General features: G+C 72.8%; 27 protein-coding genes and 1 pseudogene (2 of these 28 only partly in view). 8 read left to right on the forward strand and 20 right to left on the reverse strand.

The window, feature by feature from the left end; translation table 11 throughout:
- From WME82_RS44675 to WME82_RS44705, 7 genes are all read right to left on the reverse strand, one after another.
- Positions 1–431: the 5' end (the start) of an ABC transporter permease gene (locus tag WME82_RS44675; protein ID WP_438040301.1), read on the reverse strand. It extends 538 nt beyond the left edge of the window; the window shows 431 of its 969 coding nt (coding positions 1–431); it begins with the start codon at positions 429–431; its stop codon lies beyond the left edge, outside the window.
- A gap of 5 nt (positions 432–436) precedes the next feature.
- The gene (locus tag WME82_RS44680) at positions 437–1,492 is read right to left on the reverse strand and encodes an ABC transporter permease (protein ID WP_438040302.1); all 1,056 of its coding nucleotides are present in this window, start codon (positions 1,490–1,492) and stop codon (positions 437–439) included.
- Positions 1,489–3,057: a sugar ABC transporter ATP-binding protein gene (locus tag WME82_RS44685; protein ID WP_438040303.1), complete on the reverse strand. Its 1,569-nt coding sequence runs from the start codon at positions 3,055–3,057 to the stop codon at positions 1,489–1,491. The genes WME82_RS44680 and WME82_RS44685 overlap by 4 nt, the downstream gene beginning before the upstream one ends.
- Positions 3,058–3,127: 70 nt before the next feature.
- Entirely contained in the window at positions 3,128–4,378 is a 1,251-nt protein-coding gene (locus tag WME82_RS44690) for a sugar ABC transporter substrate-binding protein (protein ID WP_438040304.1), read from the reverse strand.
- 443 nt (positions 4,379–4,821) lie between these two features.
- A complete protein-coding gene (locus WME82_RS44695) occupies positions 4,822–6,771 on the reverse strand; it encodes a YjhG/YagF family D-xylonate dehydratase (protein WP_438040305.1) in 1,950 nt (649 codons plus the stop codon).
- Positions 6,768–8,273, reverse strand: a complete 1,506-nt coding sequence (locus WME82_RS44700) for an aldehyde dehydrogenase (NADP(+)) (protein WP_437854481.1) — start codon at positions 8,271–8,273, stop codon at positions 6,768–6,770. The genes WME82_RS44695 and WME82_RS44700 overlap by 4 nt, the downstream gene beginning before the upstream one ends.
- An 11-nt stretch (positions 8,274–8,284) precedes the next feature.
- A complete protein-coding gene (locus WME82_RS44705) occupies positions 8,285–9,151 on the reverse strand; it encodes a fumarylacetoacetate hydrolase family protein (protein WP_438040306.1) in 867 nt (288 codons plus the stop codon).
- Between WME82_RS44705 and WME82_RS44710 the strand changes: the two genes are divergently transcribed.
- Both WME82_RS44710 and rpmG read left to right on the forward strand, forming a co-directional pair.
- Entirely contained in the window at positions 9,150–9,554 is a 405-nt protein-coding gene (locus tag WME82_RS44710; protein ID WP_438040307.1) for a hypothetical protein, read from the forward strand. The two genes, WME82_RS44705 and WME82_RS44710, sit on opposite strands and share 2 nt — an antisense overlap.
- A 222-nt stretch (positions 9,555–9,776) precedes the next feature.
- Positions 9,777–9,947: a 50S ribosomal protein L33 gene (gene rpmG / locus WME82_RS44715; RefSeq protein WP_437742503.1), complete on the forward strand. Its 171-nt coding sequence runs from the start codon at positions 9,777–9,779 to the stop codon at positions 9,945–9,947.
- Between the two features lie 97 nt (positions 9,948–10,044).
- On the opposite strand, the gene zigA is transcribed toward rpmG, so the two are convergent.
- Positions 10,045–11,331, reverse strand: coding sequence for a zinc metallochaperone GTPase ZigA (gene zigA, locus WME82_RS44720; protein WP_438040308.1), 1,287 nt, complete (start codon positions 11,329–11,331; stop codon positions 10,045–10,047).
- A gap of 228 nt (positions 11,332–11,559) precedes the next feature.
- On the opposite strand from zigA, the gene WME82_RS44725 reads away from it, so the two are divergent.
- Positions 11,560–12,954 carry an MATE family efflux transporter gene (locus tag WME82_RS44725; RefSeq protein ID WP_438040309.1) on the forward strand — a complete coding sequence of 465 codons (1,395 nt, stop codon included), beginning with the start codon at positions 11,560–11,562 and terminating at the stop codon, positions 12,952–12,954.
- Between the two features lie 34 nt (positions 12,955–12,988).
- On the opposite strand, the gene WME82_RS44730 is transcribed toward WME82_RS44725, so the two are convergent.
- Positions 12,989–13,621 carry a TetR/AcrR family transcriptional regulator gene (locus tag WME82_RS44730; protein WP_437742515.1) on the reverse strand — a complete coding sequence of 211 codons (633 nt, stop codon included), beginning with the start codon at positions 13,619–13,621 and terminating at the stop codon, positions 12,989–12,991.
- Between the two features lie 321 nt (positions 13,622–13,942).
- Between WME82_RS44730 and WME82_RS44735 the strand changes: the two genes are divergently transcribed.
- Positions 13,943–15,031, forward strand: a complete 1,089-nt coding sequence (locus WME82_RS44735; protein ID WP_438040310.1) for an efflux RND transporter periplasmic adaptor subunit — start codon at positions 13,943–13,945, stop codon at positions 15,029–15,031.
- Between the two features lie 7 nt (positions 15,032–15,038).
- Positions 15,039–18,215 carry an efflux RND transporter permease subunit gene (locus WME82_RS44740; RefSeq protein ID WP_438040311.1) on the forward strand — a complete coding sequence of 1,059 codons (3,177 nt, stop codon included), beginning with the start codon at positions 15,039–15,041 and terminating at the stop codon, positions 18,213–18,215.
- A 61-nt stretch (positions 18,216–18,276) separates the two neighbouring features.
- Here the strand turns inward: WME82_RS44740 and WME82_RS44745 are convergent, their stop codons facing one another.
- Positions 18,277–19,446: a hypothetical protein gene (locus tag WME82_RS44745; RefSeq protein WP_438040312.1), complete on the reverse strand. Its 1,170-nt coding sequence runs from the start codon at positions 19,444–19,446 to the stop codon at positions 18,277–18,279.
- Between the two features lie 112 nt (positions 19,447–19,558).
- On the opposite strand from WME82_RS44745, the gene WME82_RS44750 reads away from it, so the two are divergent.
- The 3 genes and pseudogenes from WME82_RS44750 to WME82_RS44760 all read left to right on the forward strand — a co-directional run.
- Complete coding sequence (locus WME82_RS44750; RefSeq protein ID WP_438040313.1) at positions 19,559–20,233, forward strand: RNA polymerase sigma factor; 675 nt, start codon at positions 19,559–19,561, stop codon at positions 20,231–20,233.
- A 91-nt stretch (positions 20,234–20,324) separates the two neighbouring features.
- Positions 20,325–20,798 carry a nucleoside 2-deoxyribosyltransferase domain-containing protein gene (locus tag WME82_RS44755; RefSeq protein WP_438040314.1) on the forward strand — a complete coding sequence of 158 codons (474 nt, stop codon included), beginning with the start codon at positions 20,325–20,327 and terminating at the stop codon, positions 20,796–20,798.
- Between the two features lie 1,314 nt (positions 20,799–22,112).
- A pseudogene (locus tag WME82_RS44760) lies at positions 22,113–22,768 on the forward strand (asparagine synthase-related protein); the annotation flags it as partial.
- Positions 22,769–23,068: 300 nt separating this feature from the next.
- On the opposite strand, the gene WME82_RS44765 reads toward WME82_RS44760, so the two are convergent.
- The 10 genes from WME82_RS44765 to WME82_RS44810 all read right to left on the reverse strand — a co-directional run.
- Entirely contained in the window at positions 23,069–23,275 is a 207-nt protein-coding gene (locus WME82_RS44765) for a hypothetical protein (protein WP_438040315.1), read from the reverse strand.
- Between the two features lie 670 nt (positions 23,276–23,945).
- A complete protein-coding gene (locus tag WME82_RS44770) occupies positions 23,946–25,400 on the reverse strand; it encodes a diaminobutyrate--2-oxoglutarate transaminase (protein WP_438040316.1) in 1,455 nt (484 codons plus the stop codon).
- A complete protein-coding gene (locus WME82_RS44775; protein WP_438040317.1) occupies positions 25,397–29,404 on the reverse strand; it encodes a non-ribosomal peptide synthetase in 4,008 nt (1,335 codons plus the stop codon). The genes WME82_RS44770 and WME82_RS44775 overlap by 4 nt, the downstream gene beginning before the upstream one ends.
- Positions 29,401–38,394: an amino acid adenylation domain-containing protein gene (locus WME82_RS44780; protein WP_438040318.1), complete on the reverse strand. Its 8,994-nt coding sequence runs from the start codon at positions 38,392–38,394 to the stop codon at positions 29,401–29,403. Before WME82_RS44780 ends, WME82_RS44775 begins: the two co-directional genes overlap by 4 nt.
- 3 nt (positions 38,395–38,397) lie before the next feature.
- Positions 38,398–44,763 (reverse strand): amino acid adenylation domain-containing protein, encoded by a 6,366-nt coding sequence (locus WME82_RS44785; protein ID WP_438040319.1) that lies wholly within the window; start codon positions 44,761–44,763, stop codon positions 38,398–38,400.
- A 3-nt stretch (positions 44,764–44,766) separates the two neighbouring features.
- The gene (locus WME82_RS44790; RefSeq protein ID WP_438040320.1) at positions 44,767–52,581 is read right to left on the reverse strand and encodes an amino acid adenylation domain-containing protein; all 7,815 of its coding nucleotides are present in this window, start codon (positions 52,579–52,581) and stop codon (positions 44,767–44,769) included.
- A 9-nt stretch (positions 52,582–52,590) separates the two neighbouring features.
- The gene (locus tag WME82_RS44795; protein WP_438044991.1) at positions 52,591–53,523 is read right to left on the reverse strand and encodes a TauD/TfdA family dioxygenase; all 933 of its coding nucleotides are present in this window, start codon (positions 53,521–53,523) and stop codon (positions 52,591–52,593) included.
- 110 nt (positions 53,524–53,633) lie between these two features.
- Positions 53,634–53,855 carry an MbtH family protein gene (locus WME82_RS44800; RefSeq protein WP_437742527.1) on the reverse strand — a complete coding sequence of 74 codons (222 nt, stop codon included), beginning with the start codon at positions 53,853–53,855 and terminating at the stop codon, positions 53,634–53,636.
- Positions 53,856–53,887: 32 nt separating this feature from the next.
- The gene (locus tag WME82_RS44805; RefSeq protein WP_438040321.1) at positions 53,888–56,266 is read right to left on the reverse strand and encodes a penicillin acylase family protein; all 2,379 of its coding nucleotides are present in this window, start codon (positions 56,264–56,266) and stop codon (positions 53,888–53,890) included.
- On the reverse strand, positions 56,263–57,671 hold the 3' portion of the coding sequence (locus WME82_RS44810; RefSeq protein WP_438040322.1) for a cyclic peptide export ABC transporter. 412 nt of this gene lie beyond the right edge of the window; only the last 1,409 of its 1,821 coding nucleotides appear in the window; its start codon lies off the right edge, out of view; the stop codon is at positions 56,263–56,265. The genes WME82_RS44805 and WME82_RS44810 overlap by 4 nt, the downstream gene beginning before the upstream one ends.

The following is a 57,671-nucleotide window of genomic DNA, read 5'->3' on the forward strand; positions in this document are numbered from 1 at the left end:
TAGAGCACCATCAGCCCCTGAAGCACGGTGTTCGTGCCCAGCGTGAAGATCATCGAGGGCACGCGAAGGTAGGCGACGCCGAGCCCGTTCAAAAGGCCCGCGGCGGCGCCGACGGCCAGGCCGCAGGGCAACGCGGCCCAGCCGCCGATCCCTGCGGCCAGCATGGCGCTCGAGGTGAGCACCCACGGCAGCGAGAGATCGATGTGACCGAGCAGGATCACGATCATCATGCCCGTGGCAGCCACGCCCAGGAAGGCCGCGATCTGCAGCTGTTGCAGGATGTAGTACGGGCTCAGGAAGCTCAGCGTGCCCTGGGTGACCAGCGTGCCGATCGAGCCGCTCACGAGGACGACGCCGATCGACAGCAGCGCGTACCAGGTCGGCTTGTCGATCTCGCCGAGACGGCTCTTGAGGGAGAGGGGCTGTTGCATCGAGCTCACCTGAAGACGTGCAGCCGGTTCTTGACGCGGATGACCCAGAGCGCGCCGAGGCAGACGGCCGCGAGCAGGATGAGGCCCTCGAACAGCGGCTGGTAGAGCGGGTTGGCGAGGAGGCCCAGCGCCGAGCCCTCGTCGAAGACGCGGAAGTTGAAGGCGACGGAGCGGAGCACCAGCGCGCCGAAGAGCGATCCGATGGCGCCGCCGATCCCCCCGTACAGCGAGGTGCCCCCGATCACGACGCTGGCGATGGAGTTCAGCGTGTAGGAGCCGGCTTGTGGGATGTCGGCGTTGCCCGACGTCGTCTGCAGCGCGAGGTAGAGGCCGCCGACGCTGGCGAAGAACCCCGACAGCGTGTACGCGGCCAGCTTGACGCGCTTGATGCGGACGCCCGACATGTACGCCGCCTCCTGCGACGCGCCGACGGCGTAAGCGCCGAGGCCGTAGCGGGTGCGGCGGTAGTAGGTCCAGAGCAGCGCGAGCAGCGCCATCCAGATCGCGGGCGACGGGATCTTGCCGACGAAGCCGAGCGCGCCCTCGAGGGGGGCGGCGCCCGCGACCTGCAGCAGCTCGTTGAGATCGAAGGTGGCCGCGAACGCCAGATCGCCGTCGACCTGGCCGCCGGGCGTCGGCCTGAGGAAGAGCGCGACGCCGAGGAAGATCGTGCCCGAGGCCAGGGTGGCGATGATCGGTTGCAGGCGGCCATAGACCACGAGGCAGCCGTTGAGCAGGCCCGCCGCCATGCCCACGGCCAGGCACAGCAGGATGCCCAGGAACATCGTGAGCGCGCTGCCGGCGAGGACGTGCGAGGCCACGCAGTTGACGAGCGTGATCACCGCGCCCACGGACAGATCCAGGCCGCCGGTCAGCACGGGGATCGTCTGGGCCATGGCCGCCGCCACCAGCACAAACGACTCGTTGGCGTTCTGCCCCAGCAGCGGCGCGCTGAAGCCCTTGGGATGGGACAGCGAGTAGAGCCCGTAGAACAAGATGCACAGACCGACGGCCACGAGCAGGCCCTGGTTCTGGCGCAGGCGGAGCTTCCAGTCGTTCATCGTGCCTCCGATGGCGCGCGTTCGTCTTCGCCCTTCGCGCGATCAGGCCCGCCGCGCAGACCGAGGGCCAGGTCCAGGATGTTCTTTTCGGTGATGTCGGGCCCCACGAGCTCGCCCTGCACGCGGTTCCGGTAAAGGACGAGCACGCGGTCACAGCAGCCGATCAGCTCGTCGTAGTCCGTGCTGTAGAAGAGGATGGACGTGCCGGCGTCCGCCAGCTCGCGGAGCAGCTGGTAGATCTCCTGCTTCGTGCCGACGTCGATGCCGCGGGTGGGATCGTTGAGCATCAGCAGCCGCGGCTCCGTCATCAGCCACTTGGCCAGCACGACCTTCTGCTGGTTGCCCCCGGACAGCGACGAGACCGGGTGGTCGATCGAGCCGATCTTGATCTGGATGCGGCGCACCATCTCGTCGATGCGCGCCGCCTCGCGCCGGCGGTCGAGCAAAAGGCCGCTCGTGAACTTGTCGAGCGACGCCAGCGACAGGTTCGTGGCGATGGACATCGGCAACATCAGGCCTTCGGTCTTCCTGTCTTCGGGCACGAGGGCGATGCCGTGCGCGCGGCCCTTGGCCTGGCGCGGGCTCGTCAGCTTGACCGGCTTGCCGTCGATCTTGATCTCGCCGCGCACATCCCTGAGCACACCGAACAAGCCGAGCAACAGCTCGCGCTGGCCCTGGCCGTCGAGCCCGCCGATGCCGAGGATCTCGCCCTCGCCGAGCTTGAACGACACGTCCTCGAGCTGCCGCTCCCAGCTCAGGCCGCTCACCTCGAGCAGCGTCGCCGGGAAGCTGCGGGCCGCCGGCTTCGGCGGGAAGACGTGACCCATGTCGCGGCCGATCATGAGCTCCACGATCTGGTCGTCGCTGCGCTGGCCCTTGGCGAAGGTCTCGATGTGCCGACCGTTGCGGAAGACCGACATCACGTCCGCGAGCTCCTTGATCTCGTGCATGCGGTGCGAGATGTAGAGCATGCCGACGCCCTGAGCCTTGAGCTCGGCGAGGAGCTCGTAGACCTTCTTGACGTCGGTGTTGGTCAGCGCGGAGGTGGCCTCGTCCAGGATCAGCAGCCGCGGGTTCTTGCCGAGCGCCTTCGCGATCTCGACCATCTGGCGGCGCGAGAGCGGCAGGTCGCTCACCCAGGCGTTCGGGTTCACGCCCTCGCAGCCGACGCGCGCCAGGAGCTCCTCGGCCCTGCGGACCTGCGCCTTGCGATCGAAGAGCCCCAGGCGGCTCGTCGGCATGGTGATGCCGATGTTCTCGGCCACGGTCAGCGTCGGCATCAGGGACAGCTCCTGAAAGACGCAGACGATGCCGGCGGCGTTCGCCTCGATCGGGTGGTCGAACCGGACCGGCTTGCCGTGGAGCAAGAGCTCCCCGGCGCTCGGCTTGACCACGCCGCCGATGATCTTGATCAGGGTGCTCTTGCCCGCGCCGTTCTCGCCGAGGATGGCGTGCACCTTCCCCGGCGCGCAGGCGAAGTCGACGCCGCTGAGGGCGGTGACTCCGCCATAGTGCTTGGAGACGGCCCGGAGCTCGAGAAGCGGAGGGCTCACCGGTTCGGTCATGATGCTGGGGCGCCCGCGGGGCGCTACTTCACGTCTGCTTCACGTTTCACGTCTACTTCACGTTTCACGTCTACTTCACGTCGGATTCCGACTCGTTCATGATCTTCACGCCCGAGATGTTGACCCCGCAGGGCGGGAACTCGTTGGGCGTGAAGAAGTTGTCGGAGAGCTGGGAGAAGAAGCTCTCGCCGTCCTTCAGCGTTGTGTGATCGGCGGCGGGGATCGGCACGGAGATCATCTGCGGCAGCACCTTGCCTTGCAGGCCCTCGAGCGCCGCCTTCATCGCGATGGCCGCGAGCCCCGGCGACTGGCCGAGCGACAGGCCCTTCATGCCCTGTTCGTGGTGCTTCGCGATCAGCTTGCGCACGCCGTTCTCGGCCTCCGTGGCGACCGGGATCGGCTTGTGTCCGGCGTCGAGCAGCGCGCGGACAGCGCCCGTCGAGCCGCCCTGCGCGAAGAGCGCGTCGAACTGGCGGTGCACGGCCAGCGCGTCGGCCACCGCCTTCTGCGCCTTGCCGTCGTCCCAGCTGCCCACCACCTCCACGATGGTGTAGCTCTTCCCCGGCGCTTCCATGACCTGGCGGAAGCCGAGGTGGCGGTCGCGATCGACGGAGTTGCCCTGCAGGCCGCGGACCTCGAGCACCTTGCCCTTCCCGCCGAGCTGCTTGTCGAGGAACTCGCCCCACTGGCGCCCCATCGCCAGCTGGTCCTCGTTGACCTGCATCACCTTGTCCGTGTCGAGCACGTTGTCGAACGGAACCAGGACGACGTCCTTCTTGTCGGCGAGCCGGATCACGCGATCGAAGCCGTCGGGGCTGACGGCGAGCGTGACGATGCCGTCGAAGCCCTGGTTGATGAAGTCCTCGATCGCACCGAGCTGGGCCGCGACGTCGGTGCCGGTCGACACCACCTTGAACTCCTTGATCAGCGGCGCGATGGCCGGATCCTTGGCGAAGGCCTTGGCCGTCTTGACCATCTGGATGCGCCAGGCGTTCCCGACGTAGCCGTTGACGAGCGCGAGGCGGAACGGCGGCTTTCGCGCCGTCCACTGCAGATACTTGGTGTCCTGCTTCCACGGCGCGAAGCACTCGGGGTTATAGCCGGGCCCTGGCACGACCTTGGGCCCTTGCCCGCTCGGCGCCTGCGCGGCCGCGACGCTCGGCGCCTGCGCGGCCGCGGCGCTGGCGGAGCCTCCTGCGGCCGGAGCGCTGTCGGGCTTGTCTTTGCAAGCAGACAGACCGGACAGACCAGACAGACCCAAGAGCCCGAGCGCGCAGCTCAACACCGCCGCCGCGCGCCGCGCCGATCCACGTGACTTCAACTGGCCAATCGACATCGTGCCGCTACCTTTCGAGCAAAGAGACGTGGTCGGATAGAGACCTCTACGGCCCATCCCACGTCGTCACGTTCTCGCCCTCACGAACCACGAGGGCAATGTCTGCGTGCCGCCGTCTTGCTCACGGCAAAAGCACTGGGGTACAAACGATTCGCGTTCGGCGAGCGACGGTGTCGCGCGTCATTCCCGGGCACCACGCGGATTTCGCGAGCGCCCTCCAAATTCAATGACGCGATCGGCGACGCTCGTGGGGCCTACCACGAGAGATCTTCTGGTTTCGTGGCCTAGGAAATCCAAACGCGATCCGGAAGTCAAGTTCCTCGTTGTGAACGTTCTCATCTCGTACAGCCACGCTGCACGCGTTGGCTGAATGATGGAACCTCACGCGAATCGCCTTTCTCCTGGAAAAATGGCGCTATATCAAAAGCCTATGTGCCAAAGGAGCTCCGCTCAGCGGCGATGGCGCGACCGAGGAGCCCTATGATGCGTTCCGCGTCATAGACGCAACCACCCCAGCTGCCGCCGCTGGCATCCTGAAGCGCAGCCCACAACCGCGTATCCGGGTTCACTCGGCCGTCGGGTTGAAGGGCTGGATTGGGCGAGCGGGCGGCAAGGCCGCCTGCGTCCACACCCACGACGTCCACCGTCCCCTCCAGCTTGCGCGTGTCGATCCGCAGCCTGATGCGGTCGCCGTCGCGCACGCGGCCGATGGGTCCACCCGCCCACGCCTCCGGGCTGACGTGGCCGATGCACGCCCCGGTGGACACGCCGGAGAAACGACCGTCGGTGACCAGGGCGATACGATGCCCCTCCTTCACGTGCTTGAGGGCCGAGGTGATCTGGTACGTCTCCGGCATCCCGATACCGGGGCCGATGCCGATCAGCACCATCACGTCACCCGGTTGCACGGCGCCCGTCTTGATCGCCTCGATCGCCGCGTCCTCGCTGCCGAACACGCGCGCAGGCCCTTCGTGCAGATAAACGCCGTCCGGTCCGATCGCCTGGGGAGCGATCGCGGTGCTCTTCACGAGCGCTCCCTCGGGCGCGAGGTCGCCGCGCAGGAAGGTCACCGTGCTGGTGAGGCCGCGCTCGCGTGCCTTCCCGGCGGACATGATCACGTCGTCCGGATCGATGCCGTCCAGCTGCCGTAGCTTGTCGCGCAGGCGCCGGCGCCGCTCGCTGCGCTCCCACCACTCGAGGTTCTCGCCCAGGGTCCGGCCGCTGACGGTGCGCGCGCCGAGCCGCAGCAGGCCGAGCTCGCGCAGATGGAGCATGACCTCCGGGACGCCTCCGGCGAGGAAGACCTGAACCGTGGCGTGGTGTTTCGGCCCGTTGGGCAGCACGTCCACGAGCCGCGGAACGAGGGCGTTGATGCGCGCCCAGTCGTCCACCGTGGGGCGCCGAAGCCCGGCCGCGTGGGCGATCGCCGGCACATGGAGCACCAGGTTGGTCGACCCGCCGACGGCGGCATGCAGCACCATGGCGTTGTGGACCGAGTCGTCGGTGACGATGTCCCGCGTGGTCGCTCCACGTCGCTCGAGGGCCATGAGCGCGTGCGCGGAGCGGCGGGCGAGGTCGCGCCAGATCTCGGCGCCCGACGGGCTGAGCGCGCCGTGCGGGAGGGCGAGGCCGAGCGCCTCCGCCACCACCTGGCTCGTCGCGGCCGTGCCCATGAACTGGCAGCCGCCGCCGGGGGAACCGCAGGCGCGGCAGCCCATCTCGGCGGCGTAGTCGAGGCTCACCTCCCCGCGCGCATAACGCGCCGCGAGCGTCTGGACCTTGGCGGTGTCCTCGGCCTCCTCCGCGAGGAGCGTGACGCCTCCCGGCACGAGCACCGTGGGGAGGTCGAGGGTGCCGGCGAGCGCCATCAGCATGGCCGGCAGCCCCTTGTCGCAGGTGGCGACGCCGAGCACGCCTCGGCGGGTGGGCAGCGAGCGTATCAGTCGCCGAAAGACGATCGCGGCGTCGTTGCGGTAAGCGAGGCTGTCGAGCATGCCGACGGTGCCGTTGGTCCGCCCGTCGCACGGATCGCTGACATAGCCGGCGAACGGGATGGCCCCGCCGGCCGTGAACGTGCGGGCTGCCTCCTCCATGAGCAGCCCCACCTCCCAGTGCCCGGTGTGGTACCCGAGCGCGATCGGCGTGCCGTCGGGCGCGCGGATCCCCCCCTGCGTGCTGAGCACGAGGAACTGCTTCCCGTTCAGGCGCGCAGGATCCCACCCCATCCCGGCATTCTGAGTCCAGCCGAACAGCTCGCCGCTGGACATGGCGCGCAGCTGCTCGGGGCCGAGCGGGAGGCGCCCCGACGGTCCGGGCGCGGTCGTGCGCAGGGTGTAGATCGCCTCGCTGCCGGACTCGAATACCGGGTCGTGGCTCATGCGCGGGGTGCGATGGGGTCGCGGGTGGCCCGGCCGTCGACGAGACGCGATATTCCGAGCGGATTCTCGTCGCGCAGCTCCAGCGGGAGCAGCGCGGGCGGGCACGACTGGTAGCAAACGGGGCGCGCGAAGCGGAGGATGGCCGCGGTTCCAACCGACGTGAAGCGCGCGTCGCTGCTCGCTGGATACGGCCCGCCGTGGTGCATGGCGTGCGACACCTCCACGCCGGTCGGGTAGCCATCGAAGACGAGGCGGCCCGCGACCCGGCCGAGGACATCGACGAGGTCCTGGGCGGCGGCGAGGTCGCCGGCGGTCCCGTGAAGCGTGGCGGTGAGCTGGCCGTCGAGCGCGCCGAGGAGCTGGAGCAGCTCTCCGCGGTCCGAAGCGGTGACGAGCAGCGTGTACGGTCCGAAGATCTCGTGCGCGAGGTGCGGCTCCCGCGCGAAGTCGGCGGCGGAGACGCGAGCGACGCGCGCGCCGGCGTCGGTCAGCCACTCCACGCCTCTCAGCTCCCGCACGGAGCGGTCGAACGACGCCTGGATACCGGCGTGCAGCATCACACCCGGCGTGATGGCGCGGGCCCGGTCGGCGACCGACCGCGCGAACGCGTCCCATTCGGGGGAGGCCAGCCCCAGGACAAGGCCGGGCTTGGTGCAGAACTGGCCGACGCCGAGCGTGCACGAGTTGATCAGCCCTTCGGCGATCGCGTCGCGGCGCTCGCGCAGCGCGCCGGGCAGCACGACAAGCGGGTTGATGCTGCTCATCTCGGCAAAGACGGGGATGGGCCGCGGGCGGGCGGCGGCGGCGTCCCAGAGGGCGCGGCCCGCGCGGGTGGACCCGGTGAAGCCCACCGCCTGGATGGCCTCGTGGCGCACCAGCGCGAGCGAGACCTCGGGCGAGGCGCCGTGCACCATGCCGAACACGCCCGCGGGCAGGCCCGCCTTCTGCACGGCGGAGCGCAGGGCCGAGGCCGCGAGCTCGGAGGTACCGGGGTGCGCCGGGTGGGCCTTGACCACGACCGGGTTGCCCGCGGCGAGGGCGGAGGCGGTGTCGCCGCCGGCCACGGAGAACGCGAGGGGGAAATTGCTCGCGCCGAAGACGGCGACCGGACCGAGCGGCCGCAGCATGCGGCGCACGTCGGGGCGCGGGAGCGGCTTGCGGTCCGGCAGCGCGGGATCGATCCGGGCATCGACCCAGGAGCCCTCGCGCGCGACGGCGGCGAAGAGGCGCAGCTGGCCGGTGGTGCGGGCGCGTTCGCCTTCGAGGCGGGCGATGGGCAGCCCGGTTTCCCGGTGCGCGGTCTGGATCAGGGGGTCGCCGAGCGCCATGATCTCGTCGGCGGCGGTCTCCAGGAGCCGGGCGCGCATCTCCGGCGCGAGGCCGGCGAGGGCCGGCGCCGCAGCCACGGCGGCGCGGGCGGCGGCGTCGATCTCGTCGGCGGTGGCGTCACGGTAGGCGCCGAGCGTTTCGCCGGTGGCGGCGTTGTGGGCGAGAAATTCCATGGGGCGCCTTGTCAACGTGGAGATACGGGGTTCGCCAGCGTGCCGACGCCGTGGATCGTGATCTCCACGAGATCGTCGGGCTCCAGGGTGAACGAGTCGGGCGGCACGATGCCGGTCCCGGTCATGAGGACGACGCCCGCCGGGAAGCTCAGCTCGCGCGTGAGGTAGGCGACGAGCTCCTCGGGCGAGCGCCGCATGCTCGCGGTCGAGGTCTTCCCCGTGAACACCGCCTCGCCCCGGCGCCGGATCGCGAGATCGATGGAGAGCGCGCGCAGGTTCAGCCCGGGCTCGTCCGCGAGCACGATGGCGGGGCCGAGCGCGCAGCAGCCGTCGTAGACCTTCGCCTGCGGCAGGTAGAGGGGGTTGTCGCCCTCGATGGACCGCGACGAGACGTCGTTGCCGGCCGTGTAGCCGACGATGCGGCCCGCCGCGGAGACGACGAGCGAGAGCTCCGGCTCGGGCACGTTCCAGCTCGAGTCGCGGCGGATGCGCACCGGCGCGCCCGGGCCGACGACAAGGCGGGGCGTCGCCTTGAAGAACAGCTCGGGGCGCTCGGCCTCGTACACGCGGTCGTAGAAGTCGCCGCCGCCGGCGCTCTCCTCTTTGCGCGCGGCGCGCGAGCGCTCGTAGGTGACGCCCGCCGCCCAGACTTCCTGCCCGTCGATCGGGGCGAGCAGCGGGACGTCGGGCGGGAGGGGGTGGGCCGCGGCGCGCGCGCGCGCGTCGCGCACCGCGCCGAGGGGATCCGGCAAGGCGAGCCACGAGGCGACGGACGCGAACGCCTCCGGGGATGCCGCCGTGAGGTCGTGGCGCGCTCCCCGCTCGTCCTCGAGCCCGAGCCGAGGACCGCCACCGCTCGCAAACCGAAACAGCTTCATGTCCGCACCTTCCTACAGGGTCGCCCTGTCGATCGCGATGCCAGGGCCGCGCCGCTCTGCGCGTCCACCCACGCACTCTCGATGCAATCCTGGAATCGCGTCAACACTTCTCTGGCCGGCGCTGAGCTTCGCCCTCGTCGGCGCTGCCTACCTGGCGCGGCAGCCCGCCCTTCCAGGAAAGCGGGTCGACGGCGCGCTGGCGTGGTGGGCCTGCCTGCCGTTCGCGCCGTCCGGCCATGGTCGCTCGGCGACGATCGCGGCAGCCCTGCTGTTGAACCGGGGGCTCGCGGCGAGCGTGAGCGAGGCGGAGGCCCAGCTCCGGCTCAGGCGGCCCGGGATCCGGCTGAACGCCGCGCAGCGGCGATCTCTGGAGGGAATGCTGACTCGACGTGAGGGAGAGTGACCCTGTTCGCAGGGTCGCCTCGCTCGGGGGAGCCCGGTGCACGCGAAGCGCTGCCGCGACGAAGACTCATGGGACGAGATGCCATGAGCCTTCGTTGTTGATGCAATCTATTTGCATTAACGGCGGGGCCGAAGTAATGGTGTTGCATCCAGCAGGTCAGCGATCCGCCGCCGCTGCCGCGGAGCGCGGCCTGAGGCCGAACGGCGACAAGGAGGGCACCTCATGCGCGATGTCATCAAGCTCGTCTCGTCTGCGGGGACGGGTCACTGCTACTACACGACGAAGAACAAACGGACGATGACGGAGAAGATGCAGATGAAGAAGTACGATCCGATCGCCCGCAAACATGTGGTCTTCACGGAAGGGAAGATCTCGAAGGGAGGAGGCAAGTAGTCGCGACTCCACAGCTCGCGGCCATGCAGCCAGCGTGGCCGCGCCGCGCAGCAGCGCGCCCCGCCGAGGCCGCGTCAGCCGGCCTGCAGGGAGCGTCTCAGGACAGGAGCTGCGCCGGCCCGGCCTCGCGCTCCTGTTCATCCGGCTCACCCGCGTCCTCCCACGCCGGGAAGGGATCCTGGAACCGGCTCCAGGCGGCAGGCCCCGCGGCCATCTCCTCCGGCGTGAGCAAGCAGGCGTCGAGCCCGCGCGTGAGCTCCTCTCGGACCATGTCGACGCCGATGAACACGATCTCCTGCCGCCGGTCCCCCCAGACCGGATGCCACGCGGCGGCCGGCCGGTCGTCCTCCGGCCGCTCCTCCTCCGGCAAGGCGGCGTACCAGAGCCCGGCCGCCTCGAACGAGGCGGCGCCGCCCGCCTGCGACCAGGCGCCTGTGATGTCCATGCGCGTCGCCAGCCAGAAGAACCCCTTGGAGCGGAGCACTCCATCCCAGGCGGCCGCCCCGTGGAGGAAGGCCCAGAGCCGCTCCGGGTGCATCGGGCGCTCCGCGGAGTAGACGAAGCTCTCGATCCCGTACTCCTCGGTCTCGGGGACGTGCTCTCCGCGAAGCTCCCGCATCCAGCCGGGCGAGCGCGCCGCCTCCTCGAAATCGAAGCGCCCGGTGCCGAGGATCTCCCGAGGATCGACACGGCCGCGGCAGGCCCTGAGGATCCGGGCGCCGGGGTTCAGGTGCAGCAGCATCGCCGTGAGCCGCTCGACCTCGTCATCGCTCACGAGATCCGTCTTGTTGAGCACGAGCACGTTCGCGAACTCGATCTGCTCGACGAGCAGATCCGCGACCGTGCGCTCGTCGTCGCCGTCCAGCGCGGCCTCGCGCGCGCGCAGGTCGTCGGCGCTCGTCCAGTCGGCGAGGAACCGCTGCGCGTCGACGACGGTGACCAGCGTGTCGAGCCGGGCGACCTCCGAGAGGCGCTTGCCCGTCGCCGGATCGTCGAAGGTGAACGTCTCGGCGACCGGGAGCGGCTCCGAGATGCCCGTCGACTCGATCAGCAGGTAGTCGAAGCGCCCCTCGGCCGCCAGGCGAGCCACCTCGACCAGGAGATCCTCCCGGAGCGTGCAGCAGATGCAGCCGTTCGACATCTCGACGAGCCGCTCCTCCACGCGGCGCAGCGCCGCGCCCCCGCCCCGCACGAGCGCGGCGTCGACGTTGACCTCGCTCATGTCGTTGACGATCACCGCGACGCGCAGCGAATCGCGGTTCGCGAGGACATGGTTCAGCAGCGTGGTCTTGCCGGCGCCCAGGAAGCCGGACAGCACGGTCACAGGAAGCTTTTGCGTCACGTCGAGATCCTCTCTCGCCAGCGCCGGCGCGCTCCAGCGCATGCGGGTACGCCTGCCGCACGCGCGGCGTGCGGTGAACGAGGTGCATCCGCGGCCGCGGCGCGATCGGCCGGGCCCCGGTCTGGCGTGCGCTCGCTTTAAAGCAACTTGATTGCATTTACAATAAAATATCTTTTGTGACCGGGCGCACGCCGGACACCCCGCGCGCGGGCCGCCGTGCCGCCTGGCCGCTCGCCTCGACGGGCGCCGGCTCGGCGCTACGGTAGCCGCGTGGCCGCGACAGGCTCCCCGACGGCCCAGCGCGCCGCCCCCGCGGCGCGGGAGTGGGCCGTGCTGGCGGGGCAGGTCTGGCGGCTCGCCTGGCCCGCGATCACGCACATGCTGCTCCTGACGCTGGTCTTCCTCGTCGGGCGCGGCATGGTCGGTCGCTACTCCACGACCGCGCTCGCCTCGATGCAGATCTGCGGGACGCTCACGTGGACCATCGTCTCCGTCTTCAGCGCCACCTCCGCCGGCACGCTCGCCGTCGTCGCGCGCAGCGTGGGCGGCGGCGATCGCGCCGCGGCCGCCGCCGCGGCGCGCGCCTCGCTCCTCTTCGCGCTCGCCCTCGGGGCGGCGATCGCGCTGCCGCTGCTCGTCGCCTGCGGCCCGCTGCTCCGCGCGCTCTTCCCGCACGCCGGCGGGGCGGTCATCGAGCAGGCGGCCGCGTACCTCGGGATCGTGCTGCCGGCGCTCCCGTTCGCGTTCGTCGAGGCCACCGCCGCGGCGGCGCTGCAGGGCGTCGGCGACACGAGGACGCCGCTCGCCGTGGCCACCCTCGGCAACCTCGTCAACGTGGCGATCAGCGCCGTCCTGATCTTCGGCCACCTCGGGCTGCCCGCGCTCGGCGTGCGCGGCGCGGCCGTCGGCGTCGCGTGCACCATGGCGACCGAGGCGCTGCTGCTCACCGCGGCGCTCCTGTCGCGATCGAGCCCGCTGCCCCTCCGGTCAGCGCCGGGCGCCGCCCCGCGGGTGAACGCCGCGGCGCTCGCGCGGGTCCTCCGGGTCGCGCTGCCGGCGTTCGCCGAGCGCTCCGCCTACCACGCCGGCTACATGGGGTTCGTCGCGATCATCGGGCTGCTCGGCGCCACAGCGATGGCCGCGAACCAGGCGCTCATCGCCGTCGAGTCGGTCTGCTTCCTCTCCGCCGAAGGGTTCGGCATCGCCGCCGGGGCGCTCATGGCGCAGCGCCTCGGCGCGCGCAGCCCCCGCGACGCGGCGCGCGTGGGGCTCGTCGCGGCCCTCATGGCCATCGTCGCCCTCTCCGCGTTCGGCGTCCTGTTCGCGCTCGTTCCGCGCCCGCTCCTGCTCGCGTTCTCCAGCGACCCCGCGCTCCTCGCCCTCGGAGAGCGCGCGCTCCCCGTGGCCGCCGTGGCGCAGCCGTTCATGGCGTTCGCCACGGTCATGGGGATGGGGCTCCGCGGCGCCGGCGACACCCGGACCGTGCTCGCCGTCACGCTGGTCTGCTCGCTGCTCGTCCGGCTCGGCGGGACATGGCTGTTCGCGGTGACCCTCGGCCACGGGCTCGTCGGCGTCTGGATGGGGAGCACCGCCGACTGGATCTGCCGCAGCGCGCTCCTCGCCGTCGCCTTCGCGCGCGGCCGCTGGAAGTCCCTCGCCGTCTGAGCCGCGCCCGGGCGCCGCCCCGCGCCCCAGCGGCTCAGGCCCGCTTCCGCCTGTCCGGGCGCAGCACGCCGAGGAGGATCACGTCGATGACGTGAGCGAGCTGGGCCTCGTCCACGACCGTGCGGTCCGCCAGCATCCGGTGCCGGAGATAGGCCGCGAGCAGCTCGCACGGCAGCAGCGGATCCGCGCTCGGCGCGAGCTCGCCGCGCGCGACCGCGGCCTCGATGATGGCCCGGAGCCCTGCCTCCTGGACCGCGCGCAGCGAGCGGGCGATGGTGATGAGCTCCGAGTCGGGCCCCTCCGACAGGAACACGTGAAAGAGGCTCTGCCCCACCGGCGACGTCTGGATCTCGATGATCGCGCGCCCGAGCGCGACGAGATCTCCACGGAGCGAGCCCGTGTTCGGCGGGATGATCTTCTCGTCCGTGACCGACAGGAGCGCGGCCCGCACGAGGTCCTCCTTCGTCGGCCAGCGCCGGTAGACGGTGGTCTTGTTGACCCCCGCGCGCGTCGCCACGTCCTCGATCCGGAGCGCGCGATACCCCGCGCTGGCGAGCTCCTCCAGCGTGGCGGCGAGGATGCCCCGCACGACAGGCTCGCCGCGCACGAGCGCGCGCGCCTTCGCGGAGCCCCGCTTCGCCGTGCGCTTCGCCGTCGTCGCCTGCATCGGCCGCCATTGAAGTTCCGCCGCGCGGCACACGCCAGCCCAATTTCACGGCGTGGCCGGCTATCGCACCCTTTCGTTGCGATCATCGCAACCGGTGGTTGCGGTCGGCTTCGGCCGTGTTATACCCATCGCAACTGTCGGTTGCGATCGCCTGGGCGCCGGCGCGCCCGGGCGGCAAGGCCGGAGGCTGGGCGACGGGGGAACGAGCGGACGGCGCAGCGCACCGGCGCGTGCGCCGACGCGCGCGGCGCCGTGCTCCGCCGAGGGCCGTGCTCCGCCCGCATCAGGCCGCTCCGCGACCGACGCTGCCCCGAGGGACCCTTGAGCCACACCACGACGAAAGGCCGCGCCCGAAGCCTCCTCCTGCTCCTCGCGCTCGCCGCCGCAGCGGCGGGCTGCGGGACCAGGGCCAGCGCCTCCACCGCCGCCGAGACGAACGGGCCCAAGGCCCGCGTCGAGACAGCGGAGGTGCGCGAGCAGCCCATGCCGCGCAGCATCGCGCTCACCGGCACGCTGCGCGGCGATCGGGAGACCGATCTCGCCGCCAACGCGGTCGGCCGCGTGGTCGAGACGTTCGTCGAGCGCGGCGCCGAGGTGAAGAAGGGCGACCTGCTCGCGCGCCTCGACGTCCGCGCCGCCGCGCTCTCCGCCGCGGAGGCGCAGGCGAACGCCGCGCTGACCCGCGCCCAGGAAGAGACGGCGAAGCGCGAGTGCGAGCGCTACAGGGCGCTGCTCGAGAGCGGCGCGATCTCCGGCGTCGAGCACGACCGGATCGCCGACCAGTGCCGGAGCGCCCCGCTCTCGGTCGCGGCCGCCTCCGCCCGCGCCCGCGCCGCCGCGCAGAGCGTCGGCGACGGCCAGATCCGCGCGCCGTTCGACGGGGTGGTCGCCGAGCGCTTCGTCGACGTCGGCGAGTACGTCCGCCAGGACTCCCGGGTCGTCGCGCTCGTCTCGAAGGGCGCGCCGCGCCTCCGGTTCACCGTGCCCGAGGCGAGCCTCGCGGCCGTCAAGGCCGGCGGCGCGCTGACGTTCACCGTGCCGGCGTACCCGGGGCGGTCGTTCGCGGGCACGGTGCGCTGGGTAGGCGCCGCGGTCCGCGAGACCACGCGCGATCTCGTCGCCGAGGCCGAGGTGCAGGACCCCGACGGCGCGCTGCGGCCGGGCATGTTCGCGTCCGTCGCGCTCGCCACGGCCGAAGCGCCTGGCCCGGTGGTGCCGAGATCCGCCATCGTCCCGCGGGACGGGCGCGCGCACCTGTTCGCCGTCGTCGACCATAGGCTCGAGGAGCGCGTCGTGCAGACCGGCGTGGAGAAGGGCGACGCCGTGGCCGTCCTCCGCGGCGTCCGCGCAGGGGAAGAGATCGTCATCAACCCGTCCGAGGCGCTCCAGAACGGCCAAGCCGTGGAGTGAGGTCGTCATGCAGTGGCTCGCTCGCGTCTGCGTCAAGAGGCCCGTCTTCGCGTCGGTCCTCATGCTCGTCATCGTGGTCCTCGGCGTCGCCGGCTACACCCGGCTCGGCCTCGACCAGTTCCCCGACATCGACGTCCCTTACGTCGTCGTCACGACGCGCCTCGACGGCGCCGCGCCCGAGGAGGTCGAGGCCGAGATCTCCGACCGGATCGAGGGCGCGGTGAACACCATCAGCGGCATCGAGGACCTGCGCTCGACGTCGACCCAGGGCGTGAGCCAGGTCGTCGTCGGCTTCGTGCTGGAGAAGGACGCCGACGTCGCGGCCCAGGAGGTGCGCGACAAGATAAGCGTCGTCCTGCCCAGCCTGCCCAAGGGCGTCGATCCGCCGATCGTGAGCAGGATCGACCTCGGCGCGGCCCCGGTGCTGCTCGTCTCCGTCGCGTCCGATCAGCCGATCCGCGAGCTCAGCGAGATCGTCGACAAGCGGGTGCGCCGGCAGATCGAGGGCATCTCCGGCGTCGGTCAGGTCAGCCTGATCGGCGCGCAGAGCCGGCAGATCAACGTCTGGCTCGACCCGATCGCCCTGCGGGCGCAGGGGATCACCGCGGCCGAGGTGCAACGGGCGATCGCGGCGCAGAACCTGATGACGCCGGGCGGCAGCGTCGAGACAGGCCCCGAGGACCTCACGCTCCGCGTGATGGGGCGCGTCGAGTCGCCCGAGGCCCTCGGGCGCATCGTCCTCCGGGAGCAGGACGGCCACGCCGTGCGCCTCGCGGACGTCGCCCGCGTCGAGGACGGCCGCGCGGAGGAGAAGACCTGGGCCCAGCTCGACGAGCGGCGCACCGTCCTCCTGTCGGTGGTCAAGCAGTCGGGCCAGAACACCGTCGCCGTCGTCGACGCCGTGAAGGCGCGCCTCGACGAGGTGCAGCGCTCGCTGCCCGAGGGGACGAAGATCGAGGTCGTGCGCGACGGCTCGCGCGTGATCCGCACGGGCATCGCCGCCGTGAAGGAGCACCTCGTGCTCGGCGCCCTCCTCGCCGCGGCGGTGGTGCTCCTCTTCCTCGGCAACGCCCGCAGCACGCTCATCGCGGCCCTCGCGATCCCGATCTCGGTCGTCGGCACGTTCGCGGTGATGTGGATCGCCGGGTTCACGCTGAATTTCCTCACGCTGCTCGCGCTCGCGCTCGCCGTGGGCATCGTCATCGACGACGCCATCGTCGTGCTCGAGAACATCGTCCGGTACATCGACGAGAAGGGCATGAAGCCGTTCCCGGCCGCCGTGCTCGCGACGAAGGAGATCGGCCTCGCGGTGCTGGCGACCACGCTGTCGCTCATGGCGGTCTTCATCCCGGTCGCGTTCATGCCCGGGATCGTGGGGCGCTTCCTCAAGAGCTTCGGCCTCACGATGGCGTTCGCGATCGGGGTCTCGCTGATCGTCAGCTTCTCCCTCACGCCCTCGCTCGCCGCGCGGTGGCTCTCGGGGCACGCGCGCAACGCGCATGACGCCGCGCCGGCGCGGCCCTCGATCCTCGAGCGCGCCGTCGACGTCTTCTACCGGCCGATCGAGCGCGCCTACATGGCCGCGCTCTCGTGGGTGATGAAGCGCCGCTGGGTGATCGTCGTCGCCTCGGCGGTCGCGCTCGGCTCGTGCGCGCCCATCGCGAAGACGCTGCCCGCCGGCTTCCTCCCGGAGGACGATCAGGCGCAGTTCGAGATCAACATGCGCGCGCCCGAGGGGACGAGCCTCACCTCGACCCGCCTCATCGCCGAGCGGATCGCCGGCGACGTGCGCCGGCTCCCGGGCGTCACCCGGACGCTCCTGACCGTGGGGGAGGGCGAGCAGCAGGCCGCGAACGTCGCGAAGGTCTACGTGATGCTCGTCGACCCGGAGCAGCGCGCGCTCGGGCAGCTCGCGATCATGCAGCGGGTGCGCGAGGAGATCCTGGCGAAGCTGCCGAAGGAGCTGCGCGTCACGGCCGGCGAGGTGCAGGCGATCTCGTCCGGCGGCCAGTCCTCGGCCAGGATCCAGGTCGCGATCCAGGGGCCGGATCTCGACCGGCTGGGCGAGTACGCGGCGCGCATCACCGAGGAGCTGCGGAAGGTCCCCGGCGCCGTGGACGTCGACAACAGCCTGGTCGTGGGCAAGCCCGAGCTCCGCGCGACCATCGATCGCGATCGCGCCGCGGATCTCGGCGTCCAGGTGGCCGACGTGGCCGGCGCGCTCCAGCTCTTCGTCGGGGGGCTCAAGGTGTCGACGTACTCGGAGGCCGGCGAGCAGTACGACGTCCGCGTTCGCGCGGACGCGAAGCACCGCGCCGACGCCGAGAGCCTCGCGTTCCTCACGGTGCCGTCGTCCAAGCACGGCGCCGTCCCGCTCCACAGCGTGGTCACGATGGAGCCCGACAGCGGCCCCTCGTCGATCGGCCGCCTCGGCCGGCGCCGGCAGATCACGATCAGCGCGAACGCCGCCCCCGGCGTAGGCGACTCGGCGGTGCAGGCGGCGCTCGACAGGATCATCGCCGAGCAGCGGATGCCGGCGGGCTACTCCGCGCAGCCCGTGGGCAGCTCCAAGAACACGGCGAGCACGGCGGCGAGCTTCGTCGTCGTCATCGGGCTCGCGTTCGTGTTCATGTACCTCATCCTCGCGGCGCAGTTCGAGTCGTGGCTCCACCCGATCACGATCCTGCTCTCGCTGCCGCTCACGGTGCCCTTCGCGCTGCTGTCGCTCAAGCTCTTCGGCCAGTCGCTGAACCTCTTCTCCGGGCTCGGGCTGCTCGTCCTCTTCGGCGTGGTGAAGAAGAACGCGATCCTCCAGATCGATCACACGAACCACCTGCGCGCGGAGGGGATGCCGCGGCTCCAGGCGATCCTGCAGGCGAACAAGGACCGGCTCCGCCCGATCCTCATGACGACGATCGCCTTCGTGGCCGGCATGATCCCGCTCGTGCTCTCGCACGGGGTCGGCTCGGGCCAGAACCGGACGACGGGGGCCATCGTGCTCGGCGGCCAGTCGCTCTCCCTGGTCCTCACGCTGCTCGCGGTGCCGGTGGCCTACTCGCTCTTCGACGACGCGGCCGAGTGGATCCGCCGCCGCCGGCGCAGGGCGGCGGAGGACAAGGGCGAGGCCGAGCTGGACGCGCTGCTCGGCGGGCCGGAAGCGAGCGCGCCGGCGGGCGGAGAGTAATGGAGTACGGGGGTAGGAGCGCAGCGGCGCAGGCGCGCCGCGCGGCGCGCGATCGGCCGCCTCAGAGGATCGGATCGATGCGGTAGACCCGGCTCGTCAGCGTGTCGACGAGGTAGAGCTTGCCGTCCGGCCCGAAGGTGATCCCCGCGAGCGAGCCCGCGGGCAGGCCCGTGTCCAGGGTGCGGACCACCTGCCCCGCGGTGTCGAACGCATAGATCCTGCTGGTCGCGTGATCCGTGACGTAGACGAGGCCCTCGTGGACCTCGAGGCCGCTCGGGGCCTCGAGCGTCCCCGGGGGGACGAACTCGATGAGCGTGGCGCCGTCCATGTGCCTGCGCACCTTGACCGGCTCTTGCCCGTCGAAGCTCGCGCCGGGCACGCCGCTCGTCGGATCCAGCTTGAGCAGCCGCTTGTGGCCGGTGTCGGCGACGTAGAGGCGCTCTTCCTTGGCGCTGTAGAAGATATGGCTCGACGTGGCCTCGACCCCGAGCACCTCGCCGGCGGCATAGCGGTAGATCTCGCCGTCGGAGTGGTCGTCGTGGCCGGGGCCGTGATCGTGGGCGAAGTCGTACCGGTCGAGCGCCTTGTCGTTGCCGTTGAAGACCCAGTAGACGTTGGCCTGCTCGTGCGCGATGCCCTTGCAGAAGGAGCTCGAGTGGAGCATGTCGAGGTGCGACCCGAGGCCGTCGGGCGTCTCCGTGGCGAAGATCGAGAGATCCGAGGAGAAGAGCGACGGGCCCATGAAGTAGTTGCCGCCGTTGTCGTTGTCGCCGCAGACCCCGAACGTGCCTGGGTGGCCGAAGGCGATCGCGGGCGGCTGGTCCATGAAGTGCGCCGCGGCGGGGTCGCGGAGGCGGACCCACGAGCCGTCCGGCGCGCCGGGCTTCGTGATGATGATCACGCTGTCGTCCTTGCGGTTGACGACCCAGAGATCCTCGGGCCGCTCCGGGTTGAAGGCGAGGTCGGTCGGCTCGCGCTGCCGGTTCGGCTCGAAGACGGACACGAGCGCGACCGAGGACGGACTGCCATCCTTCACGCCGATCGAAGATCCCGGCGGCAGCTCGACGCACGCGCCGAGCGCCTGGTCGCACAGCGGCGTGTCGGGCGTGGCGGCGCACTCCGGCGATGCACTACAGCGCGGCGTGGACGCCAGCGGGGCGTCGGCATCGGCCCCTGAGCACGCCGGCAGGAGCCCCACGCTGGCCAGGACGAGCACCCTCTGAAGCGTCATTCAAGCCTCCCAGTGAAGAGGAGGACATTCTGACCCGACCGGTCACGCCGGCCATCGCTTTGTGCCGTGGCGCGGTGGCGGAGGGCGGCCCTCGTGGGTAGCCTGGTGCGTCATGAGCGAGCGCGAGCCAGAGCGAAGCCCGGAGGGCGCGGAGCAGGCGAGGGGAGGCGCCGAGGACGCGCGGGCGGCGGGGGCGGTCGCGGCTCTCGTCGAGAGTCACCGCGAGTTTCTGCGCTTCCTGGAACGGAAGGTGGGCAATCGCGCCATCGCCGAGGACATCCTGCAGGACGCCTTCGTGCGGGGCATAGGGCGCATCGACAGCCTGCGCGACGAGGAGTCGGCCACGGCGTGGTTCTATCGGACCCTCCGGAACGCCGTGGTCGACCATTTCCGGCGGAAGGGCGCGTCGGAGCGGGCGATGGCCGCGCTGGCCGCCGAGCTCGACGAGGTGGCCGAGCCCGAGGTGGAGCGCCGCGCCGTCTGCCAGTGCGTCCGGGCGCTGGCCGGCACGCTGAAGCCCGAGTACGCCGCCGCGATCCAGCGCGTGGAGGTCGACGGCCTCTCGGTGCAGGCGTTCGCCGAGGAGGCGTCGATCACCGCGAACAACGCGGCGGTGCGCCTCTTCCGCGCGCGCGAGGCCCTCCGCAAGCAGGTGGTCGCGTCGTGCGGGAGCTGCGCGGAGCACGGGTGCCTCGACTGCACGTGCGGCCCGGTGCCCCCGCCGCCGTCGAAGGGCGAGCCCGAGCCGAAGCGAGGCTGCGGGCACGGGCACGGCGGAGCGGGCTGATCGTCTACGGGTTACGGGTTACGGGGCGGGGGAGGGGAGCGGCCCGCATGGCGATCGTCGTCCACGTGTTCTCCTCCGCGAGGTGTTCCCCATGATCGAGGTGCTGGCGCCGCGGCCGTTCGACGGATTGGCGGGTCCGAAGCTGTTCCTCGCCGGATCCATCGACAACGGCCAGGCCGAGCTGTGGCAGGCGAGCGTCGCAGAGGCGCTCGCGGATCTCGAGCTGGTGATCCTCAACCCAAGGCGGGAGCGGTGGGAGCCGGGCTGGGCGCAGAGCCTCGAGAACCCGAGCTTCGTGGAGCAGGTGCAATGGGAGCTCCGCGGGCTCGAGGAGGCGGACGTCATCTTGATGTACTTCGCGCCGGGCTCGAAGGCGCCGATCAGCTTGCTGGAGCTCGGCCTGTTCGGGCGCTCCGGGAAGATGCATGTCGTCTGTCCAGAGGGGTTCTGGCGCAAGGGCAACGTGGATGTCGTGTGCGAGCGGTACGCGATCCCGCGCCATGCGAGCTTGCCCGAGGGGCTGCGGGCGGTGCGCGGCGCGCTCCTGCGCAGCTGCGGCGGTTAGCACCGCGTCGCCCAGCGGTGGGGCTCTGCGCGGGTCAAGCGCTCTGGGGCTACTTCTTCTCGGCGTCGCGGCGCAGCGCCACCCTCGGCGGTGGTGGTGGACTGTCAGCGGTGCTGCCAGTCCCACAAGGCGAGAGCGATGAATGAGGAATTCGATCTCGGCGAGCTCCTGAAACAAGACACAAAATGCGCCGCGAGCCGGCTCGTGATGGGCCATCATGGGCCATGAAGCGGGCCTCGCGCTCGGCCTGGGCTCGTGCGCTCCGCTGCTCCCTTCGCTGGCGCGGCTGGCTCGGTCGTTGCTGTGGGCGCGAGCATGAGAACCGGAACCCATCTGTGCGCAATGGCATCCTTGCTTGCGGCCGCGCTCGGGGCATGCGCCTCGGTCGAGATCGACCGAGACCCAGGCGGCACAGGCGCTTCCGGCGGCACGGGCGCTCCCGGCGGCACGGGCGAAGCCGAGCCGTTCCCCGAGACATGCAGCGCGCCCGACATCTACCCGGTATGCGACACCGACGCGAAGTTCTGCGGCAACGGTGTGCCGGATACGTGCGATGTCTGCTGGATCCTCGACGGCAACCCCCCCCAGTGCGTCGAGGCGACCGAGGCGTGCGACGGCGCCGTCAGCGAGACGTGCAGCTCCCTCGGATACGCGGGAGGCCGCACCGCATGCAGCGATACCTGCTCGATCGACGTCCGTGACTGCGACTCGTGCCTCGGGGCCCCGAACCAGCTCGCGTGCGCGCGCCCGCGCGTCGATGGATACAACGTCAGCGACATCGCGATGGCGAGCGACGGACAGGGGCTCGCCGCGGCATGGCTGAGCTTCGACGACAAAGTCCGCTTCGCCCGCTTCTCGACGAGCCTCGAGCTGGAGCGCCAGTGGGACTGCGTGGACGCGCGCTCGGCGCTGCGGGTGGCGCTCGCGCCCAGCCCCGGAGGCTTCATCATGGCGGTCGGCGGCGCGGGCGACGACCCTGAGCTGTGGCTCTACCGCCTCGATCCCGACGGAGACGAGATCGCGGTGCGTCTGATCAAGAACGCCGCCTATCCTGTGCTCGCGGCGAGGCCCGGCGCACCGCCGCTGCTCGTTTATGCGAGCACCGACGTCGCGTGGGCGCCGGCGAAGATCGTCGCCGAGCTGCTCGACGAAGACGGAGAGGCGACATGGCAAGCGACGGTCGCCGACACGGCCCATGGCGAGACGGCCGCGGCGGCCTTCGCGGATCCGGGGTTCGTCGTGTCCACCGGGGCGATCACGGACGACGGCGAGGACGCGGGGGCGACCGTGCTCGTGCCGATCGACGCGTCAGGGGAGGTCCCGTGGCGCGACTACGCGGCGGAAGGCGCCGACGTGGACAAGCGAGAGCTGCGCGAGGCCTTCGAGCGCGCCGTGCGCCGCCAGCTGATGACCGACGTGCCGTATGGTTGCTGCTCTCGGGCGGCCTGGACTCCTCGCTGGTGGCTGCGGTGGCCGCGCGCTTCGCCCGCAAGCGGGTGGAGGACGACGACGCGCCGGAAGCGTGGTGGCCGCGCCTGCACTCGTTCGCCATCGGCCTGAGGGGCTCGCCCGACCTGGCCGCCGCGGCCGTCGCGGCCGAGGCGCTGGGCACGGTGCACCATGGGTTCGAGTACACCTTCGAGGAAGGCCTGGACGCCTTGCCCGAGGTGATCCGCCACATCGAGACCTACGACGTCACCACCATCCGGGCGTCCACGCCCATGTACCTGCTGGCCAGGCGCATCAAGGCCATGGGCGTGAAGATGGTGCTGTCGGGAGAAGGCTCGGACGAGATCTTCGGCGGCTACCTGTACTTCCACAAGGCGCCGAACGCGCGCGAGTTCCACGAGGAGCTGATACGAAAGCTGGACGCGCTGTACAACTACGACTGTCTGGGCGCCAACAAGTCGATGATGGCCTGGGGCGTGGAGCCGCGGGTGCCGTTCCTGGACGTGGAATTCCTGGGCGTGCTCGTCGCCCGCCGCGATCGCCTGGGATGCCAGCTTCGCCGCCGCGGCGGATCCGTCGGGGCGTGCGGTGGCGGGAGTGCACAACGCGGCGCTGTAGGCGGAGCTCTGGAGGAGCGACGTCGGTCGCGACAGGGAGCCGTCATGAACCCGTGCCGTACCAGATAGATGAACTGAGCGCGATAATCGAACACCGCGTCCAGAAGATCTAGCCCGAGTTTACCGCGGCAAAGCCACAAAAATTCACGCAAGCCAGTATTCGCCGCGCGAGAGCGATACGTTGGCGTATGACCTGCGCGTGCTCTACGCGGCGCGGAAGCGCGCGAGGTCGAGGTGCTGGAAGAGCGCGAGCTGCTCGGCATTGAGATCGGAGAGCACCGTGCTGGCGCGAGGGATTCCTCCCTTTGCCGTCGTCGGAATGAGGACGGAGACTTCGTGGATGCCGGCGAGCCGTTCGATCATGCTCGCGATGCTGAGCGAGATCTCTGCCTGTTCGAGCTTCCTGCGCAAGAGGCTGAGAATCATCAGAGCCAGCACACAGATGAGCGCATGAACGCGGAGCTTCTGATCAGTCCAGTGATGAATGGGACCGAAGGTCAGGATGTGGGAGTCCTTCTAAGTCGTCAACCCCCGGCTTTCCAGGGTCGAGTCGAACAGCTAATGTCATTGGCCAGGATGGCTCGGCGTCTCGACGCGCGATGCGCGCATATGCGGCCCGCGCAAACGCCACGCGACCGGCGCTAGGCTCGCGTCGACATCAATTGCATACGTAGCCGTAGTCAACGTTTATGCAGACGCAGGCGCCATTGCGACAGAACCCAAGGCAGTAGCCCAGCGTCCGCGTATAACAATCAATGTCACAGGCGATTGGGTCACACGATAGAGGCGTGGCCTCGCCCGGCTTCAAACGATCGTCGCCCGGGATCTCTTTTGCCGACGCGCTCTGGCTCTCCGCTGCCGATGCATTAACCCCCCAGATCCCAATGAAGACGGACAGGACGGCGATCGCGATGCAATGTCTAACTGTCATGGCTCCTCCATTTTTGCTCTGAATGCAAACGTTCAAAACTGTAGAACCGTGCATGGGATATCCCGGCCTCGAAGGGATGGGTGACCTCCGGCACCCGCGTGGCCAGCGGATGAAAACCGACACCAGCGGGACGGGCCTGGAGCTGCTCAACTACAGACAAGCCGCCGCCAGCGCCTGACCGAAGATCCGCGCCACCTCGTCGATCTGGGCGGCGGTGATGATCAGAGGCGGGAGGAAGCGCACCACGCTGCCGTAGCGGCCGCCGAGCTCCACGATCATCCCCCGCCGCAGGCACTCGCGCTGCACGCGCCCGGCGAGGTCGCGGTGGGCAGGGCGCGCCCCGAGCGCGTCGGGCGCGGCCGCCGCGTCCACGAGCTCCACGCCGACCATCAGGCCGCGCCCGCGCACGTCGCCGATGCAGGCGTGCTCCTTGGCGAGCGCGGTGAGCTGCGCCATGAGCCGCGCGCCGAGCTCCGCGGCCGCCGCGTCCAGGCGCTCCGCGCGCAGCACCGACAGCGTGACCGAGCCCGCCGCCATCGCGAGCTGGTTGCCGCGGAACGTGCCGGCGTGGGCGCCCGGACGCCAGGTGTCGAAGCGCTCGTGATACACCACCACCGAGAGCGGCAGTCCGCCGCCCAGCGCCTTCGACAGGACCAGCACGTCCGGCTCGATGCCGGCGTGCTCGAACGCGAACATGCGCCCGGTGCGGCCAAAGCCCGTCTGCACCTCGTCGAGGATCAGCGGGATATCATGGCGCGTCGCCAGCTCCCGCAGCCCCTTCAGCCAGGCGACCGGCGCCGGGATCATGCCCCCCTCGCCCTGCACCGCCTCGATGATGATGGCAGCGGGCTTGGGCACGCCGCCCTCCGGATCGGACAGCAGGTTGCCGATGTACGCGAGCGAGGCCGCGATGCCGGCGTCGCCGCCGAGGCCGAACGGGCAGCGGTACTCGTACGGATACGGCAAGAACTGCACGCCTTGCAGGCTGGAGCCGAGCGCCGCCTTGGGCCCGAGGTTGCCCATCAGGGTGAGCGCGCCCTGCGTCATGCCGTGGTACGCGCCCTGAAAGGCCAGCACCGTGCCGCGCCCGGTCGCGAGCTTGACCAGCTTCAGCGCGGCTTCGACGGCGTCCGCCCCCGTGGGGCCGCAGAACTGGACGCGCGCATGGCGGGCAAAGGTCGCCGGCAACACGCCGAGCACGTCCTGCGTGAAGCGATCTTTGACAGGCGTGGTGAGGTCGAGCGTGTGGAGCGGTAGACCGGAGTGCAGCGTCCGCACCAGGACGTCGGTGACCGCCGGGTGGTTGTGCCCTAGCGCCAGGGTGCCGGCCCCGGCCAGACAATCGAGGAACACGCGCCCCTCGACGTCTTCCACATACACGCCCTGCGCACGCGAGAGCGCCAGTGGCAGCCGCCGCGGGTACGATCGGGCGTTCGACTCGCGCTGCCGCTGCCGCTCGAGCAAGGGGTGATCTCCTAGCTCGTACAGCGCGCGCCGCCGGTGGCGCTCGCCGAGCTCCGCGGCGAGGCCCGCGTGAAGGGGCGATCTGGAGACCGCCGGCACCGGGTCCGACACAGGCAAACTGGAAGCTGCAGACAGACTCATGGGGTGACTCCCTGGTGAGAAGGGTTGTTCCGCTCCGGGCGCTCCAGGGCGCGCTCTGCCGGGTCCAGGACCTCCAGGGTCTCGCGTATGCGCGCATGCGCGTCGGCCCCCTGCACGGCGGCGATATGATCGCCGGGAAGAATCGCTGTGCGCACCGCTCCCGCCGTGTACTGCTGCCAGTCCATGGGCGGGCCGCCGTGGTGCGCGATCGTCTCGGCGCTCCACCACACGTGGATCGGCGCCGCGACGCACCGCTGCGGCAGATCCTTCGTGAGCAGGGCCGCGCCTCGGAGCAGCGCGTACCGGTGGTAATACGCGGCGGGCGGGATGTCGCTCGACGCGAAGCCGCGGGCCTGCGCCCAGCGCACGGCCTCCGCCACGCGATCGCCGTCGCTCAGCCCCTTCAGCCGCGCTCGCAGCGCGTCGAGCTCCGCCGGCGCGAGCGCGAGCAGCTCCGCGCTGCGGCCCTGATCGATGTACGCCGCCAGCTCCTCGACGACATCCGGCTCGCCCGTCGCGTAGAGGCGCGTGCGTGGCTGCGAGTCCAGCATGCCGAGGAAGGCGACCCGCTCGCCCTGCTCCTCCAGCGTCCGCGCGACGGCGAGCGCCAGCACGCCGCCCACGGACCACCCGAGGAGGCGGTACGGCCCGCGCGGTTGCCGCTCCCGGATCTCGCGCGACAGCCGCTCGACGATCCGAGGCAGCGAGAGCGCGCCGGCGTCTTCCGCGAGCGACGGGCCCAGATCGAGCCCGAGCACCGGCTGCTCCTCGCTCATGGCCGCAGCGAGGCCCTGGTAGGCCATGACGTGCAGGCCCGAGGAGTCCACGCAGAAGAGCGGGGGGCGCGACCCGCCCGCGCGGAGCTCGACGACGCTCGACGCCGGACGCCCGGCGTCGAGCAGCCTGGCGAGCCCGGCGATCGTCGGCGCCTCGAAGATCGCCATCAACGACAGCGCGCCGCCGAGCGCCTGCTGGATCCGGTGCATCAGCGGGATCGCCATCAGCGAGTGCCCGCCGAGGTCGAAGAAGTTGTCCTCGACGCCGACCTGCGGGCGCCCCAGGACGTCGGCCCAGATCGCCGCGAGCGTCTCCTCGACCGGCGTCCGCGGCGCGACGTACTCGCGCCGCCGGCGCGCGGCAGGGCTGGGCAGCGCCTTGCGATCGACCTTCCCGTTCGCGGTCAGCGGCAATGCGTGCAGCAGCACGAAGTCGCTCGGATGCATGTACTCAGGGAGCCGGTCCTTGAGGAACGCGCGCAGCGCGGCCTCGTCGAGCGCTCCCTCCCGGGGGACGACGTACGCGACGATGGTCGGCGCGACCGCGCCGTCCTGGCGCGCGGCGATGACGACCGCCTGCCCGACCGCGGGGTGCTCCCGGACCCGCGCCTCGATCTCCCCGAGCTCCACGCGAAAGCCGCGGATCTTCACCTGGTGATCGCGCCGGCCCATGAACTCGATGGCGCCGTCGGGCCGGTACCGCGCCCGATCACCCGTCCGGTAGAGGCGCGCGCCCACGCCGAACGGGTGCGGCACGAACCGCTCCGCGGTCAGATCCGGCTGGCCCAGGTATCCGCGCGAGAGCCCGGCGCCGCCCAGGTACAGCTCGCCCACCGTGCCCACGGGCGCCGGCTCCAGGCGCTCGTCGAGCACGTACGCCTCCGCGTTGGCCAGCGGGCGGCCGATCGGCACCGACGCGCACCCGCGCCGGTCGCGCAGCTCGCGCAGCGGCAAGACCAGCGCGCCCACCGTCGTCTCGGTCGGCCCGTAGTGGTTCGCCACGGCGCAGCCGCTCGAGAGCGCCGCGATCCGCTCGATGAGGGCGAACGGCAGCGCCTCTCCGCCGAGCACCAGGAGCCGCCGCGGCAGCACCGCCGCCCCCTCGCCCGTGTCGAGCAGCGCGCTCAGGTGCGACGGCACGATCTTCAGCACGTCGATCGGCCAGCGCCGGTAGTACTCCGAGAAGAGCCGGCCGTCGGTCGCCGTCTCGTAGCCGATCACGTGGAGGCAGCCGCCCGAGGCGAGCGCGCCGAAGATGCTCGTGTTGCCGAGGTCGGCGCTCAACGTCGAGACGGTCGCGAAGTGCAGCCCGGCCTCGATGATCGCGAGCGCCTCGCACACCGAGCGCGTGTAGCTGGCGATCCCGCGGTGCGTGACGCCGACGCCCTTGGGCTCACCGGTCGAGCCCGACGTGAAGACGACGGACGCGAGATCGTCGGGCAGCACCGGCACGGCCGGGTCGCCTTCGGGCTCGCCGTCGAGCAGCGCCGCGTCGTCCAGGGAGAGGACGGCGCAATCGGTGTCCGGCAGGTCCGACAGCCGGGCGCGGACGGGCGCGTTCGTGAGCAGGACGGAGAAGCCCGCGCGCCGGATCTGCTGGGTGAGCCGCTGCACGGGGGCGTGCGGGTCGAGCGGCACGTAGGCGCCGCCGGCCTTCAGGATGCCGAGGAGGCCAGCGATCATGTCCACGGATCGCTCGCCGCAGAGGCCTACCGGGCTGCCGCCGCCGACGCCGCGCCGGCGGAGGTGGTGGGCGAGCCGGTTGGCCTGCTGGTTGAGCTCGCGGTAGGTCAGCCGCCGGTCGCCCGCGACCACCGCCAGCGCCTCGGGCTGCCGCGCCGCATGCTCCTCGAACGCCTCGTGCAGGCACCGCGGGGGCGCGACGTCGTGCGCCGCCCCCCGGCCCTCGGAGAGCCGCCGCGCCCGCTCCGTGGGGCCGAGCAGGCCGAGGCGCGGGGCGGACTCCGACCAGGCCTCGGCAGCGCTGCCGAGCAGCGCCCGGTACTGCTCGGCCATCGCCAGGGCGCCCTCCGCGCCGCAGCGGCGCGCGTCGTGCCAGAGCGAGAGGCGCACGCGGCCCCGCCCGCGCTGGGCCGAGAGCGCGAGCTTGAGCCCGCCCGCGCCCATGCACTGGCGCTCGACGTGCCATGCGAGGCCGCCCGCCACCCTGGGCTCGGGGAGCGAGGAGAACTCGAAGCCGACGGTGCTCCCGGGCCCCCCGGCGTCCGGCAGGTCGGGGTTCCAGTGCTCCTCCTCCTCGGTCGCCTCGTCGACGCCCGCCTGAGCCCGGCGCACCAGCTCGGCGAACCGCTGCGCCCCGTCCACGCGGCACGGGACCGGGAGCCACTTGGCCACCGGGCCCATGACCTCCTGGACGTCCTCGATCCTACGCACGGCCGATGCCACCGCGACGACGAGCTCCCGCGCGCCGGTGAGGCGCGCGAGGTGGAGCTGGAAGGCCGCGAGCAGTACCGACGAGAGCGAGGCGCCCTCGCCGCGGGCCAGCGACTCCAGCCGGCCGAGCAGCGCCGCGTCGACGTCGACGTCGACGTCGACGACCTCGCCGGAAGCGCCGCCCTCCTCGGCGGCGCCCTCGAACGGGAGGACGACGGGTATCCCCGAAGGAGCCGGAGCGCTCTCCGCCGAGTCGACGAGATCGTTCTGCCACTCGGCGAACTGGGCGTACTGCACGGGCTCCACCCCGGCCTCCTGCCGCTCGCCGGCGCCGCCGGCGTAGGCCTCGGCCAGCTCGCGGAACAGGAGGTCCAGCGTCCACGCGTCGGCAGAGAGCGCGGGCGCGGCGACGAGCAGGTCGTGCAGCCGCTCGGCGCGGCGCACCAGCCACACGTGGAGCAGCGGCCCGCGCTCGAGGTCGACCTTGAGCCGCGCGGCCTCGCGCCAGAGCGCCTCGACGTGCGCCTCCTGCTCGCCGGTCGCGCGGCCGCCCAGATCCACCCGGTGCCACGCGGGCGCCGCCCCGCCGACGGCCTGCAGCGGGAACTTGAGGCGCGGATCCCGGCGGAACGTCGTCCTCAGGATCTCGTGGCGCGCGACGACCTCGCCGAGGGCGCCGGCCATGCGGGCGGCGTCGAGGTCGCCCTCCAGGCGGATCAACCCGCGCGCGAACACCGTGGTTCCGCTCCGGTGGAGCGCCCACAGGCGCCGCTGCTGCGGCGACAGGCGCACGCCCTGCACGCTCGGCCCGAGCTCGGTGGCCTGCATCGTCATGACGCCACCGCGCCATCCGACGCCCGCGACGCCTGCGCCGCCCGCTCGGCCGTCATCATCTCGCCCATGGCCACCACGATCTTCCGCGGGCCCGAGAACGGATCGCGGCCGTGGGCCACGAGCATGTTGTCGAGCAGGATGATGTCGCCCTCCTGCCACGGGAACCGCACGGCGCAGCGCTCGTACGCCTCGCCGAGCGCGCGCGTCGTCTCGACCTCGATCGGCGCGCCGTCGCCGTAGGTCACGTTGCGCGGCAGCCACTGCTCGCCGACCATCGCCAGCAGCGACTCGCGCACCGGCGCCTCCAGGTACGCCGGGTGGTGCAGCTGGATCTGGTTGAAGAACACCTGCTCTCCCGTCTTCGGGTGCGAGAGCACGGCCGGCCCGCGCTGGCTGATCCGCAGCCGGCCGCCCGCGAGCCACTCGCACCGCATGCCGCCCGCGCGGCAGCGCTCCTCCACGATCGCGGGATCCGTGGTGTGGAAGAAGTCCTGCCAGCCCACGTCGAAGCCCGGCGTGAAGTTCCGCACGTAGAGCAGCCCCGACCGCCGGAAGCGCTCCCGGACGTCGGGGGCGAGCGCCTCGTAGAGCCTCCGGCAGTCCACGATCGGCGTCGCGCCGCCCTCCGGCGCGGCCTGCACGCAGAAGAACCACTGCTTGAGCGGCCAGCGCGGCAGGTGCGAGCTCTCGTTGTGGAACAGGATGGCCTTGTCGGCCGGGTAGGGCGTCGAGCTGTAGATGTGCTGTCCGGTCTTCTCCCGGGGAAGATCGCCGTACTCGCCGAACAGCTCGCCGCAGATGGCCTGCGCGACCTGCTCGAACTCCGGGGCCGACTTGATCGGGAAGCCGCGGAACAGCACGGCCCCGTGTCGGAGCAGCTGCTCCTCGACGAACGCCCGCTCCTCGCGGGCCCAGGCCGCGAGCTCCACGTCGTCCACCGCGGGCCTCACGACCAGCGGCAGCGGCCCGTCGCCCAGCGTGCCGGTAGAGACCAGCGCGCGGGGACCCACGTCCACCTTGCGGGGGGTGATGCGCTTGAGGCTCCGGAGCCGGCCCTCGTCGCGCGCGCGTCCTTCCATGGTGCGTTCCTTCCTCTCCGCTGCCGCGAGCGCCGTCACGCGGCGCTCGGGGTCGTCCACGATGGCCCGCAGCACGGCCATGAAGTGGGCCGCCATCGCCTCGATCGTCGGCGGCTCGAACAGATCGGCGCGGTACTTCCACGTGCACGTGAGCCCCTCGTCGCCCTCCTCGACGAACACGCCGAGGTCGAACCGCGACACCTCCCGGTCGAGATCCACCGGGCTGAAGCGCACCCCGGGCAGCGAGATCTCGGACGCCGGCACGTTCTGCAGCACGAACAGCGTCTGTACGAGGGGGTGGCGGCCGGGCTCGCGGGCCGGCCGCACGGCGTCGACGACCTGCTCGAACGGCAGGTCCTGGTGCGCGTACGCGTCGAGCGTGACCTCCCGGACCCGCTGAAGGAGCTCCCGGAACGTGGGCAGGCCGCCGAGATCCGTGCGCAGGACCAGCAGGTTGACGAAGAACCCGATCAGCCCCTCGGTCTCCGCGCGGTTGCGGCCCGCGACGTCGGTGCCGACGAGTACGTCGCTCTGGCCCGTGCGGCCGAGGAGCACGACCTTGAACGCCGCGAGCAGCGTCATGAAGAGCGTGGCGCCCTCGCGCCGGCCGAGCGCGCGCAGCGCCTCGGAGAGCGCGCGGTCCACCGCGACCGTGTGGCGCCCGCCGCGGTAGGTCGACGCGGCGGACCGCGGGTGATCCGGGCGCAGATCGAGCGCGGGCGGGGGCCCGGAGAGCCGCTCGCGCCAGGCGCCGAGCAGCGCCTCGCGGGTCGCGCCCTGCATCCAGCTCCGCTGCCACACCGCGAAATCCGCGTACTGGACCGGCAGCGGCTTCAGCGCCGGCAGCCGCCCGGCCCTCGCCGCCGCGTACAGCTCGGCCAGGTCCGCGACCAGCACGTTCATGGTCCAGCCGTCCGCCACGATGTGGTGGACGACGACGACCAGCACGTGCTCGTCGTCGCGCAGCTTGATCGCGGTCAGCCGCAGCAGCGGCCCGCGAGCGAGGTCGAACGGCCGCTCCGCGCGGTCCGCGGCCAGGCGCTGGACCGCCGCGCCGTGCTCCGCGGCGGGCGTCGCCGACAGGTCCACCACCTCGAACGCCGGCGCGCCCTCGGGGGCGATCACCTGCACCGGCTCGCCGGCGGCCACGCCGAACGTGGTCCTCAGCGACTCGTGGCGCCGGACGAGCGCCGCGAGGCTCTCCTGGAGCACCGCGAGGTCGAGCTCCCCCTCGACGCGCACGGCCGCGGTCATGTTGTACCCGGCGCTGTCGGGCTCGAGCTGGGCCAGGAACCACAGGCGCTGCTGCGCGAACGAGAGCGGCAGCGGCCCCTGCCGCGGCACCGCGACGAGCGGCGGCGCCGCGGCCGCGGGCGCGCCGCCGGCCGGAGCGCGGCGCCGATCGACGTCGCGGGCGAGCTCCGCCACCGTGGGGTGATCGAACAGGCTGCGGAGCGGCAGCTCGACGCCGAGCGCCTTGCGCACGCGCGACACGACCTGCGTGGCCAGCAGCGAGTGCCCGCCCAGCTCGAAGAAGCCCGCGTGGACGGGGACCCGCTCGATCCCCAGCACCTCCGCCCAGATGCCCGCGAGGGCCTCCTCGGTCGGCGTCGTCGGGGCGCCGGCCGCCGCGCTCCCCGCATCGACCGCGGGCGCCTCCGGCGCCGGCAGCGCCTTGCGGTCCACCTTGCCGTTCGGGGTGAGCGGCAGCGCGGGCAGGGCGACGAAGACGGGCGGCACCATGTAGTCGGGCAGCGCCTCCTTCAGGAAGTCGCGCAGGCGCTCGGGCGCAGGGGTCGCGCCGCCCTCGCCGACGACATAGGCCACGAGCCGCTTGCCCGAGGTGCGCTCCTCCCGGACCGTGACCACGGCCTCCCGGACCTCCGGGTGCCGCGCGAGGCGCGCCTCGATCTCCCCGAGCTCGATGCGGAAGCCGCGGATCTTCACCTGATGATCCCGCCGCCCCGCGAACTCGAGGGTGCCGTCCGCGAGGCGCCGGCCGAGATCGCCGGTGCGGTACATGCGCGCGCCGGGCGCGCCGCCGAACGGGTCGGGCACGAAGGCCTCGGCGGTCCGGGCGGGGTCGTTCAGGTAGCCGCGCCCCACGCCGATGCCCGTGACGCAGATCTCGCCGGTCACGCCGACGGGCGCGAGGTCGTCGCCCGTCACGACGTGGAGCCCCACGTTGGGCACGGGCCGGCCGATGGGCACGTGGGTGACCTCCGGCCCCGGGGCCGCCGTCATCACGTGCAGCGCGACGTCGTCGGCGCACTCGGCCGGACCGTAGGCGTTCATCAGGGGGACGCGGGGGTGGCGCGCGAACCACTGGCGGCAGAGGTCGGGCGTCAGCGCCTCGCCGGTGGGCAGCATCCACCGGAGGCGCGCGAGGCGCGGCGCGTCCTCATCGGCCGCCACGAGCTCCCTGAGGAGCGACGGGACCAGCTCGAGGACCGTGATCCCCTGCGCCTCGGCCTCCTCCAGCAGGCGCCGCGGATCGCCCACGATCTCCTCGGGGACGATGTGCACGCGGCCGCCGCAGAGCAGCGCCGAGAGCAGCTGCCACACGGAGATGTCGAAGCACTGGGACGCGGTCTGGCCGATCACGTCCGAGGGGCCGAGCTCCAGCGCGGGGATCTTCCCCCACACGTTGTTGAGCATCCCCGCGTGCTCGACCATCGCGCCCTTCGGCACGCCGGTCGACCCGCTCGTGGTGATCACGTAGGCGAGGTGGCCGGGGCCGGCGAGCCGCGGCAGGTCGCCTTCGGGCGCGGGCCCGCGCTGCGCGGCGAGGCGCTCGCGCGTCACGAACCGCGGCCGCGCCGGCTCCGGCAGGTGCGCGAGCGCCTTCGCGAGCCGCGGGACCCACGCGTCCGAGGTCACGACCACCGGCGCCCGGCTCGCCTCGACGACGCCGGCGATGCGCTGCTCCGGCTGGTGGGGATCGAGCGGGAGGTACGCGCCGCCGGCCTTGAGCACGCCGAGCACCGCGACGACCAGCTCGATGTCGCGCGACTCGAGCACGGCCACGATCGTGTCCGGACCGACCCCCTGGGCGCGCAGCGCGTGGGCCACCTGGTTGGCGGCGCGGTTCAGGGCCGCGTAGCTGAGCCGGCGCCCGCGGCACGTGACGGCGTCCGCGTCCGGCGTCCTCCGCGCCTGGGCCTCGAAGAGCGCCACGTAGCTCGGCGCGGCGGGCTCCGCGCCCCTCGTGTCGTTCCACTCCCGCAGGAGCTTCTGGCGCTCGCGCTCGTCGAGGAGCGAGAGGTCGCCGAGCCGCGCCTCCGGGCGGCGGGCCATCTCTCCCAGGAGCTGGATCAGGTGGCCCAGCATCCGCGCGACGGCGTCGCGATCGAACAGGCGCCGGTCGTACGAGAGCCGGATGCCGAGCCCCGCGCCCGGGTAGGCCACGACCGTCATCGGGTAGTTCGTGTGGACCCGGTCCTGCTCGTAGGAGAGGCCGACGTCGCCCACCTGCTCCCCGAGGCGCGGATCCTTCGGCGCGTTCTCGAAGACGAGGAGGCTGTTGAACAGCGAAAGGCCCTTGGGGAGCTCGCTCCACCGCTGGATCTCCACGAGCGGCGGGTACTCGAACTCGCGGATCCGGTAGTTGTGGGCGAGGAGGCCCTTGAGCCACGGCAGGAGCGGCTGCTCGGGCGACACGCGCACCCGGAGCGGCAGGCTGTTGATGAACAGGCCGACGATCGTCTCCACGCCGGGCAGATCGGTCGGGCGGCCTGCCACGGTCACGCCGAACACGACGTCGCGCTGGCCGCTGTAGCGGCTCAGGAGGAGCGCCCAGGCCCCTTGCACGAGGGTGTTGGGCGTCAGCTCATGCTGGTTCGCGATCCGGAGGAGCGCCTCGGTCATGGCCGGGGGCAGCTCGACGAACTCGTCGCTCACCCCGGCCCTCGCGCCGTCGGGGGCGGCCCGATCGATGCCGAGCGGCGTCGGCTCGGCGAAGCCGCGGAGCTCCTCGCGCCAGAACCGCTCGGCCGCCGAGAGGTCCTGCCGCGCGAGCCAGGCGATGTAGTCCCGGTAGGGGCGCGGCTCGGGCAGCTCCAGCGCGCGGCTCGCGACCGATGCCTCGTAATAAGACAGGCACTCCATCATGATCACGGAGAAGCACCAGTCGTCCGTGAGGATGTGGTGGAAGCTCCGCACGATGCGGTGAGCGTCCTCCGCCAGGCGGAACAGCCGGATCCGGATCAGCGGCGCCCGGGTCATGTCGAGCCCGGCGGCGAGCTCGGCCTCGAGCGTCTCGGCGACGCGCCTCTCCTGCTCGGCCTCGGTCAGATCGCGGAGGTCGATGACCTGGATCACCTCGGAGAGGTCGACCTCGCGGTGGACGAGCTGGAGCGGCCGCTCCAGGTCCTTCCAGACGAAGGACGTCCTCAGGATCGGGTGCCGCGCCGCCACCCGGCGCCAGGCCTCGACGAGGCGGCCGGCGTCGAGCGGGCCGCGCCACACGTAGTGCTGCTGCATCAGGTAGATGCCAGAGCCGGGGTTCAGGAGGGTGTGGAAGAGCATGCCCTCCTGCATCGGCGAGAGCGGGTAGACGTCATCGAGCCCCGACGTCTCCGGCAGGCTGCGCGCGATCTCGTCCTGCGTGAGGCCGCTCAGCGAGAACGGCGACGGCGGCGGCGCGGGCGCGCACGGCGCCGCCTGGCACGGCTCGCCCTGCGGCGGCGCTCCCGCCTGGCCTGTGCCCGCGGGGCCGGACGCCGCGACCGCAGCGGCGGCGGCCACCGTGGGGTGATCGAACAGGTGCTTCGGGCTCAGCTTGATGCCGCGCTGGTTGGCGCGCGCGATGACCTGGAGGCTCCGGATGGAGTCGCCGCCGAGGGCGAAGAAGTTGTCGTGGATGCCGACCCGCTCCACGCGCAGGATGTCGGCCCAGATCTGGGCGAGGGTGGCCTCGACCTCGTTCCGGGGCGCGACGAAGCCGCCGGCCTCCGGCGCGCCCGCCCGCTCGGGCTCCGGCAGCGCCGCGCGGTCGATCTTGCCGTTCGGGGTGAGCGGCAGCGCCGGCAGCGGCACGATCACGGCGGGCACCATGGTTTCGGGCAGCTGCTTCGCGAGCCGCGCGCGGAGCGCCTCCGCGTCGAGCGCCGCCGCCTCGCGGGCCACGACGTAGGCCACGAGGCGCACGGCCCCGCCGCTGTCCCGCGCCGCCACGACCGCCTCGCGCACCTCGGGCTGCTCGCGCAGCCGCGCCTCGATCTCGCCCAGCTCCACGCGGTGGCCGCGCAGCTTGATCTGGTGATCGGTGCGCCCGAGGAACTCGATCGCGCCGTTCGCAAGGAGGCGCACCCGATCCCCGGTGCGGTACAGCCGACCCCCCGGGACGCCCCCGAACGGATCCGGGACGAAGCGCTCCGCCGTCAGCTCGGGGCGAGCGTGGTAGCCGCGCGTCACGCCGGCTCCTCCCAGGTAGAGCTCCCCGGGCACGCCCACCGGTACCGGTTCAAAATTTACACCAAGGACATACGCTTGGGTGTTGGGGAGCGGCCGTCCGATGGGCACGGTCGTTCCGGAGCGGCCGCCCGCTGGGTCGACCTGCCATGTGAGCGAGCCAACGGTCGTCTCGGTGGGGCCGTAGTGGTTCACGACGGTGCAGCCCGGCGCGAGCGTCCGGATCCGCTCGATGAGCTCCCAGCTCGAGGCCTCTCCGCCGACCACGAGGCAGCGCGTCGGCAGTACGCGCTCGGGGCGCGCCGCCTCGAGGAGCGCGGCGAGGTGGCTGGGGACGATCTTGAGGGCGTCGACCCCGTGGCGGCTCATGTACTCGGCGGTCGCGTCGGGATCGAAGATCCGCGCCTCGGACAGGACGTGCAGCGCGCGGCCCGAGCAGAGCGCGCCGAAGAGCGACGTGTGCCCGAGGTCCGCGGCCACGGTCGAGACGAGCGCCATGCCGCCGCCCTCGGCGAGGGGCAGCCGCGCGAGCACGCCGCGCACGTAGTTCACGAGGTGGCGGTGCTCGACGGCCACGCCCTTCGGTCGCCCCGTCGAGCCCGACGTGTAGATGAGGTAGGCGAGGTTGCCGGGCCGGGCCGTCTCGCCGAGCGGTGTGTCGGATTCGGCCGCGAGGGCGCTCGCGTCGCGGTCCAGGAAGAGCAGCGAGGGCCCCGGCCCGTCGAACGCGCCGGCCCACTGCTCCTGGGTGACCACGACGCGCGCGCCGCTGTCCTCCACGACGGCGCGGAGCCGATCGCGCGGGAACTTCGGGTCGACGGGCACATACGCGGCGCCCGCCTTGAGCACGCCGAGCAGCGCGAGGACCATCTCCGCCGAGCGCTCGATGCACAGGACGACCCGGTCCTCGGGCCCCACGCCGAGCGCCCGCAGCCTCCGCGCCAGCTGGTTCGTCTTCCGGTCGAGCTCCCCGTAGGTCAGCGCCGTCTCCTCGCAGGCGACCGCGAGCGCGTCGGGCCGCGCGGCGGCGTGCGCCTGGAAGAGCTCGTGGACGCAGGCCGCCGGCGGGGAGGCCGTGGCCGTCGCGTTCAGATCGGTGAGCAGGCGCCGCCGCTCGGCGGCGCCCACGAGGGGCAGCTCGGCCAGGCGTGCGTGCGGCCGCGCCGCCATCGCCTCGAGCAGCGCGCGGCACTGGGCGAGCAGGCTGGCCGCGGCGTCGTGCGCGAGGCGGCGGCGCTCGTAGCAGAGGATCAGGCCCAGATCGCCCGCCGGCTCCACGATGAGCGACACCGGGTAGTTGTTGCGTCCGGCGGTGAGCAGGGCGCCGCCCTCGCGCCCGCCGCCGGGCCGGGGCAAGGCGCGGACGCGCAGGTCGAGGAGCGCGCCGCCGACGTCCTCCTCGGGGTAGCTGTCGAACACCACCAGGGTGTCGAAGAGCGACTGCCCGCCCGGCACCTCGCTCCAGCGCTGGACGAGGGACAGGGGGGTCCACTCGTGCTGGCGCAGCTCGCTGTTCCGGTCCTGCAGCCGCAGGAGCCACGCGGCGAGCGGCTCGTGCTCGTCCACGCGGACCCGCACCGGCAGGGTGTTGATCAGCATGCCGACGATGGCCTCGGAGCCGGGGAGCTCCGGGGGCCGGCCGGACACCGTGGCGCCGAAGACCACGTCGGGCTCTCCGCTGTGCCGGGACAGCAGGAGGGCCCACGCGCCCTGCACGAGGGTGTTCAGCGTGACGCGCAGGCGGCGCGCGCAGGCCGCGAGCGCCTGCGTCTCTTCCCGCGAGAAGCGCAGCTCCTGCTCGGCGAAGGGGAACGCGCCGTCGCCCGCCGCGGCCGCGGCCGGGGCGGCCCCCAGGGGGAGCGGCGTCGTCGTCCGGAACCCGGCCAGCGCGCCGCGGAAGAACCGCTCGGCCGCCCCCTCGTCCTGGGCCTGCACCCACGCGAGGTACTCCCGGTACGGGCGCGCCCGCGGCAGCTCGGGGATCGCGCCCCGCACGAGCGCCTGATACGCGAACAGCGCCTCTCTCAGCAGGAGGGCGAAGCCCCACCCGTCCAGCAAGAGGTGGTGATGGCTGTTGATGAAGCAATGGGCGTCGTCCGCGAGCCGCACCAGCGTGACCCGCATGAGGGGGGCCTTGAGCAGGTCGAAGCCGGCGCGCCGGTCCGCGGCCATGAGCGCGGAGAGCGCCTCCTCGCGCTCGCGCGCGGCGAGCCCGCGGAGATCGTGGCGCGCCACCGGGATCGTCGCCCGCTGCCGGACGACCTGCACCGGCCTGGCGACGCCCTCCCAGACGAAGCCGGTGCGCAGGATCGTGTGCCGCTCCGCGAGCGCCTGCCAGGCGCGCTCGAAGGCGTCCGGATCGAGCGGTCCCTCCAGCAGGAAGGCCGCCTGCACGAAGTACGGGTCCGTGGACCGGTCCGAGACCGCATGGAAGAGCAACCCCTGCTGGAGCGGGGAGAGATAGTGAATCGACTCAACGTCCTTCTTGTTGTTCGCCATGGCTCAGTCCAGTCGTTCGAGGATGGAGTCCAGCTCGTCCGGCGCGAGCGCGACATCGGTGAAGTCCGACGGCGTGTAGCCGCCGGCTTCGGGTGAAAGGCAGTGCGCGATCAGCTCTCTCAGCGCGTCGCGCCACCGCGCGCTGACCGCCGCGATCGTCGCCTGCCGGTACCGCGCGGCGCTGTAGCGGAAGGTCGCCTCGAGGCGGCCGTCGTACACGGCCGCGTCGATCTCGATCTCGTACGCGAGCGGGCTGCGCGGGTCGTGCTCGGCGCCGGGCGGCTCCTCGGCCAGGGAGAACCGCGCGCCGGCGCCCACCACCTGGTCCCACTGCCCGAGGTAGTTGAACCCGACGCCGAGCGCCGGCAGGCGGCGCAGCCGGTCGGCGATCGCCCCCCTCCCGAGCTCCCGCACCGCGCCGTAGGGGAGGCCGCGCCGCGGGACGCGGCGGAGCTGCTCCTTCACCGTCTTGAGCACGGCGCCCGGCGCCGCGTCGGGCGCGACCTCGAGCAGCACCGGGTAGACGCTCGTGAACCAGCCGACCGTGCGCGATAGATCCAGGTCGTCGCCGTCGAGCGCCTCGCGCCCGTGGCCCTCGACCTCGATGCCCGCGAGCGCGCGGCCCGTCCACCGGGCGAGGGCCAGCGCGAGCCCGGCCAGGAGGAACTCGTCGATGCGCGTCCGGTACGCCTCCGACACCGCCTCCAGCAGCGACCGCGTCTCCACCCCGCTCAGCCCCACCTTGAGCGTCGCCATGGCCGTCTCCGCGCGGTCCCCCGCCGGATCGTCGACCGGCAGCGGCGCGAGGCGATCCCACGGCAGACCGAGCCAGAAGGCCGCCTCTTCCTCGAGCGCGGCGTCCTGCGCCGCGGCGTCGAGGCGCTCCGCCCACCGCGCGAACGAGGTGGTCCTGTCGGGCAGCTGCGCCGGCGCCCCGCGGCGGGCCTGATCGTAAGCGGCCTCCAGATCCTCGAGGAGGACCCGCCATGACACGCCGTCGACGACGAGGTGGTGCGCGATCAGGAGCAGCCGCCCCGGCCTGCCGGCGCCGAGATCGAAGCCGACCACGCGCAGCAGCGGCCCGTCCGCGAGGTCGAGGCTCGCCTGCCACCGGGTCGCGTGCGCCTCGATCTCCCTCGGCTGCTCGGCCTCGGGCACCCGGGCGAGGTCCACCCGGTGCACGACCGCGGCGGGCTCGTTGAACGGCGCGAGCGTCTGGCGGACGCCGCGCTCTCCGGGCACGAAGCGCAGCCGCAGCGCGCCGTGGTGGCGCAGGAGCGCCTGCACCGCCGCTTCCAGCGCCGGCCACGCGAGCGGCTCGGCGACCGTGAGCAGCAGCGCCTGGTTCCAGTGGTGCGGGTTCGGCAGGTCGCGCGCGAAGTACCGCCGCTGGATCGGCGTCAGCGGCACGTCGCCCCCCGCCGGCTCCTCCTCGTCCGGCGCCGCAGCGGCGCCCGTGGAGAGGCCCGCCGCGGCGGCCAGCGCCGCGAGGGTCTGGTGCTGGAACATCTGGCGGGCGGTCAGGCGGAGGCCCGCCTGCTTCGCGCGCGAGACGACCTGCAGGCTCAGGATCGAGTCGCCCCCCAGCTCGAAGAAGTTGTCGTCGCGGTCAACGCGCTCGCGACCCAGGACCGCCGCCCAGATCTCGGCGAGCTGCGCCTCGATGGCCGCGACGTCGTGCGCCGCGGCCGGGCGCGCTTCTCCCGCGCCGGACGGCGGCGCCGCCTCGAGCTCGAGGCCCACCTCCCCGGGCGGCGCTGCCTCGGGCTGCTCGGTCAGCGCCGGTGCCGGCGGCTCCGGCAGCGGCAGCTCGCTGAGCCGCGCGGTCGGCCGCGCGACGATCGCCTCCAGGAGCGCGCGGAGGTCGTCCGCCATGCGGCGGATGGTGCGCTCCTCGAAGAGCTCGGTGCTGTACTCGAACGAGCCGCGCAGCCCCTCCGGCGCGGTCACCATGTGGAGCGAGAGGTCGAACTGGGCGCTGCCCGGATCCACCTCGACGGGCAGGATCTCGAGGCCGTCGAGCGGGCGCGCGCGCCGCGCGGCCTCCTGGAGCGAGAACATCACCTGGAAGAGCGGGGTGCTGCCGAGATCCCGCGCCGGCCGGAGCGCCTTCACGAGCTGCTCGAACGGCAGATCCTGGTGCGCCTGCGCGGCCAGCACCTCCTCGCGCGCCTGCGAGAGGAGATCGGCGAAGCGCGGGTCGCCGCCGAGGTCCGCCCGCAGCACGAGCGTGTTGGCGAAGAGCCCGATGAGCCCCTCGATCTCGACGCGCGTGCGGCCCGCGATCGGCGTCCCGATGCACAGGTCCGTCTGGCCGCTCCTGCGCGCGACCAGCGCCTGGAACGCGGCCAGGAGCAGCATGAACGACGTGACCCCCTGGCCGCGCGCGAGCGCGGACAGCGCGGCCGACAGCTCGCGCGGGAGCGCGAAGTTGTGGCGGGCGCCGCGGTACGATCGCGCGGCGGGGCGCGGCCGATCGGTGGGCAGCCGCAGGACCGGCGGCTCCGTGCCGAGCCGCTGCCGGAAGTAGGCGAGCTGCTGATCGAGCACCGCCCCCGTGAGCCACCCGCGCTGCCACCGGGCGTAGTCGGCGTACTGGATCGGGAGCGGCGGGAGCGCGGCGGCGCGCCCCTCGGCGTCGGCGGCGTAGAGCTCGGTCACCTCGCCGACGAGGACGTTCATGGACCAGCCGTCCGACACGATGTGATGGAGGACGACGAGCAGGAGGTGCTCGCGCTCGCGGAGGCGCACGAGCGCGATCCGGAGCAGCGGCCCGCCGGTCAGGTCGAAGGGCTGGCGGGCCTGCTCCTCGAGCAGGCGCCGCGCTTCGGCCTCGCGCGCCTCGCGCGCCTCCTCCGGCGCGGCGCCGAGATCCACGAACGAGAGCGCCACCGGCCGCTCGGCGTGGACGAGCGCCTCCGCGTGGCCGTCGCGCTCCGCGAACGTGGCGCGCAGGGACTCGTGGCGGCGGACGACCGCGGCGAAGCCGCGCTCGAGCCGGGCCACGTCGAGCGGCCCGAGCAGGCGCACGGCCGCCGGGACGTTGTAGGACGCCGCGGTCTCCTCGAGCTGCGCGATGAACCAGAGGCGCTCCTGCGCGAACGAGAGCGGCGACGGGCCGCCCTGCGGCTGCGGGAGGAGCGGCGGCGCCGGCGGGGCCGGAGGGCCGCGCCGCGCCGCCTCCGCGGCGCGCGCCTGGGCGGCCACCGTCGGCGTCTCGAAGAACGCGCGGAGCGGCAGCTCGACGTCGAGCACGCGGCGCACGCGCGAGAGGACCTGCGTCAGCAGCAGCGAGTGGCCGCCGAGGTCGAAGAACGAGTCCTCCACCGAGACGCGCTCCACGCCCAGCACCTCGGCCCAGATCCCCGCGAGCAGCTCCTCGGTGGCCGTGCGCGGCGCCACGTGGCGGATCGCGTCGCCGGACTCGGGGACGGGCAGCTCGCGCCGGTCCACCTTGCCGTTCGCCGTGCGGGGGAGCGCCGGCAGGGACACGACGACCGGCGGCACCATGTACTCGGGCAGGCGCTCCGCGAGCCACGCGCGCAGCGCCTCCGCGGCCGGCGCAGGGCTCGCGGCGGCCACGTAGGCGACGAGCCGCCGCACGCCCGGCCGGTCCTCGCGGACGAGCACCACGGCCTCCTTGACGTCGGGGTGCTCGGCGAGCCGCGCCTCGATCTCGCCGAGCTCGATGCGGTAGCCCCGCAGCTTGACCTGGTGGTCGCGCCGGCCGGCGAACTCGATCGTGCCGTCGTCGCGGTAGCGGCCGAGATCCCCGGTCCGGTAGAGCCGGCGCCCCGGCGCCTCGCTGAAGGGGTCGGGGAGGAACGCGGCGGCGGTCCGGCCCGGGTCGCCCAGGTAGCCGCGCCCGACGCCGACGCCGCCCACGTACAGCTCGCCGGTCACGCCGACCGGCGACGGGGCGAGCAGGCGATCGAGGACGTAGAGCCGGAGGCCGTCCACGGGCCGCCCGATCGGGACCTGCGCGTCGTCCGCCGCGGGCGGCGCCGTCAGCGCGTGCAGCGCCACGTCGTCCGAGCACTCCGCGGGCCCGTAGGCGTTCATGAGGGGCACCGCCGGGAAGCGCTCGAGCCACGCCCGGGCGAGCGCGGCGGGGAGCGCCTCGCCGGTCGGCAGGACCCAGCGCAGCCGCTCGAGGCCCGGCGGCGCGGGGCGCTCGAGCGCCGCGTCCAGCATGCCCTGGAGCACGGCGGGGACGACCTCGATGACGGCGATCCCCCGGCGCTCGACGTGCTCGAGCAGGCGGCCCGGATCGCGCGTGATCTCGTCGGGCACGATGTCGACCGTGCCGCCGAAGAGCAGGGCGGTGAGGAACTGCCAGACCGAGATGTCGAAGCACGGCGACGCCGTCTGCGCGATGACGTCGCCCGCCGCGAGGCCGAGCCGCGGGACCTTGCTCAGCATGTTGTTGAGCATCCCGCGCCGCTCGACCATCGCGCCCTTGGGCACCCCGGTGGAGCCGCTCGTGTAGATGACGTAGGCGAGGTGATCGGGCCCCCCGCGCTCCTCGGGGTCCTCGTCGGAAGAGGCCTTGTCGAGGGCGTCCTCGAGGATCGCGATCGCCGGCCGGCGCGGCCCGGGCAGCAAAGAAATGGCTCTTTCCAAAGCCTCGCGGTGCCGCTCGCGGGTCAGCACGACCCGGGGCTCGCTCGACGCGAGGATCTGCGCCACGCGCTCGGCCGGGTAGGCGGGGTCGAGCGGCACGTAGGCCCCGCCGGCCTTGAACACGGCGAGGATCATGGTGAGCAGCGGGATGCCGCGGTCGTCGAGCAGCGCGACCCGCTGCTCGGGGCCGGCGCCACGCGCGCGCAGCGCGTGCGCCGCGCGGTTCGCGTCGCGGTTCAGCGCGGCGTACGTCAGCCGCTGATCCGCGCAGGACACGGCGACGGCGTCCGGCGTCCGGGCGACCTGGGCGCGGAAGCGCGCGGCGTAGGACGAGAGATCCTCCTCGGCCGCGGGCGCCGTGTTCCAGGCCACGAGCGCCTGCTCTCGCTCTGCCGGCGTGAGGAGCGGCAGGTCGCCGAGGCGCGCGTCGGGCCGCGCGGCCATGGCCTCGAGGAGCGCGCGGAGGTGCCCGAGCAGCCGCTCGGCGAGCTCGGGCCGTACGCGCGACCGGTCGTAGACGAGCTGGAGGGGCAGCTCGGCGCCGGGCCACGACATGACCGTGAGCGGGTAGTTCGTGTGGACGCGGGCGCGGAAGTCCGCGATCCGGAAGACGATCCGCCCCTCGCGGAGCGCGGGGTCGATCGGCGCGTTCTCGAACACGAGGAGGCTCTGGAACAGCGACCTTCCGCGCTCGATCTCGCTCCAGCGCTGGATGTCCACGAGCGGCGTGTGCTCGTGCTGCCGCAGCTTGAGGTTCCGATCGAGGAGCGCGGCGAGCCACGGCAGGAGCGGCTCCTCCGCGGGGACCGGGACGCGCAGCGGCAGCGTGTTGATGAAGAGGCCGAGGATGGACTCGACCCCTGGCAGCTCCGGCGGGCGTCCGGCGACGGTGACGCCGAAGAGCACCTCGGGCTCGCCGCTGTAGCGGCTGAGGAGCAGGGCCCAGGCGCCCTGCACCAGCGTGTTGAGCGTGAGGCGGTGGCGCTGCACGAGCGCGCGCAGCGCGGCCGAAGGCTCCGCGCCGAGCCGGATCACGAGGCTGTCGATCTGCGCGTGATCCGCGGCCGCCGCCTGGGCGGAGCGCTCCTCGAACCCGAGGGGCGTCGGCGCGGAGAAGCCCTGGAGGGCGTCCCGCCAGAACGCCTCTCCGGCCTGAGGATCCTTTCGCCCGAGCCACTCGATGTAATCGCGGTAGGGGCGCGCGGGCGCGGGGCGCGGCGCCTCGCCCCGGGCCAGCGCCTCGTAGTGAGCGAGGAAGTCCATCATCAGGAGCGACGTGCACCACTCGTCGAGGAGGATGTGGTGGAAGCTGTGGACGAGCTCATAGGTCCTGTCGCTCAGGCGGACGAGGCGGAGGCGCATCACCGGCGCCTTGCCGAAGTCGAGCCCCTGATCGAGCTCGGCGCCGAGCACCTCGGAGAGGCGCGCCTCCTGGGCCTCTCCGGTGAGGCCCCGGTAGTCGAGCACCTCGAACGGCAGCTCGACCGTCTTGTGGACCACCTGGAGCGGGCGCTTCTGGCTCCTCCAGACGAAGGAGGTGCGCAGGATCGCGTGTCGCGCCACCACCTCTCGCCAGCCCCTGACGAACGCGTCGAGCTGCAGATCGCCCTCGATACGATAGCGATTCTGCATGAGGTAGACGCCCGAGGACGGGCGCAGCAGCGTGTGGAACAGCATCCCCTCCTGCATGGGAGAGAGGGGATAGACGCTTTCGATGTTTGCAGAGGGATCAGGCTTGGTAGACACGGTTCACCTTTGGAGCTCGTCCAGGAGATCGCTCCACTCTTCCGCGGAGAGGCCGGCGTCAGGGGTCTCGGGGTCTCGCGGCGGCTCGGGCGGCGCCGGCATGGGCGCGGCGGCCACGGTCGCCACGGCCGCGGCTTCGGCCACGGTGGGGTTCTCGAAGAGCTGCTTTGGCGTCAGCTGAAGCCCTCGCTGGAAGGCGCGCGAGAGGACCTGCAACGTGACGATCGAGTCGCCGCCGAGCTCGAAGAAGTTGTCCTCGATCCCGACCCGATCGCGGTGCAGCACCTCCGCCCAGACCTCGGCGAGGATCCGCTCCGCCTCGGTCCGCGGCGCGACGTACGCGCGGCGCGCCGCCGCCGTGGCGTCCGGCGCGGGCAGCGCGCGCCGGTCGACCTTGCCGTTGGGCGACAGCGGCAGCCGGTCGAGCACGAGGATCGGCGCGGGCACCATGTAGGCCGGCAGCGCTTCGGCGAGCCAGGCCTGCAGCGGCGCCGGCTCCGGCGCGGCGCCGCCCTTTCCGGCGACGTAGGCGACGAGGCGCTTGCCGCCGTGGGCCTCATCGCGCGCGACCACGATGGCTTCCTGCACATCCGGGTGCTGGAGCAGGCGCGCCTCGATCTCGCCAAGCTCGATGCGCAGGCCGCGGATCTTGACCTGGTGGTCGAGGCGGCCGAGGAACTCGATGGCGCCGTCGGGCCGGTGGCGCGCGAGATCGCCGGTGCGGTAGAGCCGGCCTCCGGGGGCGGCGCCGAACGGATCGGGCACGAAGCGCTCTGCGGTGAGCGCGGGACTCCGGTGATAGCCGCGGGCGAGGCCGACGCCGCCGATGTACAGCTCGCCGGCGACGCCCACCGGCACGGGCTGTCCATGGCGGTCGAGCAGGTAGATCTGGGTGTTGGCGATGGGTGCCCCGATGGGCACCGAGGCCGACGTGTCCTGTCGCTGGCAGGCCCAGTAGGTCACATCGATGGACGCCTCGGTGGGCCCATAGAGGTTGTGCAGCTCGGCGTCGGGCAGCCGCTCGAAGCACCGCCGCGCGAGCTCGGCCGGCAGCGCCTCGCCGCTGCAAACCACCCTGCGCAGCGACCTGCAGGACGCGGCGCCGGGCGTCTCCAGGAAGGCCTGGAGCATGGGTGGGACGAAGTGCAGGGTGGTGACGGCGTTGCGTGTGATGAGCTCGATGAGCCGCTCGCCGTCGCGGTGATCGCCGGGCCTGGCGACGACGAGGCCCGCGCCGGTCATCAAGGGCCAGAAGAACTCCCAGACCGAGACATCGAAGCTGAAGGGGGTCTTCTGGAGCACCCGATCATCCGGGGTGAGCCCGTAGCGCTCCTGCATCCACTGCAGCCGGTTGAGCAGGCCGCGGTGGCTGTTGCCGGCGCCCTTGGGCCGGCCGGTCGAGCCCGAGGTGTAGATGGTGTAAGCGAGGTTGTCCGGCGAGACCGCGACAGCGGGGTTGGTCGCGGGCTCGCGGTCGATCTTGGCGCGATCGGCGTCGAGGCAGAGCACCTCGGCGCGGTGCGGCGGCAGGCGGGAGGCGACGGGCCACTGGCTGAGCAGGACGGAGGCGGCCGCGTCGTCGAGCATGAACGCGATGCGGTCGGCCGGATAATCCGGGTCGATGGGCACGTAGGCGCCGCCGGCCTTGAGGATGCCGAGGAGGCCGACGACCAGCTCGATCGAGCGCTCCGCGGCGATGGCCACGAGCACGTCGGGCCCGACGCCGCGGCGGCGCAGGGCGTGGGCCACGCGGTTGGCGCGCACGTTGAGCTCTCGATAGCTCAGCCGCCGCTCGCCGAAGATCACGGCCGTCGCGTCCGGGGTCCGCTCGGCCTGCGCCTCGAACAGCTCGTGCACGAGCCGCTCGCCCGGATACGCCTTCTCGGTCGCGTTCCACTCGGTCACGACGCGCCGGGACTCCAGCTCGCCGGGGAGCGACAGCTCACCGACCCGCGCCTCGGGGCGGCGGACGAGCTGTCCGAGCGCCCCCTCGACGAGGTCGAGCAGGCGAGAGGCGGTCTCCTCGTCGAACCGCTGCCTGTCGTAGGACAGGCAGAGCTGGAGCCGATTTCCCGGCAGGGCGAGCAGGGTGAGCGGGTAGTTGGTCTGGTCCGTGAACGCGACGTCGCGGACCCCGAGCCCGGGCAAGCCCTGCAGGGTCCGAGGATCGGTGGGATAGTTCTCGAAGACCAGCAGGCTCTCGAACAGCGGTTGTCCCGCGGGCACCGCGCTGAAGGCCCGCGTCTGGGACAGCGGCGTGTGCTCGTGCGGGCCGAGCTCGGTGGTCGTCGTCAGGAGATCGCGCAGCCAGCCTGTGACGGTCGCGGCCTGCGGCACCGCCACGCGCAGGGGCAGCGTGTTGATGAAGAGCCCCGCCATGGCGTCGATCCCGGCGAGCGGCGCCGATCGCCCGGCCACCGTGACGCCGAAGACCACATCGTCGCTCCGGGCAGCGCGGCTGAGCAGGAGCGCCCACGCGGCCTGGACGAGCGTGCTCAACGTCACGTGGTGCTGCTGCGCGAAGCGCTGCAGGCGCGCCGTGGCCGGCTCCGACAGCGAGACGAACTTCGCCCCGTAACCGCTCTTCCCCTCGGCCGACGCCTCGGACGTCTCGCGCGCCGGGCGCTCCAGCGGCAGCGGCGTCGCCGCGCTGAAGCCCGACAGCGCGCCTCGCCAGAACGGCTCGTCGGCGCTCGCGTCCCGCTCGCGCAGCCAGGCGATGTACTCGCGGTAGCGGCGCCGGGCCGACAGCGCGACCGCGCGGCCGGCGCGCAGGGCGTCGTAGGCGGAGAAGGCGTCTCGCAGCACGAGGGCCGCCGCCCACCCGTCGAGGAGGAGGTGGTGGTGGCTCCAGAGCACGTGGTGGACCTGGTCCCCGAGGCGCAGGAGCGAGACGCGCGTCAGCGGGCCCCGCGCCAGATCGAAGCCCCTCGCGCGATCCTTCTCGATACGGGCCGACAGGCGCGCCCGCTGCTCCTCGTCCCCGGCGCCGCGGAGGTCCTCGACCTCGATCTCCACGGCCGCGCCGCGCCGCACGATCTGGAGCGGCTCGTCGGCGCCCTCCCACGCGAAGGTGGTGCGCAGGGCGCCGTGGTGCTCGATCACGGCCTCCCAGGCCCGGCGGAACGCGTCGACGTCGAGCGCCCCGTCCAGCGTGCACGTGACCTGCTGGACGTAGACGCCCGAGCCGGGCTCCCACAGGCTGTGGAAGAGCAGCCCTTGCTGGAGTGGGCTCAGGGGATAGACGTCCTCGACGTCGCGCCCGGGCCCGAGCAGCCGGTCCAGGCTGGCCTGATCGAGCCGCGCCAGGGGGAAATCCGACGGCGTGGCGCCGCCGCTGCCCGGCGCGAGGCAGTGCTCGACCAGGGCGCGCAGGCGCGCCGCGAAGTCCTCGAAGAGGCGCGCCATCGTCTCGGGCCGGTAGCGGGCCCCGCTGTAGCTCCACATCACCCGGAGGCGCCCGCCGACGATGGCCGCGTCGACCTCCAGCTCGTGGCGCCGCGGCGCGCGCGGATCGTGGTCGCGCCCGACCTCGCCCTCGGCGTGCGCGAACAGCGCGCTCGACGCGAAGAGGTCGTCCCACCGCCCGAGGTAGTTGAAGCGCACCTCTGGCGCGGCGCGCTCCCGGAGGCGCGCCGCCCGCTCGTCCTCGCCCAGGTACCGGAGCACCCCGTACGCCGCGCCGCCCCGTGGGACCGCGCGGAGCTGCTCCTTCAGCGCCTTGAGCGCGCGCTCGGGCGCCGCGTCGGCCGGGACCTCCAGCCGGACGGGATAGATGCTCGTGAACCACCCGACCGTCCGGGAGAGGTCCAGCTCGTCCAGCGCGTCGCGACCGTGTCCCTCCAGGTCGACGCGCACGGCGGGATCACCCGTCCACTGCGCGAGCGCTCCGGCGAACGCCGCGAGCAGCACCTCGTCCACGCGCATCCGGTACGCGGGCGCCGCTTGCAGCAGCGCGCGCGTGTCCTCGGCGCCGAGGAGCTGCGTCCGATGGACCGTGTCCGCTTCGAGCGACGAGCCCGCCGGATCGTCCGCGGGCAGCGCCGCCGTCGGCCGGCTCGCGGCGAGCCACGCGTCCGCCTGCCGGGCCACCGCCTCGGACCGGGCGTGCGTGCCCAGGCGCCATGCCCATTCACCGAAGGAGACCAGCTCGTCCGGGAGCCGGATCTCCTCGCGGCCCTCGTGCTGCCGGCAGGCGGTCTGGAGATCCTCGATCAGGATCCGCCACGAGACGGCATCGACGACGAGGTGGTGGGCGATCAGCAGGAGGCGGCCGGGGCGCTCCGGGCCCAGATCGAACAGCACCGCGCGGAAGAGCGGCCCCTCGGTCAGGTGGAGGCGCGCCTGGTGCTCCCCTGCCGCGCGGGCCAGCGCCGCGGGCTGCGCCTCGGCGGGGAGGTGCGACAGGTCGACCCGCGCGACCTCCGCGGCGACGGCGTCCGCGAAATACTGGCTCCACCCGCCCGCCTCGCGCGTGAACCGCAGGCGCAGCGCGCCGTGATGGTCGATCACCGCCTGGACCGCGGCCGTGAGCGCCTCGACGGAGACCCGCTGCCGCAGCTCGAGCAGCACCGTCTGGTTCCAGTGGTGCGGGCTCGGCCCGCTCTGCTCGAAGAACCAGCGCTGGATCGGCGTGAGCGGCGCGTCGCCCGTGAGCGGCGCTTCCACGACCGGCGCCGAGGCCGACGTCGCCACCGCGGCCAGGCCGGCGATCGTCTGCTGCTGGAAGATCTGTCGCGGCGTGAGCGAGAGGCCCGCGGCCCGCGCGCGCGAGACGACCTGGAGCGCGAGGATCGAGTCGCCGCCCAGCTCGAAGAAGTTCTCCTGGACCCCGACGGCTCGCCGTCCCAGGAGCTCCGCCCAGATCCCCGCGAGCGCCGCCTCGGCCTCGGTGCGCGGCGTCACGGCCTCGCCGCTCGGCGCGACGGGCGCCGGCAGCGCGCGCCGGTCGACCGTGCCGCGCGGCGTGCGGGGCAGCTCCGCAAGCACCACGAACGCCGAGGGCACCGTGTAGTCCGGCACCTGCTCCTTGAGCGCGCGCTGGATCTGCTCCGGCGTCACGTCTGCGCCGGCCGCGACGTACGCCACGAGCCGCCGCGCCTCCGGCCGGTCCTCCCGCGCGACCACGGCCGCGTCGCGCACGCCGGGCAGGTCGAGCAGGCGCGCCTCGAGCTCCGCGGGCTCGATCCGGAAGCCGCGCACCGTCTCCGGGTGGTCCATGCGGCCGGCGAGCTCGAGCTGTCCGTCCGCCCGCCACCGCGCCCGGTTCCCCGTCCGGTAGAGCCGCGCTCCCGGCTCCTCCGCGAAGGGATCGGGGACGAAGCGCTCCGCGGTCAGCGCCGGGCGCGCCCAGTACCCGCGCGCGAGCCCCTGGCCGCCGAGGTAGAGCTCTCCGACGACGCCGGCCGGCACCGGTTGACCGGCGGGGTCGAGCACGTACGCCCGCGCGCTCGAGAGCGGCCGGCCGATCGGGATCGCCCGTGCCTCGCGCAGATCCGCCGCCGCCAGGTTGCCGACCGCCGCGATCGCCGCGGTCTCGATCGGACCGTACGCGCCCAGCAGGCGAACGCGCGCGGCCCCCGGCGACGCCCGCCACGCGCTCACGCGCCCGGGCGAGGGCGCCTCGCCGGTGAGGACGATCTGCCGGAGGCACGGCGGCAGGGTCAGCCCCTCGCCGAGCGCCGCGACGAGGCGGTGCCAGCGCTGGGTCGGCAGCACCGCGGAGGTTACGCCCCGCGCGCCGCACGCCGCCAGGAACCCGGCCGCGGACTCGAGCGCCGCCTCGGCGTGCAGCACGAGCGTCGCGCCGCGCGCGAGGCACGGGAAGATCTCCTCGGCGCTCGCGCCGGAGGTCAGCGGCGCGAGCTGCAGCACCCGGTCGCCTGGCGAGATCTCCTGGACCGCCGCCGCGGCGTCGACGACGCTCGCGAGCGCGCGGTGCGGGATCACGACGCCCCTCGGCTCCCCCGTCGCGTCGGAGGGATCGAGGACGCACGCCGCCTGCTCGGGCGCCGGCTCCCCGGCCGGCGGCGCGGAGGGCTCACCGCGCACGCACGTCCAGTCGGCGTCGAGGCGGATCACCTCCACGCCGGGGGGCAGCTCGGCGTCGCCCTGGGCGATCGCCACGCGGATCCCGGCGCCGTCGATCCTCGCGGCGAGCCGCTCCCGGGGGTCGCTCGGGTCGAGCGGGACGTAGGCGCCGCCCGCCTTCAGCACGCCGAGCGAGGCGGCGATCGCCCCGATCGAGCGCGGCAGGCAGAGGCCCACGCGGACCTCCGGCCCCACCCCGCGCCGCCGGAGCAGCTGCGCTAGCTGGTTGGCCCGCCGATCGAGCTCGCCGTACGTGATCTCCTGCCCCTCGTGGACGACGGCCGTCGCCTCGGGCGCGCGCGCCGCTTGCTCCTCGACCCTCCGGTGCACGGCGCGCGGGGGCCGGTGGGGCGCCCCTGTCGTCCGCCACCCGAGCACCTGCCGCTGCTCCTCGGGCGCGAGCATCGGCAGCTCCGAGAGGCGCGTCCCCGGGCTCGCCGCCGCGCCCGCGAGGAGGCGCAGGAAATGGTCGGCCATCCGCGCGGTCGTGCGCTCGTCGAACAGGTCGGTGTCGTAATCGAGCGCGCACGTCAGCCCCTCGTCGTCCGCCGCGATGTCGAGCGAGAGATCGAACTGGGCGCCGCCCACCTCGAGGTCGAGGAGGCGCACCTCGAGGCCCGTGATCGAGAGCGGCTGCCGGGCCGCCGGCTGGAGCGCGAACATCGCCTGGCAGAGCGGCGCGTGGCTCAGATCGCGGGCCGGGCTCACGGCCTCCACCACCTGATCGAACGGCACCTCCTGGCGCGTCTGCGCCTCTCGCACGGCGCTCGTGACCCGGGCGAGCAGCGCCGTGAACGGCGGATCCCCCGAGAGATCGGCGCGGATCACGACGGTGTTGGCGAAGCAGCCGACCAGCCCTTCCAGCTCGGCGCGGCTCCGGTTCGTCACCGGCGTGCCCACGCTGATATCGAACGTCCCCGCGTGGCGGGCGAGGAGGGCCTGGAAGGCGGCCATCAGCACCGCGTACAGGGTCGTCTCCTCGCGCCGCGCGAGCGCGCCGAGCGCCGCGGCGAGCGCGCCGGGCACCCGGAAGGAGCGCCGCGCGCCCCGGTAGCGCTGCTCCGGGGGCCGGGGGCGATCCGTGGGCAGCTCCAGCAGCGGGGGCTGCCCCGAGAGCTGCCGCGTCCAGTAGGCGAGCTGGTCCTCGAGCAGGCCGCCCTTGACGCGCTCGCGCTGCCAGTGCGCGAAGTCCGCGTACTGCAGCGGCAGGTCGGCGAGCGGGGCGGGCCGGCCCTCGGCGAACGCCGCATACAGCGCGGCGAACTCCCGCAGGACCAGGCCTGTGGACCACCCGTCGAAGACGATGTGGTGAACCACCCAGAGGAGGACGTGTTCTTCCGGTCCGAGCCGCAGGAGCGTGAGCCGCAGGAGCGGACCGCTCACGAGGTCGAAGGGCTGCCGCGCCTCGCGCTCGATGAGGCGCCCGAGCTCCGCATCCCGCTGCGCCGCCGGCAAGGCGCCGAGGTCCACGCGCCCGAGCCGCGGCGCCATATCGGGGTGGACCACCTGGGCGGGCTCGCCGTCGACGACCGTGAACGTCGTGCGCAGGATCTCGTGCCGGCGCACGATCTCGGAGAGGCACCGCTCCACCACGGAGACCTCGAGCGCTCCTGTGAGCCGCACGGCCGTGGCCAGGTTGTAGGAAGCGCTCTCCGGATCGAGCTGGGCGAGAAACCACAGCCGCTCCTGGGCGAAGCTCATCGGAAAAACGAAGACATCCTCAAGCATGAAAGAACCTCAGGAGGCTTTGGCCCGGTACGGCTCGGCCATGGCGACAAGGACCTTGCGCGGGCCGCGGAATGGCGCGCGCCCGTGGGCGACCAGCATGTTGTCCGCGAGGAGCACGTCCCCCGCTTGCCAGGCGAACTCCACGGCGAGCTGCCTGTACACGTCGCGGATCTCGTCGAGCGCGGCGCCCTCGATGGGCGATCCGTCTCCATACATGGCGTTGCGGGGCAGGTCTTCCTCGGCGAAGATCGAGAGGAGCGCCTCCCGCGCGGCCGGCTCCAGGTTGGAGACGTGGAACAGGTGGGCCTGGTTGAACCACACGTGCTCTCCGGTGCGCGGGTGGGTGGCCACGGCCTGGCACACCTGGCGTGTGCGCAGCTCGCCGTCGGCCTTCCACACGCACTCGATGCCTGCCGCCCGGCAGAAGCGCTCGACCTCGGCCCGGTCGTTCGTGCCGAAGACCTTCTGCCACGGCAGGTCCAGGCCGTTGCCGTAATTGCGCACGTACATGACCTTCTTCGCCGCGAAGCGCTCCCGTAGCCGGGCCGGGATGCGCCGGAAGACCTCGCGGCTGTCCGCGAGCGGGGTGCTGCCGCCCTCGGGCGCGGCCACCGCGCAGTGGAACCAGATCTTGAGCGGCCAATCGAGCGTGTACGACTGCTCGTTGTGAAGCGGGATGTGCTGGTGAGCGGGGTACTCCGTCGACGTGTAGATGCGGTCCTGCACGTGGGAGCGCGGCGTCGACCCGAACGTGTAGTCCAGCAGATCCGGCGTCACGAGCCGGACGAAGGCGTGGAAGTCGGCGGTCGATCGGACCGGGAAGCCGCGGAACAGCACCGCCCCGTGCCGGATCAGCTCCTCTTCCGCGCACGCCCGGATGGCCGCGGCGAGCGCCGGGACGCTGACGTCGCCGCGGCCGAGCGGGCTCACGACGAGCGGCAGCGCGCCGCCGGGGAAGCAGGACCGCGAGAGGCCCGCGGCCTCGCGGACCGCGGTGTCCGCGGGCGTCTCTCGCGGCGCCTCGCGCGGCGCTGACAAAGCGCTCGAGTCGGTCACGGCGACCGGCCCTCCTCCATCTGCTTGCGGAGGCTGAGCGGACGCATGTCGGTCCAGACCTCCTTGATGTGATCGAGGCACTCTGCCTTGGTGCCGGCCTTGCCCGCGTCACGCCAGCCGAGGGGGTTCTCCCTGTACTCGGGCCATATCGAGTACTGCTCCTCGTGGTTCACGACGACTTTGTAAATGGTGTTGTCTTCATGTTCTTCGCTGGCCATGGACTCCTCCGTTCGAGATGTGATGATCGATGTCATGGGCGCTCGGGAACGAGCGTGATCGTGTGTGTGGCCGGCCCCGAGAGGAGCGGCAGCGGGCGTCCGTCGACCCAGGCGCGCTGCTGATCGCGGTAGTGGGGCGACCTCGGATCGCCCGATTGCCCGCCGGGCATGTGCAGGATTCCTTCCGCCTCGTGGCCCGGCGAGACCACGAGCCGCTCGCTGGCGCCAAGCGTGCGGCCCACCAGGCGCACGCAGGTGATGCAGCCCGGGAGCGGCTCGTCGGGCATGTTGAGGCGCGCGGCGAGCTCCGGCGCCGCGCCGAGCGGGTGCGCGATCCGCACCCGGCTCACCGCGCCCCACTCGAGCTGATCGAGGGGTCGCCCGCCGTGCTGCCGCTGGACAGCCGTCATGGCCTTCTCCAGCGCCGCGAGGACGAAGGCGTCCCAGCTGCCCTCCGGCGCGGGCACGAGATCGGCCGACCGCTCGCCGAGCGCGCGCTGCAGCGGCGTGTCGATGTCCGGCGGCGCGAGCTCCAGGGTCGGCTCCGCTGCGCGGCTTGCGCCGAGCCACGCGGCGAACACCTCGTCGGCCAGGACGCGCCGGAAGCGCGCAAGGAGCGGCAGCCCGACGCTGGACACGTCCGCCCGGCCGTCCCATGCCAGGAGCGCGCGCCGCGCCTCGGCGAGCGCTGGCCGCCTCGACACGGCCTCCTCGCTGAGCGCGCGCAGCGCGACGTCGCGGTAGAAGCCGAAGAACTCGGCGCGGGTGTCGAGCTGCAGCCCGAGCAGGTCCGCCTCGGTGACCTGCCGCGCCTCACGCAGGCGCTCGGTGATGCGGTAGGCGCGGTAGCCGTTCGCGTAGTCGCGGCCGAGCGCCGGCGCGCCCTCGCCGAGCGGCATGCGGTGGTTGGCGTTGACGACGAACCCCGACGGGGGATCCACGGCGCGCGGCAGCGCGGCGGGCGGCAGGTATCCGTCCCAGCCCGCGCGCCCGTCTGCCCAGGAGACGCTGACCGAGCCGTCGAACCCGCGGCGCCGCGGCAGGCGCCCGGTGACCGTCCACGCCACGCGGCCGCGCCGGTCGGCCAGGAGGATGTTGCACCCGGGCCCGCCGGCGGCGTTCATCACGGCGGCCGCCTCATCGACGCTCCGGGCCTCATCCATCTCCAGGAGCCCGAGGTCGACCCCCGCCGGATCGAGCGCCGTCCAGCGGACCGCGACCGGCGCTCCGAGGAGCGGCCGCGGCGAGACGGGGCCCCACATCGTGCTGCGGACCGTGACGGTGACGTCGGGCTTGCCGCGGACCTTGATCGTCTCCTCTGCGACGTCGAACCGCCTCCACCCGGAGGGTGTCCGGTACTCGTCGGGGTGCTCGGGGCGGCCCTCGATCTGCACGAGATCCCTCACATCACCGTCGAGGTTGGTCATCCCCCAGGCGACGTGGCCGTTGGTCCCCACGATGACGATGGGCAAGCCGGGCAGCACGACGCCCGCGAGCTCCGTGTCGCCATAACGGAGCTCCGCGCGGTACCAGATGTTGGGCACGCCGAGCTCGAGGTGCATGTCGTTCGCGAGGATCGCGCGGCCGTCTCGCGTCCTCTGGCCGGCCACCGCCCAGCCGTTCGAGCCCACCGGCGCCTCGCCGGCGTCCTCGCTGAGCAGCCCGGCGGTCCGCGCGTGGTCCCCTCGGCTCTGCGCCACCAGCGCGCGCAGCTCCTCGCGCGGAAGCGGCGGAGACGCGGGCGCCTGCGCGCCGAGCAGCGACCTCGTGTAAGGGTCCGTGTCGTCGAGCAGGAAGGACGTCACGCCCTTCGGGAGGGTGCGTGTCAGGACCGTGCGCGTCCGCTCCAGGTCCTCGGTGGCGCTGAGGGCGTTGAACATCCCCAGCACCACGAGCACGCTGTCCTCCGAGCGCCACGGCTCGGGCCGATAGCCCAGCTCCTGGAACTCGACGGGCAGCGTCTCCGCGCTCCGGAGATAGGCGTTGACGCCCTCGGCGTACGCGTCGAGCGCGGCGCGCTGGCGCTCCGGCAGGCGCGAGAGGATCGCCGCCGCGGCCTTCGGGACGCCGTAGGACCGCTGCTGGGCGTCGGCCTCCACCAGATCGCGCCCGAGGACCTCCGCGAGCCGCCCCGCGCTGCTCCGCCGGAGTAGGTCCATCTGGAACAGCCGATCGCGCGCCGTGACGACGCCGAGCGCCCGCAGGGCGTCGAGGCGCGAGGCGGCGCGGATCCGGGGGATCCCGAGGTGATCGGACGTGACCGTCACCGCGTGTTCCAGGCCGGCCAACGTCGTTGCCTTGTCGGCGCGCGGCGCCGGGGCGCGGGCGGTGCCCTGGGTCTTCTCCGCGCAGCCGGCGAGCGCCAGCGAGGCGAGCGCCGAGAGGAGGAGTGAGCGGACGTTGCGCCTCATATCTCTTGCTCCGCTGCCTTCAGCGCCGCGTGGCTGCGGACACCCGGCTCCAGCGCGACCTGCTGCTGCTCGGCGTGGACGCGGTGGACCTCCGCGGAGCGGGCCCGACCGCCCTCGTCGGCGCGGGCGCTCGCGGCGAGCGCTTCCCGCGCCGCTCGCGGCTCCTCGCCGTCCCCGGCGGGGGCCGCGGGCAGCTCGGTCAGGCGGCCGAAGTCGAGCCGCAGGCAGCGATCCGCGAGCGCGAAGTACTGGTCGTCGTGCGTGATGACGAGGGCGGTCTTCCCCCTCGCCCGGAGCTCGGGCAGGAGCTCCGTGTAGAAGATCTTCCGGAACTGCGGGTCCTGGTCGGAGGCCCACTCGTCGAAGACGTAGAACGGCCGGTCCTCGAGGTAGGCGGTGAGCAGGGCGAGGCGCTTGCGCTGCCCCTGCGACAGCCCGGTCACGCGGAGGGCGCCCTCCTCGACGCGCACCCGGTGATCCAGCTGCAGCCGCTCGAGGTAGCGGCGGGCGCGCTCGTCGAGGTCGGGGCCGCCGAGGCCGAGCAGCTTCTCGAAGAGGTGGTATTCCGCGAAGACGACCGAGAAGAGCTGCCGGTACCGCTCTCGACCCGCGTCGTCGATGGGCACGCCGTCGAGCCGTATCTCGCCGGACTCCGGCGTGTAGAGCCCGAGGAGCAGGAGGGACAGCGTCGTCTTGCCGCTGCCGTTGCCGCCGACGAGGTACACGATCTCGCCGGGCCGGAAGGTCAGATCGATGGGCCCGAGCTGGAAGCTCCCGTCTTCCTTCTCCCGGTAATAGCGGTGCGTGACGCCGGCCAGCTCGAGGCGCTTCCACGCCGCGGGCGCGCCCTCCGCGCCGCCGCGCGGCGGCTGTGGCGCGGCGCCCGTGAGCTCCGGCGTCAGCGAGAGGCCGAGCGCGTTCGCCTTCGAGAGCGCGACGCTGGCGCGCCCGACCGCGGGCAGGAGCTCGACCGTCTGCGCGAACGGCGTCAGCAGGAACAGCATCGCCAGCACCACGCCCGACATCGCCGTCGACGTCAGCCCTGCCCAGGCCGGGAGGGCGAAGAGCGTCAGCCCGAGGATCGCGTAGAAGAGCAGCGTGCCCCAGCCGATCGCGACGGAGAACTCGGTCGTGCCCGCCACGAAGTCCCGCTGGTACGTCGCGAGGCTCGTGCCGAGGGCGCCTTCCATGAACGCCCGCCCGCGCCCGCCGTGCATCTTGAGCTCCTTGATCCCGCCCGTGAGCGCGCGGAAGTGCTGGAACAGGGCGTCGCTCGTCTCGCGGGCGCGCGTGAAAGAGCGGATCGCGCGCCCGTTGTGCGCCCGGAAGAGCACGGCGCCGAGCGCCATGGCGCCGAGCACGATCGCCAGCGCCGACCACGAGATCCGCCCGATGTAGGCCAGGC

The sequence above is a fragment of the Sorangium sp. So ce128 genome, assembly GCF_051525245.1.
GTDB classification, from domain to species: domain Bacteria; phylum Myxococcota_A; class Polyangia; order Polyangiales; family Polyangiaceae; genus Sorangium; species Sorangium cellulosum_B.

Excerpts from the sequence above, each read along its gene's own strand:
- WME82_RS44780 (WP_438040318.1), bottom strand. The coding sequence starts at position 38,394 with ATGGCGAACAACAAGAAGGACGTTGAGTCGATTCACTATCTCTCCCCG.
- WME82_RS44805 (WP_438040321.1), bottom strand. The coding sequence starts at position 56,266 with ATGAGGCGCAACGTCCGCTCACTCCTCCTCTCGGCGCTCGCCTCGCTG.
- WME82_RS44745 (WP_438040312.1), bottom strand. The coding sequence starts at position 19,446 with ATGACGCTTCAGAGGGTGCTCGTCCTGGCCAGCGTGGGGCTCCTGCCG.
- WME82_RS44705 (WP_438040306.1), bottom strand. The coding sequence starts at position 9,151 with ATGAAGCTGTTTCGGTTTGCGAGCGGTGGCGGTCCTCGGCTCGGGCTC.
- WME82_RS44790 (WP_438040320.1), bottom strand. The coding sequence starts at position 52,581 with ATGCTTGAGGATGTCTTCGTTTTTCCGATGAGCTTCGCCCAGGAGCGG.
- WME82_RS44695 (WP_438040305.1), bottom strand. The coding sequence starts at position 6,771 with ATGAGCCACGACCCGGTATTCGAGTCCGGCAGCGAGGCGATCTACACC.
- WME82_RS44680 (WP_438040302.1), bottom strand. The coding sequence starts at position 1,492 with ATGAACGACTGGAAGCTCCGCCTGCGCCAGAACCAGGGCCTGCTCGTG.
- WME82_RS44700 (WP_437854481.1), bottom strand. The coding sequence starts at position 8,273 with ATGGAATTTCTCGCCCACAACGCCGCCACCGGCGAAACGCTCGGCGCC.
- WME82_RS44750 (WP_438040313.1), top strand. The coding sequence starts at position 19,559 with ATGAGCGAGCGCGAGCCAGAGCGAAGCCCGGAGGGCGCGGAGCAGGCG.
- WME82_RS44755 (WP_438040314.1), top strand. The coding sequence starts at position 20,325 with ATGATCGAGGTGCTGGCGCCGCGGCCGTTCGACGGATTGGCGGGTCCG.
- WME82_RS44770 (WP_438040316.1), bottom strand. The coding sequence starts at position 25,400 with ATGAGTCTGTCTGCAGCTTCCAGTTTGCCTGTGTCGGACCCGGTGCCG.
- WME82_RS44730 (WP_437742515.1), bottom strand. The coding sequence starts at position 13,621 with ATGCAGGCGACGACGGCGAAGCGCACGGCGAAGCGGGGCTCCGCGAAG.
- WME82_RS44775 (WP_438040317.1), bottom strand. The coding sequence starts at position 29,404 with ATGACGATGCAGGCCACCGAGCTCGGGCCGAGCGTGCAGGGCGTGCGC.
- WME82_RS44685 (WP_438040303.1), bottom strand. The coding sequence starts at position 3,057 with ATGACCGAACCGGTGAGCCCTCCGCTTCTCGAGCTCCGGGCCGTCTCC.
- rpmG (WP_437742503.1), top strand. The coding sequence starts at position 9,777 with ATGCGCGATGTCATCAAGCTCGTCTCGTCTGCGGGGACGGGTCACTGC.
- WME82_RS44710 (WP_438040307.1), top strand. The coding sequence starts at position 9,150 with ATGTCCGCACCTTCCTACAGGGTCGCCCTGTCGATCGCGATGCCAGGG.
- WME82_RS44800 (WP_437742527.1), bottom strand. The coding sequence starts at position 53,855 with ATGGCCAGCGAAGAACATGAAGACAACACCATTTACAAAGTCGTCGTG.
- WME82_RS44740 (WP_438040311.1), top strand. The coding sequence starts at position 15,039 with ATGCAGTGGCTCGCTCGCGTCTGCGTCAAGAGGCCCGTCTTCGCGTCG.
- zigA (WP_438040308.1), bottom strand. The coding sequence starts at position 11,331 with ATGCGCTGGAGCGCGCCGGCGCTGGCGAGAGAGGATCTCGACGTGACG.